This is a genomic window from Pseudomonas sp. IzPS59 (genome assembly GCF_014863505.1).
Lineage (GTDB): Bacteria > Pseudomonadota > Gammaproteobacteria > Pseudomonadales > Pseudomonadaceae > Aquipseudomonas > Aquipseudomonas kribbensis.
In genome coordinates, this window is the sequence record NZ_CP062251.1 from 3,269,523 (window position 1) to 3,327,193 (window position 57,671).

At 61.2% G+C, this 57,671-nt stretch carries 50 protein-coding genes (2 of these 50 cut by a window edge); 38 read left to right on the top strand and 12 right to left on the bottom strand.

What is annotated here, in order from left to right:
• The 9 genes from IF189_RS14600 to IF189_RS14640 form a co-directional block, all read left to right on the top strand.
• Nucleotides 1-265: the end of a TatD family hydrolase gene (locus IF189_RS14600; RefSeq protein ID WP_134826994.1), read on the top strand. It extends 620 nt beyond the left edge of the window; 265 of the gene's 885 nt are visible here — the last part of the coding sequence; its start codon lies off the left edge, out of view; its stop codon occupies nt 263-265.
• Nucleotides 262-1,494 (top strand): metabolite traffic protein EboE, encoded by a 1,233-nt coding sequence (gene eboE, locus IF189_RS14605; RefSeq protein ID WP_192551779.1) that lies wholly within the window; start codon nt 262-264, stop codon nt 1,492-1,494. Before IF189_RS14600 ends, eboE begins: the two co-directional genes overlap by 4 nt.
• Nucleotides 1,484-2,929, top strand: a complete 1,446-nt coding sequence (locus IF189_RS14610; RefSeq protein WP_192551780.1) for an alkaline phosphatase family protein — start codon at nt 1,484-1,486, stop codon at nt 2,927-2,929. The genes eboE and IF189_RS14610 overlap by 11 nt, the downstream gene beginning before the upstream one ends.
• The gene (locus tag IF189_RS14615) at nt 2,908-4,050 is read left to right on the top strand and encodes a hypothetical protein (protein WP_192551781.1); all 1,143 of its coding nucleotides are present in this window, start codon (nt 2,908-2,910) and stop codon (nt 4,048-4,050) included. Before IF189_RS14610 ends, IF189_RS14615 begins: the two co-directional genes overlap by 22 nt.
• 10 nt (nt 4,051-4,060) lie before the next feature.
• Nucleotides 4,061-6,442 carry a hypothetical protein gene (locus IF189_RS14620; RefSeq protein ID WP_192551782.1) on the top strand — a complete coding sequence of 794 codons (2,382 nt, stop codon included), beginning with the start codon at nt 4,061-4,063 and terminating at the stop codon, nt 6,440-6,442.
• A gap of 65 nt (nt 6,443-6,507) precedes the next feature.
• Nucleotides 6,508-7,428: a hypothetical protein gene (locus IF189_RS14625; protein ID WP_134826999.1), complete on the top strand. Its 921-nt coding sequence runs from the start codon at nt 6,508-6,510 to the stop codon at nt 7,426-7,428.
• 19 nt (nt 7,429-7,447) lie between these two features.
• Nucleotides 7,448-8,740: a hypothetical protein gene (locus tag IF189_RS14630; protein ID WP_134827000.1), complete on the top strand. Its 1,293-nt coding sequence runs from the start codon at nt 7,448-7,450 to the stop codon at nt 8,738-8,740.
• Between the two features lie 3 nt (nt 8,741-8,743).
• Complete coding sequence (locus IF189_RS14635; RefSeq protein ID WP_192551783.1) at nt 8,744-10,561, top strand: hypothetical protein; 1,818 nt, start codon at nt 8,744-8,746, stop codon at nt 10,559-10,561.
• 30 nt (nt 10,562-10,591) lie between these two features.
• Nucleotides 10,592-11,641, top strand: a complete 1,050-nt coding sequence (locus tag IF189_RS14640; protein WP_134827002.1) for a hypothetical protein — start codon at nt 10,592-10,594, stop codon at nt 11,639-11,641.
• A gap of 44 nt (nt 11,642-11,685) precedes the next feature.
• Here the strand turns inward: IF189_RS14640 and IF189_RS14645 are convergent, their stop codons facing one another.
• On the bottom strand, nt 11,686-11,994 hold the full coding sequence (locus IF189_RS14645) for a cupredoxin family copper-binding protein (protein WP_119428166.1): 309 nt from the start codon (nt 11,992-11,994) through the stop codon (nt 11,686-11,688).
• A 14-nt stretch (nt 11,995-12,008) separates the two neighbouring features.
• The gene (locus tag IF189_RS14650; RefSeq protein ID WP_134827003.1) at nt 12,009-12,980 is read right to left on the bottom strand and encodes a metallophosphoesterase family protein; all 972 of its coding nucleotides are present in this window, start codon (nt 12,978-12,980) and stop codon (nt 12,009-12,011) included.
• Nucleotides 12,981-13,134: 154 nt separating this feature from the next.
• On the opposite strand from IF189_RS14650, the gene IF189_RS14655 reads away from it, so the two are divergent.
• Together IF189_RS14655 and IF189_RS14660 are read left to right on the top strand one after the other, a co-directional pair.
• On the top strand, nt 13,135-13,647 hold the full coding sequence (locus tag IF189_RS14655) for a sigma-70 family RNA polymerase sigma factor (RefSeq protein ID WP_134827004.1): 513 nt from the start codon (nt 13,135-13,137) through the stop codon (nt 13,645-13,647).
• Nucleotides 13,640-14,386, top strand: a complete 747-nt coding sequence (locus IF189_RS14660; protein WP_134827005.1) for an anti-sigma factor family protein — start codon at nt 13,640-13,642, stop codon at nt 14,384-14,386. Before IF189_RS14655 ends, IF189_RS14660 begins: the two co-directional genes overlap by 8 nt.
• A 7-nt stretch (nt 14,387-14,393) precedes the next feature.
• Here IF189_RS14660 and IF189_RS14665 read toward each other — a convergent pair whose 3' ends face one another.
• A complete protein-coding gene (locus IF189_RS14665; RefSeq protein WP_134827006.1) occupies nt 14,394-15,578 on the bottom strand; it encodes a DUF2252 family protein in 1,185 nt (394 codons plus the stop codon).
• 82 nt (nt 15,579-15,660) lie between these two features.
• On the bottom strand, nt 15,661-16,566 hold the full coding sequence (locus IF189_RS14670) for a helix-turn-helix domain-containing protein (protein WP_192551784.1): 906 nt from the start codon (nt 16,564-16,566) through the stop codon (nt 15,661-15,663).
• A gap of 162 nt (nt 16,567-16,728) precedes the next feature.
• Here IF189_RS14670 and IF189_RS14675 point away from each other — a divergent pair, with 162 nt between their 5' ends.
• The 5 genes from IF189_RS14675 to IF189_RS14695 all read left to right on the top strand — a co-directional run bounded on the left by IF189_RS14675 (nt 16,729) and on the right by IF189_RS14695 (nt 22,945).
• A complete protein-coding gene (locus IF189_RS14675; protein WP_065257395.1) occupies nt 16,729-18,087 on the top strand; it encodes a glutamine synthetase family protein in 1,359 nt (452 codons plus the stop codon).
• Nucleotides 18,088-18,241: 154 nt separating this feature from the next.
• On the top strand, nt 18,242-19,330 hold the full coding sequence (locus IF189_RS14680) for a polyamine ABC transporter substrate-binding protein (protein WP_192551785.1): 1,089 nt from the start codon (nt 18,242-18,244) through the stop codon (nt 19,328-19,330).
• Nucleotides 19,327-20,628 carry an NAD(P)/FAD-dependent oxidoreductase gene (locus tag IF189_RS14685; RefSeq protein WP_134827010.1) on the top strand — a complete coding sequence of 434 codons (1,302 nt, stop codon included), beginning with the start codon at nt 19,327-19,329 and terminating at the stop codon, nt 20,626-20,628. Before IF189_RS14680 ends, IF189_RS14685 begins: the two co-directional genes overlap by 4 nt.
• A gap of 96 nt (nt 20,629-20,724) precedes the next feature.
• On the top strand, nt 20,725-22,380 hold the full coding sequence (locus IF189_RS14690) for an intermembrane transport protein PqiB (protein WP_134827011.1): 1,656 nt from the start codon (nt 20,725-20,727) through the stop codon (nt 22,378-22,380).
• A 16-nt stretch (nt 22,381-22,396) separates the two neighbouring features.
• Nucleotides 22,397-22,945: a membrane integrity-associated transporter subunit PqiC gene (locus IF189_RS14695; RefSeq protein WP_134827012.1), complete on the top strand. Its 549-nt coding sequence runs from the start codon at nt 22,397-22,399 to the stop codon at nt 22,943-22,945.
• Here the strand turns inward: IF189_RS14695 and IF189_RS14700 are convergent.
• Complete coding sequence (locus tag IF189_RS14700) at nt 22,906-24,216, bottom strand: sensor histidine kinase (RefSeq protein ID WP_134827013.1); 1,311 nt, start codon at nt 24,214-24,216, stop codon at nt 22,906-22,908. The two genes, IF189_RS14695 and IF189_RS14700, sit on opposite strands and share 40 nt — an antisense overlap.
• Nucleotides 24,217-24,532: 316 nt before the next feature.
• On the opposite strand from IF189_RS14700, the gene IF189_RS14705 reads away from it, so the two are divergent.
• The 6 genes from IF189_RS14705 (at nt 24,533) to IF189_RS14730 (ending at nt 32,588) form a co-directional block, all read left to right on the top strand.
• Nucleotides 24,533-25,186 carry a histidine phosphatase family protein gene (locus IF189_RS14705; protein WP_114883219.1) on the top strand — a complete coding sequence of 218 codons (654 nt, stop codon included), beginning with the start codon at nt 24,533-24,535 and terminating at the stop codon, nt 25,184-25,186.
• 293 nt (nt 25,187-25,479) lie between these two features.
• On the top strand, nt 25,480-27,192 hold the full coding sequence (gene arnT, locus IF189_RS14710; RefSeq protein WP_134827014.1) for a lipid IV(A) 4-amino-4-deoxy-L-arabinosyltransferase: 1,713 nt from the start codon (nt 25,480-25,482) through the stop codon (nt 27,190-27,192).
• Nucleotides 27,189-28,718, top strand: a complete 1,530-nt coding sequence (locus IF189_RS14715; RefSeq protein WP_134827015.1) for an ArnT family glycosyltransferase — start codon at nt 27,189-27,191, stop codon at nt 28,716-28,718. Before arnT (IF189_RS14710) ends, IF189_RS14715 begins: the two co-directional genes overlap by 4 nt.
• Nucleotides 28,719-28,920: 202 nt before the next feature.
• Nucleotides 28,921-29,934, top strand: a complete 1,014-nt coding sequence (locus IF189_RS14720) for an iron ABC transporter substrate-binding protein (protein ID WP_085709962.1) — start codon at nt 28,921-28,923, stop codon at nt 29,932-29,934.
• A gap of 3 nt (nt 29,935-29,937) precedes the next feature.
• Nucleotides 29,938-31,533 carry an ABC transporter permease gene (locus IF189_RS14725; RefSeq protein WP_192551786.1) on the top strand — a complete coding sequence of 532 codons (1,596 nt, stop codon included), beginning with the start codon at nt 29,938-29,940 and terminating at the stop codon, nt 31,531-31,533.
• Nucleotides 31,530-32,588 (top strand): ABC transporter ATP-binding protein, encoded by a 1,059-nt coding sequence (locus IF189_RS14730; protein ID WP_192551787.1) that lies wholly within the window; start codon nt 31,530-31,532, stop codon nt 32,586-32,588. Before IF189_RS14725 ends, IF189_RS14730 begins: the two co-directional genes overlap by 4 nt.
• A 7-nt stretch (nt 32,589-32,595) precedes the next feature.
• Here IF189_RS14730 and xerC read toward each other — a convergent pair whose 3' ends face one another.
• Nucleotides 32,596-33,441, bottom strand: a complete 846-nt coding sequence (gene xerC, locus IF189_RS14735) for a tyrosine-type recombinase/integrase (protein ID WP_225739899.1) — start codon at nt 33,439-33,441, stop codon at nt 32,596-32,598.
• Nucleotides 33,442-33,907: 466 nt separating this feature from the next.
• On the opposite strand from xerC, the gene arnB reads away from it, so the two are divergent.
• The 14 genes from arnB to IF189_RS14805 all read left to right on the top strand — a co-directional run bounded on the left by arnB (nt 33,908) and on the right by IF189_RS14805 (nt 49,476).
• Nucleotides 33,908-35,059 carry a UDP-4-amino-4-deoxy-L-arabinose aminotransferase gene (gene arnB, locus IF189_RS14740; protein ID WP_192551789.1) on the top strand — a complete coding sequence of 384 codons (1,152 nt, stop codon included), beginning with the start codon at nt 33,908-33,910 and terminating at the stop codon, nt 35,057-35,059.
• On the top strand, nt 35,056-36,078 hold the full coding sequence (gene arnC, locus IF189_RS14745) for an undecaprenyl-phosphate 4-deoxy-4-formamido-L-arabinose transferase (protein ID WP_114883231.1): 1,023 nt from the start codon (nt 35,056-35,058) through the stop codon (nt 36,076-36,078). Before arnB ends, arnC begins: the two co-directional genes overlap by 4 nt.
• Nucleotides 36,075-38,066 (top strand): bifunctional UDP-4-amino-4-deoxy-L-arabinose formyltransferase/UDP-glucuronic acid oxidase ArnA, encoded by a 1,992-nt coding sequence (gene arnA, locus IF189_RS14750; protein WP_134827019.1) that lies wholly within the window; start codon nt 36,075-36,077, stop codon nt 38,064-38,066. Before arnC ends, arnA begins: the two co-directional genes overlap by 4 nt.
• Nucleotides 38,066-38,950, top strand: coding sequence for a 4-deoxy-4-formamido-L-arabinose-phosphoundecaprenol deformylase (gene arnD / locus IF189_RS14755; RefSeq protein ID WP_085709968.1), 885 nt, complete (start codon nt 38,066-38,068; stop codon nt 38,948-38,950). Before arnA ends, arnD begins: the two co-directional genes overlap by 1 nt.
• Nucleotides 38,947-40,596, top strand: a complete 1,650-nt coding sequence (gene arnT, locus IF189_RS14760) for a lipid IV(A) 4-amino-4-deoxy-L-arabinosyltransferase (protein WP_192551790.1) — start codon at nt 38,947-38,949, stop codon at nt 40,594-40,596. The genes arnD and arnT (IF189_RS14760) overlap by 4 nt, the downstream gene beginning before the upstream one ends.
• Nucleotides 40,593-40,937 (top strand): 4-amino-4-deoxy-L-arabinose-phosphoundecaprenol flippase subunit ArnE, encoded by a 345-nt coding sequence (gene arnE / locus IF189_RS14765; RefSeq protein ID WP_065257283.1) that lies wholly within the window; start codon nt 40,593-40,595, stop codon nt 40,935-40,937. The genes arnT (IF189_RS14760) and arnE overlap by 4 nt, the downstream gene beginning before the upstream one ends.
• Nucleotides 40,934-41,347 (top strand): 4-amino-4-deoxy-L-arabinose-phosphoundecaprenol flippase subunit ArnF, encoded by a 414-nt coding sequence (arnF, locus tag IF189_RS14770; protein ID WP_134827021.1) that lies wholly within the window; start codon nt 40,934-40,936, stop codon nt 41,345-41,347. Before arnE ends, arnF begins: the two co-directional genes overlap by 4 nt.
• On the top strand, nt 41,344-42,723 hold the full coding sequence (locus IF189_RS14775; protein ID WP_192551791.1) for a UDP-glucose dehydrogenase family protein: 1,380 nt from the start codon (nt 41,344-41,346) through the stop codon (nt 42,721-42,723). The genes arnF and IF189_RS14775 overlap by 4 nt, the downstream gene beginning before the upstream one ends.
• Nucleotides 42,720-44,318, top strand: coding sequence for an ArnT family glycosyltransferase (locus IF189_RS14780; RefSeq protein ID WP_192551792.1), 1,599 nt, complete (start codon nt 42,720-42,722; stop codon nt 44,316-44,318). Before IF189_RS14775 ends, IF189_RS14780 begins: the two co-directional genes overlap by 4 nt.
• 62 nt (nt 44,319-44,380) lie before the next feature.
• A complete protein-coding gene (locus IF189_RS14785; protein ID WP_134827023.1) occupies nt 44,381-44,899 on the top strand; it encodes a GNAT family N-acetyltransferase in 519 nt (172 codons plus the stop codon).
• Nucleotides 44,900-44,999: 100 nt separating this feature from the next.
• The gene (locus IF189_RS14790; protein ID WP_134827024.1) at nt 45,000-46,178 is read left to right on the top strand and encodes an MFS transporter; all 1,179 of its coding nucleotides are present in this window, start codon (nt 45,000-45,002) and stop codon (nt 46,176-46,178) included.
• Between the two features lie 159 nt (nt 46,179-46,337).
• Nucleotides 46,338-47,024, top strand: a complete 687-nt coding sequence (locus IF189_RS14795) for an HPP family protein (protein ID WP_192551793.1) — start codon at nt 46,338-46,340, stop codon at nt 47,022-47,024.
• Nucleotides 47,025-47,214: 190 nt separating this feature from the next.
• Nucleotides 47,215-48,321: an enoyl-CoA hydratase/isomerase family protein gene (locus IF189_RS14800; RefSeq protein WP_134827026.1), complete on the top strand. Its 1,107-nt coding sequence runs from the start codon at nt 47,215-47,217 to the stop codon at nt 48,319-48,321.
• A gap of 3 nt (nt 48,322-48,324) precedes the next feature.
• Nucleotides 48,325-49,476 carry an acyl-CoA dehydrogenase family protein gene (locus IF189_RS14805; protein WP_085709979.1) on the top strand — a complete coding sequence of 384 codons (1,152 nt, stop codon included), beginning with the start codon at nt 48,325-48,327 and terminating at the stop codon, nt 49,474-49,476.
• 37 nt (nt 49,477-49,513) lie between these two features.
• On the opposite strand, the gene IF189_RS14810 is transcribed toward IF189_RS14805, so the two are convergent.
• The 6 genes from IF189_RS14810 to IF189_RS14835 form a co-directional block, all read right to left on the bottom strand.
• On the bottom strand, nt 49,514-50,287 hold the full coding sequence (locus IF189_RS14810; RefSeq protein WP_134827028.1) for an enoyl-CoA hydratase: 774 nt from the start codon (nt 50,285-50,287) through the stop codon (nt 49,514-49,516).
• A gap of 14 nt (nt 50,288-50,301) precedes the next feature.
• The gene (locus IF189_RS14815) at nt 50,302-51,429 is read right to left on the bottom strand and encodes an acyl-CoA dehydrogenase (protein WP_134827029.1); all 1,128 of its coding nucleotides are present in this window, start codon (nt 51,427-51,429) and stop codon (nt 50,302-50,304) included.
• Nucleotides 51,430-51,449: 20 nt separating this feature from the next.
• Entirely contained in the window at nt 51,450-52,640 is a 1,191-nt protein-coding gene (locus tag IF189_RS14820) for an acetyl-CoA C-acyltransferase (protein ID WP_134827030.1), read from the bottom strand.
• A gap of 12 nt (nt 52,641-52,652) precedes the next feature.
• The gene (locus IF189_RS14825; protein WP_169430501.1) at nt 52,653-53,414 is read right to left on the bottom strand and encodes an SDR family NAD(P)-dependent oxidoreductase; all 762 of its coding nucleotides are present in this window, start codon (nt 53,412-53,414) and stop codon (nt 52,653-52,655) included.
• Nucleotides 53,415-53,429: 15 nt separating this feature from the next.
• A complete protein-coding gene (locus IF189_RS14830; RefSeq protein ID WP_192551794.1) occupies nt 53,430-55,094 on the bottom strand; it encodes an AMP-binding protein in 1,665 nt (554 codons plus the stop codon).
• Nucleotides 55,095-55,235: 141 nt separating this feature from the next.
• Nucleotides 55,236-56,252 carry an AraC family transcriptional regulator gene (locus tag IF189_RS14835; protein WP_134827033.1) on the bottom strand — a complete coding sequence of 339 codons (1,017 nt, stop codon included), beginning with the start codon at nt 56,250-56,252 and terminating at the stop codon, nt 55,236-55,238.
• 219 nt (nt 56,253-56,471) lie between these two features.
• On the opposite strand from IF189_RS14835, the gene efeU reads away from it, so the two are divergent.
• Both efeU and efeO read left to right on the top strand, forming a co-directional pair.
• Nucleotides 56,472-57,320, top strand: a complete 849-nt coding sequence (gene efeU / locus IF189_RS14840) for an iron uptake transporter permease EfeU (protein ID WP_096821484.1) — start codon at nt 56,472-56,474, stop codon at nt 57,318-57,320.
• An 8-nt stretch (nt 57,321-57,328) separates the two neighbouring features.
• Nucleotides 57,329-57,671, top strand: partial view of an iron uptake system protein EfeO gene (gene efeO, locus IF189_RS14845; RefSeq protein ID WP_134827034.1) — the beginning only. Its footprint extends 857 nt past the window's final position; only the first 343 of its 1,200 coding nucleotides appear in the window; the start codon lies at nt 57,329-57,331; its stop codon lies off the right edge, out of view.

Below are 57,671 nucleotides of genomic sequence, written 5' to 3' on the forward strand. Positions count from 1 at the left end.
CGGCACCGAGAAAATGGTGGTCAACAGCGCCGCCGACTGGGGCATCAGCGATCCGCTCAAGGTGCCGAAAACCGGTCAGGCGATGTTGGCGGCGGGCTTCAGCGAGGCTCAGGTCGAACAAGTGCTGTTCCATAACCCGGTGGATTTTTTCGCCCAGAGCGGTCAACTGGACAAAACCCTGATCAGCACCCCGCTGCCCATCGATCAGCGCCGGCAATGGCAGGACAACTCTGCCCTGCGCGGGCAGGAGCCGGTGATCAAATGAGTGCCGGCATGGGTTGGGCTGCCGCGCAGGTCGGGTATTGCAGCAATGTGCACCCGACCCATGACCTGGCCAGGCTGAAGGCCTCCATTGAACAGCACTTTCAGGGTGTGCGCGCGCAACGCGGGCTGAAAATGCAGGACAGTGGGCTGTGGATCAGCGCCCTCGCCGCCACAGGGTTACAGCAGAAATCCGCGCGGGCGGAGTTCCTCGGCCTGCTGCAACGCAGTGGATTGCGACTGACCTCGCTCAACGGTTTTCCCTACGGACAGTTTCATGAGGGGGCGGTGAAAGCCGCCGTGTACCTGCCCAGTTGGGCCGAGCCGAAGCGCCTGGCGTACAGCCTCGAACTGGCGCAGATCCTCGCGCAGGCGTTGCCGGCGGATTGTCATCAAGGGGTGATTTCCACCGTGCCGCTGGGATACGCCGCCACCTGGAGCCCGACGCTGCAACAACGTGCCGAGTTTCAATTGCGCGAGCTCACGACGTCACTGGCCAGGCTGCACCGGGAGACCGGCAAGAAAATCGTGTTCTGTCTGGAGATGGAACCGGACTGCGTGCTGGAAAACACCGATCAGGCCATCGCCTTCTTCCGCCGCTGGCAAACCACCGATCCGCACCATGAGTATCTGGCGCTGTGCTTTGACGTCTGCCACCAGGCCGTGATGTTCGAAGACTGTTATCGCTCGCTGGTCAGGCTGCGTCAGGCGCGGGTGCCGATCGGCAAGATCCAGCTTTCCAATGCTTTGGTCTGTCGTCTGCCTTCCGCGGACGACAGCCGTCGTGAACGGGTCCTCAAGACCTTGCGCGACTTTTGCGAAAACACCTACCTGCATCAGGTGAAGGCGCTGGACGCGCAGGAGCGCTTGGTAGCCTGGGCCGATCTGCCCGCCGCCCTCGACGATTGCGCGAAGCATCCGGATCGCTATGCCGAGTTGCGTATTCATTTCCATATCCCGCTGTTCAGCGAACAACTGGTGTTGCCCGAGCTGAACGGCAGTCAGATCGCTCTGGCGCAGACCTTCGACTATCTCGCCGACCATCGGGAGTTTCGCCCTGTGCTGGAGGTGGAAACCTACAGCTGGGGCGTCCTCCCCGCCCAGTTGCGCCCGACCACCGAACACGCCCAGCTGCAGGGCATCGCGGCGGAACTGAAATGGGTCGAGGAGCAGTTGGGCCAACGGCAACTGTTGCAGCCACAAGCGCAGGAGACCTACGCCGATGCCCTCTGAACAACCACGCCAACCGCTGCTGCTGATCAACGTGGTCGGGCTGACGCCGGCGTTGCTGGGTGACGCGACCCCGAACATCAATGCCCTGCTCAAAACCGCAAAAATGGCCAGCCTGCAACCGGTGTTCCCGGCGGTCACGTCGTCGGTGCAGGCCTCGATTCTCACCGGTCGCCCGCCGTCGGAACACGGCATCGTCGGTAACGGCTGGTATTTTCGCGATCAGGCCGAAGTGAAGTTCTGGCTGCAGCCCAATGCATTGATTCAGGGGGAAAAGGTCTGGGAAACGCTCAAGCGTGAGATCCCGGGGTTTCGCTGCAGCCAGTTGTTCTGGTGGTACAACATGTACGCCGACGTGGACGCCGCCATCACCCCGCGTCCGCACTACCCCGCCGATGGCCGCAAATTGTTCGGCCTGTATTCGTCACCGGCTTCGTTGCACGAAACCATCGAACGGCAGATCGGCGAGTTCCCCTTTCCCGGGTTCTGGGGGCCGGCGGCGGGCATTGCGTCGAGCCGCTGGATCGTCGATTGCGCCATCGCCGAATTCCAGCTCGACCGGCCCGACCTGCAATTGATCTACCTGCCGCATCTCGACTACAGCCTGCAGCGGGTGGGGCCCGATCACCCGTCGATTGCCGATGAGGTGCGGGCCATCGACCAGGAAGTCGGGCGGCTGCTGGCCTTTGCCGAGGCGCAAGGTGCAGCGGTGATGTTGCTGTCGGAATACGGCATTGAAGCGGTCAGCCAATCAGTGTCCATCAACCGCGTGCTGCGCTCGGAAGGTTTGCTGGAAGTACGTCAGTCGCTGACCTGGGAATTGCTCGACCCCGGCGCCAGTGCAGCGTTTGCCGTGGCCGATCACCAGATCGCCCATGTCTACGTGAAAAACGCCCGGGACATTGCCCGCGTCAAAGCGTTGCTGCAGCGCCAGCCCGGTATCGAGCAGGTGCTGGACAAGGCCGAGCAACGGGCCTTTGCGCTGGACCACCCGCGCAGCGGCGAACTGGTGGCCGTGGCCGCAGCGGGGTACTGGTTCGATTACTACTACTGGTTCGACGATCGCAAGGCCCCCGACTTTGCCCGCACCGTGGACATCCACCGCAAGCCGGGCTACGACCCGCTGGAGCTGTTCATCGACCCGGCCATTCGCTTCCCGAAACTGCGAGTCGCGCGCCGCCTGCTGCAGAAAAAACTCGGTTTCCGCTACTACATGGACCTGATTCCACTGGACACCGGACTGGTCCGTGGCAGTCACGGCCGCCTGCCCGAGCGCGAGGACACCGGCCCTCTGCTCATCACCAATTGCGATCTGCCGTTGCCGCAAACCCTGGCGGCGACGGCGGTGAAACAACTGCTCCTTCAGCATTTCCTGGGGCACCTCTACCACCACTCGGCCAATGCCAAGGAGCTTCCATGCGGCGAGCCATTTCTTTAACCGTTCTCAGTGCACTGGCCGGTTTGGCTCAGGCACAGGACACCAACAGTTTCGATTGCAATCAATTCCTCAAGTTTGGAACCGACATTGCCAAGACCCGGGCGGCGTTCCAACAGAGTCCCGAAACCATGGCCTGGAACTGGTTTGTCTGTCTGAACCAGTTCAGCCCCACTCAGGCCAGTAACCGGGTGTGGGAAACCATGAAGCCTTCGGACCAGGTTTACCTGCCCGATGGCGCTGCGCCCGGCGCCTACGCCAGTCCCGTGCCGCCTCCGACCGAGGTGCTGACACAGGCCCGAACGCTGGGGATGGACCTGAACCGGACCTTCCACAACATCAATGCCACGCAACAGGTCGATGGCCTGGCGCTGCACATGGGCGGCGCCGTGCCTGCCTCTCAGCGAGGCAACCCGGTGCGCTTTCAACTGCTGATGGGTCAGGACACCTTCGACTACATCGTGCAGCGTCAGGTCTACAACATGAACGGTCAGGCCGCGCTGCCGGACAACCTGGACTTCCCGGCCACCGCGTGGGAGTTGAAGGCCGCGTGGCTGTGGATCGGCTCGGACACCACCTACCGGCAAACCCTGGCCAACGACGGTTACTACATTGGCCAGGCGTATTACGCGCAGGATGACGGCACCTATCAGGTCGGCTATGCGGCGTTGAGCGGGCTGCACGTGGTCAACAAGCTGGACGCCAACTGGGTCTGGACCACCTTCGAAAACGTCAACAACAGCAAATACACGGTGACCAACGCCCCCACGCCGACGCCGATGACCAACACCACCGGGCCGACCCCGGCCGCCAAACCGGTGAACGTCAGCTTCCAGGCCAGCAACCCGACGCTGTCGAAGTACGAACTGATCGGGGTCGAGTTCCAGCCCGTCACCCAGGTGCTGGCCAACTCGCAACTGGAGTCGGCGTTCCAGAACACCTCGTCCTGTCTGGCCTGCCACGGCACTGCGGCCTACTCGAACGACAAGGGCTACTACAACTTCGCCATGAAACAGGATGGCGGCATCGTCTACCCGACCACGCCGCTGCCGGCCTCCGACTTCGAAGGCTACAAAAAACTGGACTTTGTCTGGTCGCTGAAGCGCGCCCAGTGGCAACGCTAAGGAGCACGACATGAGCGTATTGAACTTCCCCCGGATCTACCTCAACGGCCATATGTTCTGGAACCCGCCGACGGCCAACAACAACGATGTGCTGCCGCTGTATGACGCGGTGAAGATGGATATCAACTGGCCGTTTACCAACTACTTCGACATCACACAGGCGAACGCTCCCACCACCCTGATGCCCTGGATGATCAAGCCTGTGGAGGAGCAGGATCTTCCGACCTACGTGACGCAAGTTCCGGGCAACGACAATCCGGGCACTTTTCCATTCATACCCGCCGAATGGGACCTGTTTGGCGACAACGCCTGCGGAACAGTGAGCTACCAAAGCACACGCTCGACCATCATTGGCGGCGAGTTGCAGGCCAATAACTACATTACCCAGGACGCGCTGGTTGGCAGGGACTACCAACTATTCGGCAATCCCTTTGGTAGTCAGAGCCCGACGGCCGCCCGCTTCGTCGATATCAGTCCCTGGCAGAACACTTTTACGGCGCTGTACTTCGACAAGCTGCAACTGGGGGATGCCACCTGCGGCCTGACGCTCAATCGCCAGTACCGGATGCTGGACCGCTTCCTCAGTTTCAAATGGGCCGCGCTCTTCCATGGGCTGGCGTATGTCACGACCACATGGCAGACCTGCTTCTCCCGGGACAATCTGGAATGGGTCATCGGTGACTCGGCCCTGCTGAAAAATCTCAAAGAGCAGATGGAGCTTCAAGGTGCTCAGGGCCTGATGTTCCGGTTCTCCAATTACCTCACCTGTTATGACAGAAACGGTGTATTCAACGACTTCCCCTACGTTAACAGCCACTCCTCTGACAAGTCGGCCATGGATCGGCTGACAGCGATGTATCAGAAAGGGCTGGACAATGTTTCCGACATTTTCTTCAACCCCGCCTATAACCGGACCGCGGCGACCCTGGGGCTGTGGTTCGCCGACGAATACCCTACGGCTCCCGCTGGCCGGCGACTGATTGCCGCCGAGGAGATTTCGGTCACTCAGCCCGCCATGCCCGAGCCGAAAAAAACCACGCTGGGTATTATCTCGGCGCAGATCACCGACAACACGCTGTCGCTGGATCTGGCCAACACGTTCCCGTTCTACCCCCTGGACAAGACCGCCGATATCCTGACGGCCGAGCGGTTTCAAGCTGGCGACTACAAGCTGGGCGTATCGAATAACGGGAGCTTCACCCCGGTTGTCGATATCGGCTTCGCCCAGTATCAACAATCGGCGTTCGACAAACGCTCTGGCCTTCTCGACTTCACCCTCAGTGCTGCGCAAACGGCTACTCTGCAATCCGGTCCGCTGGCGTTGCAGCTGCAAGCTCCGGCTCCGGCGGATTGCGTGATCGCCGCCAGCCAGCAGGTCTGGACCGCCGAGGTGGTCGAAAGCGGCACCTTTGTCGATGTGAACGACCACAAGACACTGACCATCATGGTGCAGAAAAACGGGCAGCCGGCCGCCAACACCACCCTGTTTGTCGCGGAGTACGGAAACCCGTACAACGTGACCACCAGCGACTACTACCTGACGTTCAGTAATGATGCCGACTTCACGTTGTTCTACGACAACGCCCCGGACCGGAGTCAAAACAGCGCCAACCTGCCGCAGTTCCAGGGCACCCCACCGATATCGAACTACGTAACCACCGGCAGTGGTCGCCGACTGGTCAATCTGGAGACCAGGGACAAACCGGTCGGCGATCCGGTCAGTTACCAGGCATTCATGAATGGCTCGAGCAAACCGATTACGGTACCGCTGAAACCTTGCCTGCAGTTCGATGCCGGCGTCTACGTCACCGGAACACTGGAAGACAACCAGGCACAGGTGAATTACTCCTATGTGTCGACCACTACCGATGACAAGGGCATCGCCCAAGTGAGTTTCAGAGCATTGGCAGCGGGCTTCCCGACCTTGCGTTTTATCGTCAAGGACGGTGCCAGCGACCCGGCCATCCCTTTCAGCTTCGCGCTCAACCAGGCCCAGATCGACTTCCTCGCGCCGATTCGCGTCCTGCCTCTGGACATGCCGTTGCAGCAGGACTTCGTCAACTTCTGGAACGAGATCTACAAGAACAAGAATGCGCCCGAAGCGATCTGGGATGACTTCATCTACCCAAGGGTCCTCAAGACGTTCTATTACCTGTACCCGATCATGAACAAGTTCATGCCGCTCAACTCCCGCACGCGCGTCGAAGGTGCCGTCGACCAGTTGATCCGGCTGATCAGCAAGGAGTACCAGGAAGAAAGCACCCTCGCGATGCCCATCACCCGCGACCTTTCGCAAAGCCGTCGCGCGGTACTGGAGTTGTGGGCGCAGAAACTGGTCAAGCGCAACTTCCCGCCCATGCAACTCAAGATGAGCGATTACGACGACCTCTGATCCATCAGGAACGATGAGCCACTGCGGGCCTCACGCCCGCAGTGCGCCTTGCCAGGGAGTGACCCATGAACGTCAGCCTCTTGAACCGCCTGTTGCTGTTGATCCTGCTGTTTTGCCCGTCTGCATTCGCCCAGGACAGCGGCGCCGTCTACTTCACCAATGGCGTACACAACACGCTGGGGTGTAATGAACAGAACGGCAACTGCATCGCCAAACGCAATCCGGGTGAGCCTTCCGACCCGTTCTTTCCGGCGTTCTGGATCAGTAACTGGACCATGTACCGGGTGATGCACAACTACGAAAACAACCCGCCGCCCTACAGCAACCCGCCAACGACCCTGAAGCCTGCGGACTACACCGTCTCCCGGGGCACCAGCTACTACGACACGACGTACATCCCGCCAGACGGCGACGGTTTCGGCGCGATGATGGAGCACTACGAGAAATACTGCCTGCCGATCTTCCCGATCAAGAACAACAACTACACCTGCTCGTTCGTGTCCCTGGGCAACAAGGCGTACTTCCTGACCTACCCGCAGGATCGTCCGAAAGACATGCCGGCCTGCTGCATGTTCTCACCGATGAATCATCCGCCACGGCAAGACTTCATCGAGCACCTGCCCTACAGCGCCGAGCGCAGCAAAAATCTCGATGGCAGCGTGCAGGCCTACGCCCTGGATCTCGACTCGCCGCAAGGTCCGATCCTGTTCGGCTACGCCTTCTACAAAAAGATGTCGGGGCAACCACCCTACCGGCCGCCGCAGTCGTTCTTCTTTTCCGGCGATACCAGCGTCGCCAACGCACCGATCGTGAGCCAGAACTACACCAATTTCCGCATCGCCAAACCGGACCCGAAACAGACCTGGGCGCAGGTCGCCGCCATGTGCCCGTCGAATCCGCCGCCCTGCCAGTTGTTCGAACCGCCGGCTTCGCAGAGCAATGGCCAGAAGGCGCAGTGGAACAAGCTCATGCAGCGTAAACCGTGATCAACGACGAAGGATCGCCATGAAAACCACACTCTGTTTTTCCGTGATGTTGCTGGGTCTGGCCAGCCTGCCGGTGCTGGCCAGGGAACAAGCCATGCCATCGGTGCAGGCCAGCCAGTTGAACTGCCAGCCGCCGAGCACCGCACCGGCCGCCACGGCCGGTCAGGATCAGTTCGATCAATACAGCTGGCAGATGTTCATTGCCTTGAGCTGGCCGGCAAAGAGCGGGCAGCGCGGCAATCCCGACTGCACCAAACAGCCCGGTGCGGCCGGCTACACCGTCTGGCAGACCTACAAGACCGTCGGGGAAATCTTTCTGCCGAACGCCGCCAATCCGGGGCCGTGGAACTCCCCGCAACTCGCAAAAAGCTTCAACATCATCAACATCGCCTCTTTGAAAAACAGCGCTCAGGTCAACGCAGTCGATCAGGCGGTCGGTGGCTGGCTGATCGATCAGGCGAAAAACCCGACCTACTACGATATCTCGGCCAACGAGACTTCATACAACTACATCGTCAACAACAACTTCTATAACGCCGACGTCGTCTCCAAGGCCAACAACATCACGTTCCCGTGGGGTGTCATCGAGATCAAGTCGAGCTGGCGCATCCTCACTCCCCATGACAACGCCAGCCGTTACCTGACCCTGCTCGCCCGGGTGGCGACCTTCGATGAGCAGGGCCAGAAGAACGGTGTCACCGAGGCGTTTCTGGGGCTGGTCGGCCTGCACATCATCACCAAGGCCAACGGTTATCCGCAGTGGATCTGGTCGACATTCGAACAGGTCGACAACGTTCCGCCCAAGGCTCTGGTGAACGGCCAATGGGTCGATCAGCCTGTGGCTGGCACGGCCTATTCCTACTTCAACGCCGCTGCGCCTGCCGCGTCCCTCAACCAGTCACCGTGCGACTGGCAGACCCAGGGCCCGCATCAGGTCTGCGTGCCCAAACCCGGCACCACGTTCCAGACCCCGAACCCGCTGAACCGGGTCACGCCGATCGCCGACATCACCAACCAGATCAACGCCAGTTACCAGGCCGATCCGGGGCTGCAAAACAGCGTGTTGAAGTACTACCAGCTCATCACCACCCAGCGCCCGCTGATGCCTGACAACCCAGGCAACCCGCTGGGCCAGCCTACGCCGGCACTCTCGGCCAACGTGACCATGGAAAGCTACATCCAGCCCAACAGCAGCTGCATGAACTGCCATTCCATGGCGACGCCGGTCAAGAGCCCCTACAAGTCGGATTACTCCTACCTGTTCAAATTCGCCAATTCGCCGCTCGGCAAAACCATCAAGGACGGGAAATAAATCATGAGTATCCTCAACGGCCCGCGACTGAATTTCTGGGGAGGCATCCGCACGGATGTCAGCCTGCCGAACAATTCACCGACCATTCCTTATGACGGCGATGACAACTGGCCGATCTTTGACCTGACCACTTCGACCCTGGCATCGGGGGCCCGGTCTTATACCGACGATCAGTTGAACAGCATGATCAATGCGCCCACGGGCGACTACTACACCGCCGGTGGCTGGAATCATTACGGGCAACATGTCGTCGACATGCAGAATGCGCTGATCAGTTCTCAGGGCAGCCCGGGCAGCGTCAGTACCACTGGGGATATGGTGGGCCAGCCGGTCTATCTGCTGGGTTCTGTGGACCCGGTGACCGGACAAGGGCCGGTATCGGGCCCGATGATGGTGGACCTCGACCCCACCTCGACCACCACCACCCAGATATTTGTCGGTGGCCTGCAAATCGGTGGCAGCAGCAACATCCAGTTGCTGATTCACGACAATGCAGTCTGCAGCAGCCTGGATCTCGGCAAGCGGGTGCTGCAGCCAACGCCGAAGGAGCTGGATGCACCCGGTTCCTGCCGTATCAGTGGCACCTTTCAGCTGACCTTCCCGCTGAGCAGTATTGTCAGCTGGAACCAGAACAGCGCTGGCTTGCGATCAATCATCCAGGCTCCGGGTGCCACCGGTATCGTCCTGCGCTTCGTGATGTTCGAAATGTGCCCGACGATGACCACGCCCCAGTTGCAAGCCGATTATGCCGCCGGCAGAGACACCCCGAACCCGAGCATCGGCCGGGTCATCGGTACATTGGCGCCGGCGTTCGCCAATGAGCCGCCGGACTGTCAGGCGGGCCGTCAGATCGTCAATCAGGGCACGGGCGGCACCGGCTATGCAGACCTGAGCAGCCCGGCCATGCTGAGCGTCGACATGGTCAATATCATTCCGAAACAGACGTTCAGGGCCGTCAGGGATGACATCACCAGCCCTATCGGACCTAACGGCAATTACGGCACTGTCACCGTGGCAGCCGGTGAAACCACCCTGGGCACACTCGATCCGGCCAGCAGTCCCCTGTTCGACTATTACGTGTATGGCGGCATTGTCGATCTGCCGCTCAATACAGCCCAACAGTCAGCGGTCAGATCCTCGGCGCTGGCCATCAGCGCCCCCGGCAAGGTCGCAGAGACTACGTTGCAGGCCTCGGAGTCCGTCTACCGGATCTACGCCGATCAACGCAGTGTCTATACCGAGGACTACCCGCAGGGCCTGTCGATTACGCTGCAGGTCCGGTATCTGGGGGCTGCGGTGCCCAGCACAACCGAAATCGATCTCACCGCCGCGCCTTCGGGACCGTATTACACGCAACAACGCTACTGCGACTTCCTTTATTTTCCCCCTGCGCTGACGGTGAGCCCCGGTCAGTTGTCCGTCACCTTCTCCGTCAACGTAAAACCTGCAGCGGCGCCCCTCGCCGGTTTCGTCGCCCTGACCTACACCGTCAACGGTCAGGACAGCGGCACCTATTTCACCAACTTCCGCAAATACGCCGAGACCGACTTCGGCATCCCCAGAGGCACCACCATCACCTGGGAACAGATGTACCCGAACGTCCTGCGTTTTCACTATCTGGCCTTCCCGGCCATGTCTCGCTACATCCCGCTGAATCAGCCGGACGCGATCATGGGCGCAAAGAACCCGATCCTCGCCCGGACCTCGGATGCCTACAAAGGCACCACGCTGTTCATGCCTGTGGTGCGCTCGATGTCGCCCTGTCAGCGGGCGCTGTTGCGGGCCTATCTCACCGGCGAACCGTGGCAACCGCCGCAGTAATCGCGCCCATCAGCCCATGGAGAAAAACCTATGACTGTTCAGATTCCTGCGCGCCCCCGCGAGACGCTGCACCCGAGCACCATCGTCGTCGAAGGCCTGCTGAACCCGCGTGGTGCCTGCCTGCAGAGCGATGGCAGCCTGCTGCTGGTCGAGGCTGGCACAGGCCTGCCGGACCAGACATTCAGCGGCCGCATCAGCCGCCTGCAACCCGACCCACTCCACCCCGGCGCCTGGCTTGCCCGGGAAACCCTGGCTCAGGGCTTTCGTTCGATGAACATGCAGGCCCGCATGCTGCGCGACGAAATCATGGGGCTGTCGGACATCGCCTGCGGTGACGGGCGCTGTCTGGTGAGCCAGACCGATTATGTCGCGGGCTCGAAACTGCTGGACCTGCAATACACCCCGCCGGAGGCGGTGTTTCACAGCCGGGGCAATCTGAATGCGCTGTGTTATCACCCAACCCGCCGCAGTTGGCTGGCGGTCAAACCCGATACCAATCAACTGGTGGAGTTCAGCACTGGCGAGGATGAACAAGTACTGGTGCAGTTACCCGATCTGGACATGGGACAGGAAGCCGTGCCCGTCACGCTGGTGTATGAACCGACGACAGACGCGGTGCTGATCAGCCTGTTCTCCGGGGAGCTGCAAAGCGACCCGGCCCGCAAAGGCATCGACTTTGATGATCAGGCTGGCCAGGTGATCCGGGTCTGGCCCGACACCGGACGGATCGAAGTACTGATTCGCGGCCTGCAACTGCCCACCGGACTCGCGCTGTGTCCGCAAGGAAATGTGTTGGTGCTGGAGCTTTGCAGCCGTCTGCAACAACCGTTGCCGCCTGACTGGAACGGCGAAACCCTGCATGGCGGCTTCACCCGGTTCAGCGGGCGACTGTTGAGCTGCAATCTGCAAACCAGCGAAGTGACCGTGCTCGCCCGTGACCTGGATACCCCGTCCAACCTGTGCCTGGTGCAGGACGCGGTGCTGGTGAGCGAAGGCATGGGATTGACTGGGCGACCGTTGCCCACGCCGGATAACAAGGTGGTTGCATTGAGCGGCAGGCTGCGTCGGGTACAGCTCTGAAAACAGAAAAAAGGGCGCGGCCTCATAGAAGCCGCGCCCTCTGTTTACTGAGTCACCACAATCTTGCCGATCATCTGCGGATGCAGCACGCAGAAATACTCGAACTCGCCGGGCGTGTTGAACACCCAGGAAAAACTGTCATTGGTGTCCAGCGCCCCCGAGCGGAACACCTTGTGGGTTTCAGCCACGGTGTGCGGGATCTGGTCGTCATTGACCCACGTCACCTTGGTGCCGACGGCCACGGTCAGATCCTTGGGGCCGAACATGAATTCCTTGATGTCGACCTTAACTTCCTGTGCCCAGACCGGCATCGACAAAAACAGGCACAGCACTGCCAACAGTCGCGCTTTCATTGAGCCGCCCTCCCCTAGACCAGTGTCGAATCGATCAGCGCCAACGGATGATCGCCCTGTGTCGCCCGCACTTCGGTGATCCCCAGGTAGTTACGCAACTGATCGGCCGCCACGGTCATCGGCCCCGGTGACGGAGCCGCGCCCGGTGCCGGTTGCGGATAGGCCGTGCCACGGGCGGTATGGAAAGTGATGTTGCCTTCGACTTTCTGGATGACCTGATGGATATGCCCGTTCAACACCGTCACCGAACCATACTTGCGCAACATCGCAATCGCCTGATCGCCATCCTCGGTGCCCCAGCCCCAAGGCTGATAGATCGTCCACAACGGAATGTGGGTGAACACCACGATCGGTGTACTGGTCGAAACCGCGCGCAGATCATCGGCCAGCCACGCCAGTTGATCGGCGCCGAGGTTGGCTTCATGACCAGCCTGGAAGTTGAAGACATTCACCAGCGCGATGAAATGCACGCCATGGTCATCGAAGCTGTACCAGCCGTTGCCTTTGGTGCCCTTGCCGTAACGTTCGAGATAAAGCTTGCCGCCTCCCTCGTCGAGGGTGTCGTGTTCACCGGGGATGTAATGCACGGTGGACGGCAAGCCTTTGAGCACTTGCGCCGCCGTGTCGAATTCCTCGGCTTTGGACAGGTGGGTGATGTCGCCGGTGTGCAGGATCAGCGACGGCCGTTTCGGCAGCGCGATGACCTTGTCGATCGCCACTTGCAGGGTTTTCACCGGCTCCGGGTTGGCTTCCTTGTTGAAGCCGATGTGCGAATCGCTGATCTGTACGAAATGAAAAGTGCTGGCCAACGCTTTCGGATCTGTGACGTTACCCGCCTCATCCATCGCAAAGGCTCTCGGAATGCCGCCGCTCAGGGCCCAGAGGACCCCGGCTCCGGCCCACGCCGAGCATTTGAGCAGCGTTCGCCGGTCCGGGTTGTTCAGAAAGCCGTCGGTGCGCAGTGGATGTTTTGCTTGATTGTCCATCGGTAGGTCCTCGCTGGCGGACTACAGTGATGTAGCTGACACCAGAGAGAACTTTGCGGTCCGGGCGTTTATTCCACGCCGCAAAACAAATTCTTTTCAGGGAATAAAACACGACGCATCACGGTTATAGGGGTGTGACGGTGCGGAAGCCACTATGAATCGATTCGAGGAACTGATTGCGCCGCACCTGGACGCGGCTTACAACCTCGCGCGCTGGATCACGGGCAACGACAGCGCGGCACGGGATGTCGTGCAGGAAAGCGCCTTGCGCGCCTTCCGGTTTTTGCAGCGATTTGCCGATGGCAACGCCAAGGCCTGGTTCCTGACCATCGTGCGTAACGAAAGCTACACCTGGCTCAAGGCCTCGGCCGGGCGCCACTGGGTCGCCATCGATGACGAAACCGGTGATATCGACGGCGCACTGAGTCACGGCCAGAGCCCGGAACTGTTGGCCATTCACACGGAAAACGCGGCGTTGCTCCAGCAGGCACTGAGCGCATTGCCGCCGGCGTTTCGCGAGGTCATTGTGCTCAAGGAACTCGAAGACTTGCCCTACAAGGACATCGCCCTGGTGGTCGATATTCCCATCGGCACCGTCATGTCGAGACTGGCCCGGGCCCGCGCCATGCTCAAGCTCGAACTACTGAAGTTGCACGATCATGAATGAACTCCACTGCACGGTTTGCCAGACACAACTGCAGGGCTATCTGGATCAGGAGCTTGATCCGGCGATGGCGGCGGATGTCGCTGCGCATCTGTCCACATGCGCTGACTGCGCGCGGCTGCATGATGAGGCGAAACTGTTGAAGGTCAGTGTGAAGCGCCATGCACCGTATTACTCCGCGCCGGCATCACTGACGGCCAGCGTGTTTGCCGCCGTTGCGCCGGCTTCGCCGAGCCCGTTCGAACGCTGGCGAAAATGGTTCGCCCCGGCATTCTCCGCAGCGGCCCTGGCCCTGGCGATGGTGCTTTACGTGGCAACACCGGGCAGCGAACAGCCGTTGATGGATGAAGCCGTCTCCAGCCATGTGCGCTCGTTGATGGGCGCTCACCTGAACGATGTGGTGTCTTCCGACCGCCACACGGTAAAACCCTGGTTCACCGGAAAACTCGACTTCTCGCCTCCCGTCGTCGACTACTCGGCACAGGGTTTTCCACTGCTCGGCGGGCGGCTGGATTACCTGCAACACCAGACCACCGCCGCCCTGAGTTACGGCCGGGCCAAACACATCATCAATGTGTTCATCCTGCCGACGACCGAGGCCGACAAACCGTCGCAGAGCCAGACGATTCGCGGTTTCAACGTGGTTTCATGGCAGGCTGGCCACATGCGTTTCGTGCTGGTGTCCGATGTTGAAAAAGGCGAACTGGAAACGTTCGGCAAGTTACTCAGGGATGGTGTTTGAGAGTCCCTCAATGGTGCAGCGCGTACAAACGACAATGTTCCAGATAACCGCGCTCATGCTGCCCCACCAATTGCACGACACTGGACCAAAGCCACGACGGTGCATCCAGCGTCTTGGTGTGGCAACTGTTCAGGTCGCGGATCCAGGCCGCTCGCGTCGCAAGGTCCATTTGCCGCGCATGAGCAAGGCCGACGACGTTGGCCAGATAAGCGGCGGCGAGCAACGCTTCAGACTGGCTCAACTGATTCAATTCCAGCTTCATGTCTTGCGGCAGCAGTTCGCGCAGGAAGAACCCCTCGTCCAGGACGCGTGTTGCAATCATTCGATTGCCCAGACCGGGTGAGAGATGTCGGGCCCCTTCCACCACTCGCCGGCCATTGTCACGCGGCATGGAGGCTTTCGGCACACGTGGCGCCGCAGCCGCGACGGCTTGCTTGAGATCGAGCAGGCAAAACTCCTGATCGTCTCCGGCACCCACACCCAGCAACAGCGCATAGCGTTTCAGTCCCAGTGAACTGCAACCTTTGACCCAATAGGCTGAGTCGAGCAATTGGACCTTGTCGTCCTTCGACCTGCCCTTGAGCGACGTCACCAGCGTATGGACATCATCGGTCGCACACAGCGTTTTCAACGCGGCGCGTTCCGCCCGCGAAAGTGCCCAGAAGTGCTTGCCCAGTGGAATGGAAGGCTTGGTGTTTTCGATACGCTCATAGGCCAGGTGTTTCCAGGTGCGCTGCACGGCGCTGCGCATGCTGGCCTTGACCTGAGGCGGGCGCGTCGGGTCTTCATCGACGTTGCCTTCAAAGGCGCTTTCGTAACCACGCATCATGCCTTCGAGCATTCTGGCGGTGGTTACACCTGGCAGATCCGAGCCTCTGGCAGCCGTCGCCAGGGATAACGCGAGCCGCACGAGGTCATGCGCCGGGTTGCCGATGACCGTCTGATCGAGGTCACGAATGTGAATATCGATCCGGCCCTTCGAATCCCCCGTCGGGCCCAGATTCCCTGCATGGCAATCGCCACAGATCCACACCGCCGGCCCCCGTGGCAAACGCCTGCCGGGCTGGCTGTGCAGCCATTCGTAGAACTGAACGGTACTGCCCCGGACATACGCATGGGCGGACCTGGCCATCTTGAGATTTCTGAGTTCGCTGAGTGTTTCCAGACGCTGGGAGGGTCGAGGGGTCTTCATGGAAAATACTTGAGTGGGTGTATTCCATCGACCCTTCGTGCGCACGAATGTTTCAATTTGTTTCAGAGCAATAACTGTCTCTTCAGCGACATGTTCGCTTCAAGGTTTCACTCGGCAACTCATTGAACAGCGCCCGATAGCTGTTGGAAAACCGCCCCAGATGCCAGAACGACCAGTTCATCGCCACTTCGGCCACCGTGGTGCATGAAGCGGCTCCCTTGAGCAGTTCCCGGCGGGCACTGTTGAGCCGGCGCAGACGCAACCATTGGGTCGGCGACATCCCCGTGTAAGCCTTGAACGTCTGCTGCAATTGTCGCAACGACACCCCGGCCACTTGGGCCAGCTCCAGCAGATTGAGGGTTTCTTCCGGCGAATCCGCTGCCCATTCCCCCACGCGTTTCATGGTTTGCCGCTCTTCGGCGCGGCGCTGCAAACCACTACTGTCCAGACACACCCGGGCGTTGTCGAGAATGAACAGACAGTCCTCCAGCAACTGCTGGGTCAACGCTTCTTTGCTTGGCTGATCAAGAGTTTGCGACAACTTCGTGAGGGTCGAGCTTAACCAGCGGCTGAACAGCGCGTTCTGCGCGCCGTTGAGTGGCGCCATGAACAGGCCTTCCAGCCGGGCCACGTCCAGACCGTTGCGGCGGACGAATTCCGGACCGAACACCACGGCGATTTCCTGGTAGTTCTCCGGGGTGATCCAGATGTTCCGGCTCTCTTCGTTCAGCAGATAGAGCGCGTTGTCACTGCGATCGAAACAGAACGCCAGAGACCCCGAGGGCGCACTGAAATTCTGCTCCACGCGGGTGTTCATCTGTTCTTCGTAGACCTCCACACCTTCCAGATCCAGATAGCGGATTCGCCCGGCGAAATGCCCCGGCGACATCTGTTGGTAATGCTGGACCCAGCCCGGTGTCGCACGGATCTGCTCGGCGACATCGGCGGTGTTGAAAGCTTGAACCTGTAGCGGATTACACGTTGTCATGGGAGACCTTGCGCACTCTTTTGGTGCGCTTTGGTGCTGCTGAAAGTGGATAGATGGAACGGCAAGGCCCGCCCAAGATAGTCGTCAACGCGCCACAGGGGAAGCCTGCGAAAGATGAAATCGCACTTCCCCCGCGTCAATAAAACCAACGACGAGGTCTTTATGAATGCCCCTTTCGATCAGCTGTTCACATGGCTGAAAGATCACAAGATTACCGAAGTGGAATGCGTGGTCAGCGACCTGACCGGCATCGCCCGCGGCAAAATTGCACCGACCAACAAGTTCCTGCATGAGCGAGGCATGCGCCTGCCGGAAAGTGTGCTGCTGCAAACGGTAACCGGGGATTTTGTCGACGACGACATCTACTACGACCTGCTCGACCCGGCCGACATCGACATGGTCTGCAAACCGGTGAGCGATGCGGTGTACGTGGTGCCATGGGCCATCGAGCCGACGGCCATCGTGATCCACGACACCTTCGACAAGTTCGGCAACCCGATCGAACTGTCGCCGCGCAACGTGCTGAAGAAAGTCCTGCAGCTGTACACCGACAAGGGCTGGAAGCCGATTGTCGCGCCGGAAATGGAGTTCTACCTGACCCAGCGCTGCGAAGACCCGGACTTGCCGTTGAAGGCGCCGCTGGGCCGTTCCGGTCGTGCCGAAAGCGGTCGTCAGTCGTTTTCCATCGATGCGGCCAACGAATTCGATCCGCTGTTCGAAGACGTCTACGACTGGTGCGAACTGCAAGGCCTGGACCTCGACACGCTGATCCACGAAGACGGCCCGGCGCAGATGGAAATCAACTTCCGCCACGGCGACGCGCTGGATCTGGCCGACCAGATCACCGTGTTCAAGCGCACCCTGCGCGAAGCCGCGCTCAAGCACAACGTCACTGCGACCTTCATGGCCAAGCCGATTGGCGACGAGCCCGGCAGCGCCATGCACCTGCACCAGAGCGTGGTGGAAATCGCCACCGGCAAACCGATTTTTGCCAATGCCGACGGCAGCATGAGCGACCTGTTCCGTCATCACATCGGTGGTCTGCAGAAACTCATTCCAAAAGTGCTGCCGATGTTTGCGCCGAACGTGAACTCGTTCCGCCGCTTCCTGCCGGACACTTCGGCGCCGGTCAACGTCGAATGGGGCGAAGAAAACCGCACCGTCGGCCTGCGGGTTCCGACCTCCGGGCCTGAGGCGATGCGCGTGGAAAACCGCCTGCCCGGCGCTGACGCCAACCCGTACCTGGCCATTGCCGCGAGCCTGCTGTGCGGCTACATCGGCATGGTCGAGGGCATCGAGCCAAGCGCTGCCGTCGAAGGCCGCGCCTATGAACGTCGCAACCTGCGCCTGCCGATCACCATCGAAGAGGCCCTGACCCAGATGGAAGAGTGCGACACCGTCGCCGAGTACCTGGGCAGCAAGTTCGTGCGCGGCTACGTGGCGGTGAAACGTGCCGAGCATGAAAACTTCAAGCGCGTGATCAGTTCCTGGGAGCGTGAGTTCCTGCTGTTGAGCGTTTAACCAACACACACGAACCCTGTGGGAGCTGGCTTGCCAGCGATGGCGTCGGCACGGTCAGCCTCTCTGTCTACTGACCCACCGCTATCGCTGGCAAGCCAGCTCCCACAAGGGCCGTGCCCACCTGAAAAATCCAATAATTCGAAGAGGTGTCGATATGCGTCTGTTTAAATCCCTGATCCCCGCCGCCCTGGCCCTGGCCTGCAGTGCAGGTGTCCAGGCCCAACCCCAGGTCAGCGTCTACAACTGGACCGATTACATCGGGCCGACCACCCTCGCCGACTTTCAGGCCGGCAGTGGCATCAAGGTGATCTACGACGTTTTCGATTCCAATGAAACCCTGGAAGGCAAACTGCTCGCCGGTCGCACCGGTTACGACGTGGTGGTGCCGTCCAACCACTTTCTCGCCCGTCAGGTGAAGGCCGGTGCGTTCCTCAAACTGGATCGCTCGCAACTGCCGAACTGGAAGAACCTCGACCCGAAACTGCTGGCCCTTCTTGAAAAGAATGATCCGGGCAACGAACACTCGGTACCGTACCTGTGGGGCACCAACGGCATCGGCTACAACGTCGACAAGGTCAAGCAGGTGCTGGGTGTCGACCACATCGATTCCTGGGCCGTGCTGTTCGAGCCGGAGAACCTGAAAAAACTCACCCAGTGCGGCGTGTCGATGATGGACTCGGCGGACGAAGTGTTCCCGGCCGTCCTCAATTACATGGGCATGGACCCGCGCAGCGAAAACCCTGAAGACTTCAAGAAAGCCGAAGCCAAACTGCTGAGCATCCGTCCGTACATCACCTACTTCCACTCGTCGAAATACGTGTCGGACCTGGCCAACGGCGATATCTGCGTGGCCTTCGGTTACTCCGGCGACGTGTTCCAGGCCGCCAACCGCGCCAAGGAAGCAAACAACGGCGTGAACATCGCCTATGCGATTCCCAAGGAAGGCGCGAACCTGTGGTTCGACCTGCTGGCGATTCCCGCCGATGCCGGCAACACCAAGGAAGCCCACGCCTTCATCAATTACCTGCTCGATCCGCAAGTGATCGCCAAGGTCAGCGCCTCGGTCGGCTACGCCAACCCGAACCCGGCGGCCAAGCAATACATGGACGTGGCACTGGTCAGCAATCCTGAGGTTTATCCGCCTCAGGAAGTGCTCGACAAACTCTATATTTCCACCACCCCGCCCCAGTCGATCATGCGTCTGATGACCCGCTCCTGGAGCAAAGTGAAGTCGAACAAATGAATCAGTACACCCAGGAACACGCCCGCTCCTACTACGCCGCTTCGGCCCGGGCGAGTACGCAATACCCTGCGCTTGAAGCTGACCTGATCGCCGATGTCTGCGTGATCGGCGGCGGCTTCACCGGCGTCAACACCGCCATCGAGCTGGCCCAGCGCGGCCTCTCGGTGGTGCTGCTAGAAGGCCGGCGCATCGGCTGGGGCGCCAGCGGGCGCAACGGCGGCCAGTTGATCCGTGGCATCGGTCATGAAGTCGAGGGCTTCGCCCGCCATGTCGGCGCGCAAGGCGTGCGCTACCTGCAACAGGCCGGTGTCGATTCGGTGGAGCTGGTGCGCCGGCGCATCGAAGACAACGCCATCGAGTGCGACCTGCGCTGGGGCTTCTGTGAACTGGCCAATACCCCGGCGCAGTTCGAAGCGTTCAAGGCTGAACAGGACAGTCTCGCGGCCTCGGGTTATGCCCATGCAACGCGACTGGTCAGCCCTGAGGACATGCGTCGGCAAGTCGTCAATTCGGATGCCTATAAAGGAGGCCTGATCGACATGGGGTCGGGCCACCTGCATCCGCTCGATCTGGTGCAGGGCGAAGCGCGACTGGCGGCGTCGCTCGGGGTGCGGATCTTCGAGCAGAGCCCGGTGCTGGAAATCGTCCACGGAGCCACGGTGCAAGTACGCTGCGCTTCGGGCACGGTGCGCGCCGGCAGTCTGGTGCTTGGTTGCAACGCGCATCTGGATGAACTCGAGCAACAGCTCAGCGGTAAAGTCCTGCCGGCGGGCAGCTACATCATCGCCACCGAGCCTCTGTCCAGGGAACGTGCCGCCGAACTGATCCCGCAGAACCTGGCGCTCTGCGACCAGAAAGTCGGCCTCGACTATTACCGGCTCTCGGCGGACCGGCGCCTGCTGTTCGGCGGTGCCTGCCATTATTCCGGGCGGGATCCGGCGGACATCGCAGCCTACATGCGACCGAAGATGCTCAAGGTGTTCCCGCAACTGGCGGACGTGGGCATCGAGTTTCAGTGGGGTGGCAAGATCGGCATCACCGCCAATCGCTTCCCGCAGGTCGGGCGACTCAAGCAGCACCCGAACGTGTTCTACGCTCAGGGCTATTCCGGCCATGGCCTGAACGTCACCCACTGGTGCGCCAAACTGTTGGGCGAAGCCATTCATGCCGGCCACAGTCAGGGCATGGACGTGTTCAGCGGCGTGCCGCACATGACCTTCCCCGGCGGCCCGGCATTGCGTTCGCCGCTGCTGGCGCTGGGCATGTTCTGGTATCGCCTGCGGGAAATGCTGGGCTGAGGCTCGCCGATTTGCTCTATCGCAAAGCACTTCTATATTGATGAAGTGCTTTTGCGTTCCTGACGCTCAGTGCCCAACACACTCTGGAGGTCATGGATGGAGTCGTCAGCCGCCGATCAACCGCGAGCACCCGGCCAGGCACCGGTCAAGACCCGGCGCTTCAGCATTTCGCTGGTGTGGATCGTGCCGATCGTCGCGGTGCTGGTGGGCATTTCGCTGGTGGTGCACAACCTGATGCAGGAAGGCCCGACCATCGTCGTCACCTTCAAGACCGGCAGCGGTCTGACCGCCAACAAGACCGAAGTCAAATACCGTAACGTGGTGGTCGGCCAGGTCTCGGACGTCGAACTGGCCGACGACCAGAAGAGCGTCAACGCCACGATCAAACTGGCCAAACAGGCCGAAACCTTTACCCGCGAAGACTCCAAATTCTGGGTGGTACGCCCCCGTATCGGTGCTGGCGGCGTGTCGGGTATCGATACGCTGCTGTCCGGCGACTACATCGGTGCCGACATCGGCCAGTCCGATTCCCGCGGCAAATACTTCAAGGGCCTGGAAAACCCGCCCCCGATCACCTATGGCGAACCGGGCAGACGCTTCAACCTGCATTCCTCGGATCTGGGCTCGCTGGACATCGGCTCCCCGGTCTATTACCGCAAGATTCCGGTTGGCCAGGTTGTGGCTTACGCGCTCGATCCCGATGGCAAAGGGGTGAATATCGAAGTGTTCATCCACGCGCCGAACGATGCCTTCGTCACCGAGAACACCCGGTTCTGGAACGCCAGCGGTATAGACGTGAACGTCGGCGCCAATGGTTTTGCGGTGAAGACCGAATCACTGTCCACCTTGCTGGTCGGTGGCATTGCCTTTCGCGCGCCGGATTACAGCCCCAACGATGTGGCGGCGGCGGATGAAAAATCCTTCGACCTGTTCGACGACCAGCAGACTGCCCTCGCCCCGCCCGCCGGCAAACCGCAGTACCTGAGCCTGCGTTTCGATCAGGCCATGCGAGGTCTCAAGGTCGATGCGCCGGTCGAATTCCTCGGCATGGAAATCGGCCGTGTGGTGAGCATCAACCTGGACTACGACGAGAAGAAACGCAGCTTCCCGGTCAACGTCGGCATCGTGATCTACCCGCAACGCCTCGGACGGGCCCACGAAAAAATGCTCAAGGTGCTCAACCACAACCCGGAAGACGAAGCCGCCGCCGTGCGCCTGATCGGCACCTTCGTCGACAATGGACTGCGCGCCCAGGCCCGCAGCGGCAACCTGCTGACCGGTCAGCTGTATATCGCTTTGGACTTTTTCCCGAAAGCCGAAAAAGTCGCGTTTGACCCGACGGCGCGTCCGATCGTCATTCCGACCATTCCCGGCAGCCTCGAACAGTTGCAGGAAAAACTCGAGGCCATGGTCGACAAGCTCAACAAACTGCCGGTGGAACGCATTGCCGGCAATCTCGACGGCAACCTCGTCGAACTGCGCAAAAGTCTGACCCAGTTCAACGCCAAGACGCTGCCCGGAGTGCAAAACACCCTGGCCGACGTCAGCAAGACCCTGCAATCGGCCAATTCGACGCTGGCGGAAGATTCGCCGCAGCGAGAAAAACTCACCCAGACCCTCGACGAACTCGGGCGCATGTCGCGTTCGCTGCGTGAGCTGTCGGATTACCTCGGTCGCCATCCGGAATCACTGATTCGCGGTCGCCCCGACAACGCCGCGCCGCTGGATCTCAAAGGACCGCCGCGCAATTGAGCACAGGAGCCTTGCCATGGCTTTACCGCTGAAGTTCACCGTGCTCGCCGCGTGCCTGCTGCTGGGTGCCTGTCGCAGCGACCCGATCAGCTTCCACACCCTGACCCCGGCGCAACCGATGCCGGGCCGATCAGGACAGGACATCGCAATCGAAAGCATCAGCGTGCCGCCCCAGGTCGACCGCCCGCAAATCGTCATCCGCCAGGGCAACAGCGGCCTGGCGATTCTGGAAACCCAATGGTGGGGCGCCAGCCTCGGCGATGAGCTGCGCAGCGCGCTGGTGGATCAGTTGAGCAACGCTGGAGTTGCGCGCAAAACGTCGGTGCGCATCGATGTGCAGCGTTTCGATTCGGTTCCCGGACAATACGGGCTGATGGACGTGAAGTGGCGCCTGCGTCCGGCCGACGCGGGCGATAGCGGCCTGCTCACCTGCCGCTCGATTCTGCAGACCCCTTCCGGATCGAGCATCGACGATCTGGTGAACGCTCAGCAGAACAACGTCAAACGCCTCGCCGAACTGATCCGTCAGGCTGCCGGCAATGCGCGCAGCTGCCCGCCGTCCTGAGCCGCCGGCTTCAATTCCACGCTGAAGCGGCTGCCGCTGGACTGGCCACTGCTCAATTGCACCCGCCAGTGCTGGCGCTTGCAGATCCGCTGCACCAGCGACAAACCCAGGCCAAGGCCCTCGCCGCGGCCCTCATCGCCACGCACGAACGGCTGGAACACCGCCTGACGCTGCTCCTCCGGGATGCCGATGCCGCTGTCTTCCACCACAAAACCGTTGCCGGTCAGGGTCAGCCGGACGAACCCGTGATCGGTGTAGTGCCAAGCATTGCGCAACAGGTTGCCCATGACCGACTGCAGGAACGTCAGGTTGAAGCGTTCCATGCACGGCTGCTCCACCTCGTAGAAAAACTCCAGGCCCTTTTCACGAATCAGTCGGCCCCAGATCTCGCTCTGGGCATCCGCGACGTCCTTGAGCGTGACGCAAATATCGCTGCCGGTATCGTCCTCGGCGCGAGCCAGCATCAAGAAGGTATCGACCAGTTGGCGCATCTCGTGGCTGGCCCGGGCGATGCGATTGACCTGCGCGGTTGAACGGGCATCGAGCGACGGATTGGCAAGCAACAACTCGCACGAGCCGCAAAGCACCATCAATGGCGTGCGCAGTTCATGGCTGACATCGCTGGTGAACAGCTTTTCGCGGCTCAGGGTTTCACGCAGGCGCCCGAGGGTTTGATCGAACGACAGCGCCAGCTCCCCCACTTCGTCTGCCGCATAGTCCGGGTGCAGCGGAGGCGCCAGCACCAGCAACTGATCGCGATGGCGCACCTGACGCGCCAGACGAATCACCGGCGCCATCACCCGCCGTGCCAGCAGTCGTCCCAGCACAAGCGCCAACAGAACACTCAGGACAAAACCGACCGTGACCACGATGAACAACAATCGCTCGCGCTGTTCGAGGCTTTCCTGATCGCGCAACAACACATATTTGCGTCCACCGACCACCTCGACCATCGCGAAGAAGTCATCGCCATCGAAGCTGATTTCCTGAAAACCGGGTGCCAGTGCTGCCAGCGAGGGAATGAGAGCCATCGCACCAGGGCCGCCTTCGAAAAAGAACAACTCGCTCTTTTCCGGCTGATGGCTCCAGCGATTGATGTCCTCCATGGCCAGCAGACGATGCAGGCCGCCGCTCAAGGTGCTGGTGGCCAACCTGTGCTCGACGACGTGCACGGCAGCCACGATGCCCAGCGCAAACACCCCGGCGACGAGAGCGCTCATCAAAGCGAACACGATGACGATCCGTTTCGTCAGGCTTTGCTTGAGATCCATTCGGGTCGATGACTCCACTGCTGAATTCAGACTTCACGGTCAAAAACAGCGACATTGACCGAACCTGCGCAGCTTCACCGCAAACATAAACATTTGTTAAGACTGGCCGGTAAAAAAAGGGTATTTGAGTCTGGTTATCAAACACCGGATTAGTTGGGTTTTATCGACTCTCGCGAAATTTTCACATGTTCTTCACCGCCCCCCGACGTGCACGAACGTAATGTTCAGCCATTATTCAAGTACACAACTATAAAAGTTGGTTAAATCGCCGGCCAATCTCGCCTGCGACGTCAAGGGGCATGCCGTGGAGCGACAGATGCAATTAACAGCGACATATAAACAACGCCGCACGCTTCGTCTTGGAAAACTGTTGACCGGCATCGGTGTAGTGGTCGCCATCGGACTGGTGAGCGGCTTCGTCTGGGTGACCCGCTCGCCCGTCGATCTGGGCAACGCCGGCAAGGCCGCCCGGGCTGACTGGACCCAGGCCTGGCAGGCTGGCGAAGTGGTCGCACTGGTACGTCATGCCGAACGCTGCGACCGTTCCGACAACCTCTGCCTGGGCCCGGCCGACGGCATCACCCAGGCCGGCAACGACTCTGCAGCGCTTGTAGGCAAAGGCTTCGTGGGTCTGGGCATGCAGCAGGCGCAGGTGTTCACCAGCCCGCTGACCCGTACCGTGCAGACCGCACGCGCTATGTTCGGTCAGGACGCCACGACCCAGATCTGGCTCGAGTCCTGCGGTTCTTCTCTGCGCAACGACGTGGTGGCGCACAAGGTTGCCAAGCGCAATCTGGTGCTGGTCACCCACAGCGGATGCATCAGTGACTTCGAAAAACAGACCGGTTTTCCTCACGCCGTCGCCGCCGAATACGGTAGTACCCTGTTTGCTCGCATCGATGACAAAGGCCAACTTAAAGTGTTGGGCATCATGAATGCCGATGCCTGGTCTCAACTCAATAGTCATTAATGCTTTAGTTGGGGCGAACCGACAAGGTTGCACTTTTTTCAACTAGTCAGGAACGGACTTCATTAATTTGTAATGAAAGATGTATCTGCCCCCGATTTACTGGACAACGGTTTTTTTTAAGCTTGGCTATAGTGCGAGAACTCCGGCCTGGAGGTTCGGCAGCTCTCTGGATACAGGAAACGCCCGTCCCCCGATCGCACACCTGCATTCATTCAACACGATGACCCGCCCGCTCAGGAACACGCCGGGCAGGCCATCGACACAAGAACTTCGTTTGGCACCAAGGCTTTGTCATGACGTCTGAAAACAACCCGCTGCGACACGCTGCCCGTCATTTCTCCCCCACCACGACTTTCGAGCGTTGGGCCATTCCCGGCCTTATTCTGGCTTTCGTGGCGTTTTATCTGTTGCCGCTGATGACCCACGGCCTGTGGATCCCCGATGAAACCCGCTACGGCCAGATCAGCCAGGAAATGCTGCTCAGCGGCAACTGGGTCGCGCCGCATTTCATGGGCATCCGCTATTTCGAAAAACCGATTGCCGGTTACTGGATGATTGCGATCGGCCAGGCGATCTTCGGTGAAAACCTGTTCGGCGTGCGTATCGCTTCGGCCCTGAGTACCGGTGTCAGCGTCTGGCTGACGTACCTGATAGCCCGCCGGCTGTGGAACAACCCGCGCATCAGCGTCGCCAGCGCCCTCCTTTATATGAGCTTCGGGCTGATTGCCGGCCAGGCCGGCTACGCCAACCTCGATCCGCAGTTCACCTTGTGGGTCAACCTGAGCATGGTCGCCGTGTGGTTTGCCATCGACAGCCAGACCCCTCGCGCCCGTCTGGGTGGCTGGGCGCTGCTCGGTGTCGCGTGCGGCATGGGCCTGATGACCAAAGGATTCCTGGCTTTATTGTTGCCGGTGCTGATCGCCCTGCCCTACATGATCTGGCAACGCCGCTTCGGCGAACTGGTGCGTTACGGCTTGGTCGCCGTTGTGGTTTGCGTGCTGATCAGCCTGCCGTGGGTCTTGGCTGTTCATTACCGGGAACCCGATTTCTGGCGCTTCTTCTTCTGGCACGAACACATCCGTCGTTTTGCCGCCGGCGATGCCGCACAGCACGCCCGTCCATGGTGGTTCTACCTCCCGCTGCTGTTTGCCTCCACCCTGCCATGGGCCGTTCTGCTGCCTTCGGCGCTCCTGCGCACCTGGCGCGAAAAGCGTGACCCGAAAACCGCCTACCTTGCGTTGTGGTTCCTGCTGCCACTGGCCTTTTTCAGCCTGAGCAGCGGCAAGCTGCCGACCTACATCATGCCGTGCCTGCTGCCGATCGCCCTGTTGATGGGACAGACCGTGGTCAACTGGCTGGATCAGAACAGTGGCCGCGTCCTGCGCCTGAACGGTGTGATCAATACCGTCATCGCCAGTGCGGCGCTGGTGGCGCTGCTTTATTTGCAGGCAACCAAGGAAATCTACGAAAACACCGAGATGTTCAGCCTGTCGCTGGCCTATATCGTGCTGGTGGGCTGGATCATCGCCAATGCCTTGCAAGTGCTGCGTCCGCTGACGCTGTGGGCCATGCCGGCGCTGGGTATCGGCCTGCTGGTGGCGTTGTTGCCGGCGGCCATGCCGGGGCAGATCGTCAACAGCAAGATGCCCGACCAGTTCATTGCCGAGCATCAACAGGAACTGAGTGAAACCGCATCGCTGCTGAGCAACGATCTGGGTGCGGCCTCCGCGCTGGCATGGCGTCTGAAGCGTCCGCAGGTGGATCTGTTCAACACCATCGGTGAATTGAAGTACGGCCTCGAAGACCCGGCCATGGAAGCACGTAAAGTCACCATGGACGGCGTCGGCCAGTGGATGACCGAAGCGCGGAAGAAAGGCGCGGTCGGTGTGGTCTTGCGCGTCAACAGTACGCAGGAAGAGCAGGAAGTCGGATTGTTGCCGGTAGACGGCAAACATTACCGTCGCGGCAATCTGCAGATCTTCATCTTCCCGCAGATCAAACCATGACCTTGCGCAACAACGAACGGGGCGCCCTGCTGCTCCTGCTGGCCGCCAGCGCCCTGATGTTGCTGCTCGGGCTGGGCAGCCGCGAACTCTGGGGCGCGGAAACCCGCTGGGCCAACATCGCGCTGCAGATGATGCAAAGCGGCGATTACTTCGACCCGTACCTCAAGGGTGATCCCTACTACGACAAGCCGCTTTTGTCGTACTGGCTGATCACCGCGACCGCCTGGTTGACCGGCAGTCTCGATCACTGGTCGCTGCGCCTGTCTTCGGTGGTGTCCGCGTGGCTCAGCGTCTGGCTGGTGTATCTGCTGGGCGAGCAGTTGTTTCGCAAAGGCACGGGGCTGATCGCCGGCTGGATGCTGGCGACCACCTTCTATTTCGTGTTCTGGGCGCGGGTCGCCACTGCCGACATCCTGACGGTCTGCGGTGTGCTGGCGGCGGTCTGGTGGTACTGGCGCGGACCGGACGACACGCGGTTTTCGCGCTATCTGGTGTTCTGCGTCCTGCTGTCCCTGACATCGCTGTTCAAAGGTCTGATCGGTTTCATCCTGCCGGGGTTGGTATTGCTGCCGCACCTGCTGAGTGAGGGCCGCTGGAAACGTCATCTGAACCTGCGCCTGCTCGCGGCGCTGGTGATTGCAGGCGCGTTCTACATGACACCATTCCTGCTGTCCCACCTCTACGGCGCGCCGAACTACGGGGAAAGCGGCCTGGGGCTGGTGTTGCGGGAAAACGTTGTGCGGTTTTTCCAGCCGTTCGACAACATCGGCCCGATCTACACCTATTTGCTGTACCTGCCGATCTACACCCTGCCCTGGGCACCGTGCTGGATCATTGCCCTGTGGGTCGCGGCGCGGAACTGGAAACACATCGAACCGGACACCCGCTGGCTGATTCAGGGCCTCGGGTTGTTGATGCTGTTCTTCACCGCCAGCGGCAGTCGACGCAGTTACTACGTGCTGCCACTGGTGCCGTTCGCGCAACTGCTCGGGGCCTGGTGGATTACCCGGCGCATGGCCGCGCGAAACGCCGAGAGCCCGTTTGGCGGGCGCGGCCTGAAAATCGGTTTCGCGGTGACCACGGTATTGCTGCTGGGGATTCTCGGCGTGCTCTACCCCTGGACCAACAGCGGTGGCGGCGCGATCCAGTTCGGCGAGACCGTGCGCCTGCAAGCCAGCCAGCGTGCGCCGTTGAGCCAATGGCACTTCGTCATGGTCGAGGTGGACAACAAGGTTCCGATGTACCTGCAGACCGGCGGCGAGCCGTTCTACTACGTGCCGGAAACCCGCGACTTCCCTCGCGATGGCGATGCTGCCGCGATGTTCGAATGGCTGGAACGCACCAGCGGCAAGCACTGGGATCCGAAGCGTACGATCTTCGTCGCCCAGTACCGCACCGGCGAACCCGTGCCGCTCTCCAGGCTCGGTCAAGACCATCAAGTCATCACCACCACCCCAACCCGCGGCGAACAAGTGTTCCATGGCCGCGAGGATCAAAGCGTCGCCTACCTGCCCCAAGGCTCCTGAAAGACAACGCCGGGTTCGCCCGGCGTCCCCGCCCAGTGACTGCTAACCTGAATGGCAATGACATGTATTAACGGTTTGTTTGACGTTTTTTTCTCATTTGCCTCTCTACATTGCCAGCCAGCCAACATATGCAAATCATTCGCATTGAAGTTTTCCGGCGAATGCTTGCCCATAACGTCTAAAAAACAGGAGCTGCTACGTCATGAGTCCATCCCTTCCGTCCTTTCTCAAGCACGCTACTCTGGCAACCGCGCTGCTCGCAGCCGGTCAGGTGTTTGCGGCCGATTCCGTCGGCATTGTGGTCTACAACGCCCAGCACGAAACCCTGACCAAGGCCTGGGTCGCCGGCTTCACCGAGGAAACCGGGATCCCGGTCACGATCCGCAACGGCGACGACACGGAAATGGGCAACCAGCTCGTGCAGGAAGGCGCAGCCTCCCCGGCGGACGTGTTCCTGACGGAAAACTCCCCGGCCATGGTGCTGGTGGACAATGCCAAGCTGTTCGCCCCGGTGGCACCGGCCACCCTTGAACAAGTGGGCTCGGCCTATCGTCCGGCCCATGGCCAGTGGGTCGGCATCGCCGCTCGCTCGACAGTCTTTGTCTACAACCCGGCCAAACTGCCGGAGAAGGACCTGCCAAAATCCCTGATGGATCTGGCGACCCCGGCGTGGAAAGGTCGCTGGGCTGCATCCCCAGCCGGTGCCGACTTCCAGGCCATCGTCGCCGCCGTGCTGGAACAGAAAGGCGAAGCCGCCACTCTGGAATGGCTCAAGGGCATGAAAGCCAACTTCACCGCTTACCGTGGCAACAGCTCGGTGCTCAAAGCGGTGAACGCCGGCCAGGTGGACAGCGGCGTGATCTATCACTATTACGCTTTCGTCGATCAGTCCAAGACCGGTGAAAACAGCAAGAACACCGCCCTGCACTACTTCAAGCATCAGGATCCGGGCGCGTTCGTGAGCATCTCCGGTGGTGGCGTACTGAAGTCCAGCAAACACCAGGAAGAAGCACAGAAATTCCTCCAGTACATCACCGGCAAGCAAGGCCAGGAAGTGCTGCGCACCGGCAACTCCTTCGAGTACGCCGTGGGCAAGGACTCGGCTTCCAACCCGAAACTGGTGCCGTTGAAGGATCTGGACGCACCGAAAGTCGACGCATCGAAGCTCGACAGCAAGAAAGCCGTCGAACTGATGACTCAGGCGGGACTGCTTTAATTGATGCCTGAAACTCTGCCGGCGGGGATCGCTGCGGCGCCCTCCGCCAACCTTTCACGCAGGACCCGCGCCCTCAACGGGCGCGGGAGCCCCTGGGTGGTCGTACTGGCGGTCGGTGTTTCATTGCTGTCGTTACTGCCGATCGGGTTTGTGGTCGGCGTGTCGTGGTACACCGGCTGGGCGACCATCGAAGCCTTGATCTTCCGCCCTCGGGTGGCCGAATTGCTGATCAACACCGTGCTGCTGGTGTTGATCACCCTGCCGATCTGCATTGTGCTGGGCATCACTCTGGCCTGGCTGACCGAACGCACCAATCTGCCCGGTCGGAGATTGTGGTCAGTGCTGGCGGTTGCGCCGCTGGCGGTGCCGGCGTTCGTGCACAGCTATGCCTGGGTCAGCCTGGTTCCGTCGATCAATGGGCTGCCGGCCGGTGTGCTGGTGTCTGTGATCGCTTACTTTCCGTTCCTTTATTTACCGATTGCGGCGACGTTGCGTCGTCTCGACCCGGCGATCGAAGACGTGGCCGAATCCCTCGGCCTGAAACCGTGGGCCGTGTTCTTCCGGGTGGTGTTGCCGCAATTGCGGCTGGCGATCTGTGGCGGTGCGCTGTTGGTGGGCCTGCACTTGCTGGCCGAATATGGCCTGTACGCGATGATCCGCTTCGACACCTTCACCACGGCCATTTTCGATCAGTTCAAATCCACCTTTAACGGCCCGGCCGCCAACATGCTCGCCAGTGTTCTGGCGTTGTGCTGTCTGGCGATGCTGACCGTGGAATCCGCCGCTCGGGGACACGCGCGTTATGCCCGGGTCGGTTCCGGCAGCGCCCGGGAACAGCGGACCGTGGGCCTGAAACGTGGCACTGCCGCCTTGGGCTTGTGCCTGCAAACTCTGACCTGCCTGCTGGCCCTTGGTGTTCCGATGCTGACGCTGGGCAGGTGGCTGATCGCGGGCGGCGCTGAAGTCTGGCAAGGCGAAGAATTGTTGCCGGCCTTGCTTCAAACCCTGTCGTTCGGCGTCGCCGGTGCGGTGTTGACCAGCCTTGCAGCGATCCCGATTGCCTGGCTGTCGATCCGCGCGCCCGGCAAACTGCAACGTGTGCTGGAAGGCTGCAACTACATCACCAGTTCCCTGCCGGGAATTGTCGTGGCGCTGGCGCTGGTCACCGTGACGATCCATTTCGCCCGGCCGATCTATCAGACCACCATCACCGTGCTGCTGGCGTACCTGCTGATGTTCCTGCCGCGGGCGCTGGTCAGCCTGCGTGCCGGTTTCGCCCAGGCGCCGGTGGAGCTGGAAAACATCGCGCAAAGCCTCGGCCGTTCGCCCCTGCGTGCCTTGTGGCTGATCACCCTGCGCCTGGCCGCGCCCGGTGCGGCGGCGGGTGCAGCGCTGGTGTTCCTGGCGATCACCAATGAATTGACCGCAACCCTGTTGCTCGCGCCCAACGGCACGCGCACCCTGGCCACCGGTTTCTGGGCCATGACCAGCGAAATCGACTACGCCGCCGCAGCACCTTACGCGCTGCTGATGGTGGTGCTTTCGCTGCCGCTCACGGCCATCCTCTATCACCAATCCAGGCGCAGTGCCGGCCGATGAACGCTCTCGACATCATCAATCTCAGTAAATCCTTCGGCGCGCAAACGGCGCTGGACACCATCAACCTGTCCGTTCCGACCGGCAGTCGCACCGTGATCGTCGGCCCGTCAGGCTCCGGCAAGACCACGCTGCTGCGGATGATCGCCGGCTTCGAGTTTCCCGATGCGGGAAGCCTGACGCTCAACGGTCAGACGCTGGTCGACAGCACCCACGCCGTGCCCGCCTACCAGCGCCAGATTGGCTATGTTCCGCAGGATGGCGCGCTGTTTCCGCACATGACCGTGGCCGACAACATCGGTTTTGGACTGAGCGAAACCGGCAGTGCCAGAACCGAACGTATCCAGGCATTGATGGATAGCGTGGCCCTCAACACCAACATGGCTGCGCGCTGGCCCCATGAGTTGTCCGGCGGCCAGCAGCAACGGGTGTCGCTCGCCCGGGCACTGGCCCAGCAACCGCGACTGATGCTGCTGGATGAACCCTTTTCCGCCCTCGACACCGGCCTGCGCGGCGCCATGCGCAAAATGGTCGCCCGTCTGCTCGAAGACAGCGGCGTGACGACGATTCTGGTCACCCACGACCAGGGCGAAGCCTTGTCGTTTGCCGATCAGTTGGCGGTCATGCGTGACGGGCGACTAGTGCAGTCAGGGCATCCGATGGACCTCTACCGCTATCCGGACGACGAGCAGACCGCACGTTTTCTGGGCGAAGCGGTGGTCATGCCGGCGCAAATCGAGGCCGGTTGGGCCCATTGCGATCTTGGGCGAATCGCGGTGAACAGCAACGGTTTCTCCGGTCCGGCGCAGATCATGCTGCGCCCGGAACAGCTTCAGCTGTCCGACCTTCCCGCCGATTCTGAGGGCTGCAATGCCGTGGTCACCGAACGCGATTTCGGCGGCAACACGTGCACCCTGACGGTCGAGCTGCGTGCCGCTGCCAATGAAGAATCCGGTCGTTCGCTGCTGGTGCGCAGCACCGGAATGCACGCGCCGCCGGCCGGCAGCGCGGTACAACTGTCGATTCTAGGGGCGGCCCACGTCTTCGGCGCGTCGTAACACTCGACTACAGATCGAAACGATCCACGGCGCGACGCCGTTCATTGTCGTCGCGCACGTCGTAGTTGGCGGTCGTCTGGATATTGCTGTGGTGCGCGAGTTTCTGGGCGATCGACAGGTCATGCTCTTCGATCACCCGGGTGATAAACGAACGCCGGAAATCATGGGGCATGATCTTCACCCCGACCTGGGTCCCGCGCTGGCGGGCGATGTAATAGATTGCGTGTTTGGTGATGCGCTCACGGGTGATGTGGCTGCCACGGCGGATGCGGTTGAACAGAAACGTATCGTCGCTCTCGCCTTCCTTCAGCTCCGAGCGGCGAAACTCCAGCCAGGCATTGAGCTTGGCGAAGGCCCAGGCCGGTGCGTATTTGATCAGTTGTTTGTTGCCCTTGGCGGTGACGCACAGGCTGCGCTCAGTGAAGTCCACCTGATTCAGGTCCAGATCCACCGACTCGGATTTGCGCATACCCGTGCCGTACAACAGCGCAATCACCGCCGCATCACGCAGCCCCTGCGGACGGGGATCGGCCGCGCAGACTTCCATCAACTCATGAATCAGCGTGCGTTTCAGATTGCACCCCTGAGACAGTCGCGTACCGGCAATTCCCTTGACCGAGCGCATCTTCAACAGGTGATCCTGGCTGATCAGGCTCATGCGCCAGGCTTCGTTCATGACGCCACGAATGGCGTTTACATAGAGTGAAGAGGTGTTGGGAGCATAGTTATCGGCGCGCAAAGCGGCGACTAACGCGACAACATCCTCGGGTTGCAGGGCGTGCCAGGGAATGTCCTCGACATTCATGTCTTCAAAGCCGAGGCGATCGGCGGCATCTTGTAAAACGTACCGCATGGTGAGTTGGCTGGAAGGTGCCAAACGCGCCAAATACAAGGACAAAGGGTTACTTGCGATAGATTCTGAAGAGGTAATGGATAAGCTGCTCAAACGAAAGGCCTTGAGTAAAAAACAGTCCAGCACAACAACTAACAACTGCAATGAACTTGATGTAAGGAAGAGTCTTGTAGTAGGACTTTTCCGATAAAGCCGCGGAAATCTGAACAGCGGCTGTATGAATTTGAGATAAACGATTCACCGACCGGTTTTTCATATTCCTTTCACAAAATCGGGAATAACCTTAGCTAGATAGGTCCTCAGTCGGTACCGCCCAACCTGCCGGGCAACGCCTGAAAAGTCAACCAACCCCCGACGTCATGCTTACCAAGCAACTCGTTGATGCAAAACCTGTTTTTTGCGTCTACGCTGGGATTGGATCCGATGAACAGATGGATCTGTCCATTTTTTTCGCAATGAGGTGTCCATGAGTCAGGCGTTTCTCCCCTTCTCTCGCCCGAGTATCGGCGACGAAGAAATTGCGGCCGTCGAGCAGGTTCTGCGCTCAGGCTGGATCACCACCGGGCCGAAAAACCAGGCACTTGAAGAACAGTTCGCGCAGTACGTGGGTTGCAAGCACGCCGTTGCTCTCTCCTCCGCCACCGGCGGCATGCACATCACCCTGCTGGCCCTGGGCATCGGTCCCGGCGATGAAGTCATCACGCCGTCGCAGACCTGGGTCTCCACCGCCAACATGATTTCCCTGCTGGGCGCCACACCGGTGTTCGTCGATGTCGACCGCGACACCCTGATGACTGACGCTGCCCGCATCGAAGCCGCCATCACGCCACGCACCAAAGCCATCATTCCGGTGCACTACGCCGGTGCCGCGTTCGATCTGGATCCGCTGTACGCACTGGCGGACAAGCACGGCATCGCCGTCATCGAAGACGCTGCCCACGCTGCCGGCACCCGCTACAAGGGCCGCCACGTCGGCTCCCGGGGCACGGCGATCTTCTCGTTCCACGCGATCAAGAACATGACCTGCGCCGAGGGCGCGATGTTCGTCACCGACGACGAAGCCCTGGCCAGCCGCGTGCGCATGCTCAAGTTCCACGGTCTGGGCGTCGATGCCTACGACCGTTTGACCGGTGGCCGCAAGCCACAGGCCCAGGTAATTGAGCCGGGCTTCAAGTACAACCTGTCCGACATCAACGCCGCCATTGCCCTGGTGCAACTGGAGCGTCTGGACGCCATCAACGCCCGCCGTACCGAGCTGGCCGGTCAGTACCTGCAAAAGCTCGAAGGCTTGCCGGTGCAGCCGCTGGCCGTGCCGCAGCAATACGCCCAGCAACACGCCTGGCACCTGTTCATCCTGCGCATCGACAGCGAGCGCTGCGGGATGGATCGCGAAGCCTTCATGAAGGGCCTGCAGGAGCAAGGCATCGGCACCGGCATTCATTTCATCGCCACCCACCTGCACACCTGGTACCGCCAGCGTGACCCTGACCTGTACCTGCCCAACACCGAATGGAACTCGGCGCGGCTGTGCTCGATTCCGCTGTTCCCCGACATGACCGACCAGGATCTGGATCGTGTTGTCGGCGCCATCGCCACTCTTATGGACAAACGCTCGTGAGACCTTACCCGATTAAATGCGTGTCGATCGTCATCCCGGTCTACAACGAACAGGACAGTCTGCCTGAGCTGCTTCGGCGCACAGAGGCGGCCTGCGCCCAACTCAAACATGACTACGAAATCGTGCTGGTCGACGACGGCAGCCGCGACGAGTCGGCCAACATGCTCGAAGAAGCCGCCGGACGCGAAAACAGCCCGTTCGTAGCGGTCATCCTCAACCGCAACTATGGTCAGCACGCCGCGATCATGGCCGGTTTCGAGCAGTGCAAGGGCGACGTGGTGATCACCATCGACGCTGACCTGCAGAACCCGCCGGAAGAAATTCCGCGCCTGGTGGCCGAAGCCGAAAAGGGTTACGACGTCGTCGGCACCGTGCGCGGCAACCGTCAGGACTCGGCCCTGCGCCGCTACCCGTCGAAGCTGATCAACCTCGCGGTGCAACGCTCCACCGGCGTGGCCATGAGCGACTACGGCTGTATGCTGCGCGCCTACCGCCGCACCATCATCGACGCCATGCTCGCCTGCCGCGAACGCAGCACGTTCATTCCGATCCTGGCCAACAGCTTTGCCCGCCACACCACCGAAATCGTCGTGGCCCACGCCGAGCGTGAACACGGCGACTCGAAATACAGCCCGATGCGCCTGATCAACCTGATGTTCGATCTGGTTACCTGCATGACTACCACGCCGCTGCGTCTGCTGAGCATCGTCGGCTTCGCGATGGCAGGTCTGGGCGCACTGTTCGCCGTTGCGCTGATCGTGCTGCGCCTGGCGTTCGGTGCAGGCTGGGCCGGTGACGGCACGTTCGTACTGTTTGCGGTGCTGTTCGTGTTCACCGGTGGCCAGTTCATCGGCATGGGTCTGCTGGGTGAATACCTGGGACGCATGTACAGCGACGTGCGCGCCCGCCCGCGCTTCTTCATTGAAAAGGTGTTGCGCAGCCAGCCGGCCTCCCCGGCACCTGCGGTCACCGTTGACGGCCTTACTTCCAATTCCACTTCCGATCAGGTTCTCTCATGAGTGCAAAAACTGTTGTCTTCGCTTACCACGATATTGGCTGCGCCGGCATTGAAGCCCTGCTTAACAGCGGCTACGACATTGCAGCAGTGTTCACTCACGCCGACGATCCGAAAGAAAACGCCTTCTACGCCTCGGTTGCACAGCTGTGCGCCAGCAAAGGCATCCCGGTCCATGCCCCGGAAGACGCCAACCACCCGCTGTGGATCGAGCGCATCGCCAAGCTCGACCCTGAGTACATTTTCTCGTTCTACTACCGCAACCTGCTGAGCGAGCCACTGCTGGCACTGGCCAAAAAAGGCGCGTTCAACCTGCACGGCTCGCTGCTGCCACGCTACCGTGGTCGCGCACCGGCCAACTGGGTGCTGGTCAACGGCGAAACCGAAACCGGCGTCACCCTGCACCGCATGGTCAAGCGCGCCGATGCCGGCGCCATCGTTGCCCAGCAACGCGTTGCCATCGAGCGCAGCGACACCGGTCTGACCCTGCACGCCAAACTGCGCACTGCCGCCAGCGACCTGCTGCGCGACACCCTGCCGAACATGCTGCAAGGCAAGATCAACGAAACCCCGCAAGACGAATCCAAGGCCACCGTTTTCGGTCGTCGTACTCCGGCGGATGGCAAACTGGTCTGGGCCAAACCGGCCGAGCAACTGTTCAACCTGGTTCGCGCCGTGACCCGTCCGTACCCGGGCGCCTTCTGCGCCGTGGGCGAGCACAAGCTGATCGTCTGGAGCGCCGAAGTCGTCAAGGGCAACGAAGGTCAGGCTCCTGGCCGTGTGATCAGCGTCGATCCGCTGCGCATTGCCTGCGGTGAAGACTCGCTGGTGATCAACGCCGGTCAGCGCAACGACAACGGTCTGTACCTGAGCGGCCCGCAACTGGCCAATGAACTGGGTCTGGTCGACGGCTCGCTGCTGCGTGGTGCCGAATCCGGCCGTGCGCCACGTCGCACCCGCGTGCTGATCCTGGGCGTCAACGGTTTCATCGGTAACCACCTGTCCGAGCGTCTGCTGCGTGACGACCGCTACGAGATCTATGGCCTGGACATCGGTTCCGACGCCATCGACCGTCTGCGCGACCACCCGCGTTTCCACTTCGTCGAAGGCGACATCAGCATTCACTCCGAGTGGATCGAGTACCACATCAAGAAGTGCGACGTGGTCCTGCCGCTGGTGGCCATCGCCACGCCGATCGAATACACCCGCAACCCGCTGCGCGTGTTCGAACTGGACTTCGAAGAGAACCTGAAACTGGTTCGCTACTGCGTCAAGTACAACAAGCGCGTGATCTTCCCTTCGACCTCCGAAGTCTATGGCATGTGCCAGGACAAGAACTTCGACGAAGACAGCTCCAACCTGATCGTCGGCCCGATCAACAAGCAGCGCTGGATCTACTCGGTTTCCAAGCAACTGCTGGACCGCGTGATCTGGGCTTACGGCGCCAAGGGCCTGAACTTCACCCTGTTCCGTCCGTTCAACTGGATGGGCCCGCGTCTGGACCGTCTGGACTCGGCCCGTATCGGCAGCTCCCGCGCCATCACCCAGTTGATCCTGAACCTGGTGGAAGGCACCCCGATCCGTCTGTTCGACGGCGGTGAGCAGAAGCGCTGCTTCACCGACATCGCCGACGGCGTCGAGGCGCTGGCCCGCATCATCGACAACGACAACGATGTCTGCAACGGCCAGATCATCAACATCGGCAACCCGGAAAACGAAGCCAGCATCCGTCAGCTGGGCGAAGAACTGCTGCGTCAGTTCGAAGCTCACCCGCTGCGCAGCAACTTCCCTCCGTTCGCCGGTTTCCGCGACGTGGAAAGCAAGGCGTTCTACGGTGCCGGTTACCAGGACGTGGAACACCGCAAGCCAAGCATCGCCAACGCCAAGCGCCTGTTGAACTGGGAGCCGACCGTGGAAATGCGCGAGACCATCGGCAACACCCTGGACTTCTTCCTGCGTGAAGCCATGCTCGAAATCGCGGACAAGCGTTAATGCAGGCAGGTCTTCGTATCGATGTCGACACCTACCGAGGCACCCGTGAAGGGGTGCCCCGGTTGCTGGAAATCCTCGACGAAGCGCAGGTCAAGGCAACGTTTTTCTTCAGTGTCGGCCCGGACAACATGGGCCGACATCTGTGGCGCCTGATCCGCCCGCAATTCCTCTGGAAAATGCTGCGTTCCAACGCCGCCGGCCTGTATGGCTGGGACATTCTGCTGGCCGGGACTGCCTGGCCGGGCAAGCCGATCGGTCGCGACCTCGGGCACCTGATGCGTCAGGCCCGGGACGCCGGCCATGAAGTCGGCCTGCACGCCTGGGATCACCACGGCTGGCAGGCCAATGCCGGCACCTGGAGCGACGCGCAACTGATCGAACAGATCCGTCGCGGCGTCGACACCCTGAGCGACATCATCGGCGAGAAAATCCAGTGCTCGGCCGCCGCCGGATGGCGCGCGGACGAGCGCGTGGTCGAAGCCAAAGAAACCTTCGGTTTTCGCTATAACAGCGATTGCCGCGGGAATCGGCTGTTTCGACCGCTGCTGGCCGATGGTTCAGTGGGTGCGCCGCAGATTCCGGTGGACATGCCGACCTTCGACGAGGTGGTCGGCCCGACCGTGGCGGCGAAGGACTTCAACGCCTTCATCCTTGACCGGTTCCGCCCGGACAACCTCAACAACTACACCATTCATGCCGAAGTAGAAGGGATTCTGATGGCCGACGATTTTCGCCGTTTGCTGGCCGATGCACGCCAGCGAGAAATCGAGTTCAAGCCTTTGGGCGATCTGTTGCCCGAGTTTCTCAACACATTGCCTGTCGGCCGTGTGCAGCGTGGCGTCCTCGAGGGCCGTGAAGGCTGGCTGGGAGTGCAAGGGGCATGAGCAAGCGCTGGGCATTGCCGCTGCTGATCGGACTGTTTCTGCTCGCCTACCTGCTGCCACTCGGCACCCATGGTCTGTGGATTCCCGATGAAACCCGTTACGCCCAGATCAGCCAGGACATGCTGCTGAGCGGCAATTGGGTGTCCCCGCATTTCATGGGCCTGCGTTATTTCGAGAAACCGATTGCCGGTTACTGGATGATCGCGCTGGGCCAGGAACTGTTCGGGCAAAACCTGTTCGGCGTGCGTTTCGCCTCGGCCCTCAGCACAGGTTTGAGCGTGCTGTTGTGCTTCCTGGTTGCCCGTCGCCTGTGGAACGAGCCGAGCAAAAGCTTCATCTGCGCCCTGCTCTACATGAGCTTCACGGTGGTTGCCGGTCAGGCGGGTTATGCCAACCTCGATCCGCAATTCACCTTCTGGGTCAACCTGAGCCTTGTGGCCCTGTGGTTTGCCGTCGACAGCCACAGCACCCGGCAACGCGTGATCAGTTGGGCCGTGTTGGGGCTGGCTTGCGGCATGGGCTTCATGACCAAGGGTTTTCTCGCCTGGCTGCTGCCGGTGCTGATCGCCCTGCCCTGGATGCTCTGGCAGAAACGCTGGCGTGAACTGCTGATCTACGGTCCGGTGGCAGTTGCCGTGGCGATCGTCGTCAGCCTGCCGTGGGTGCTGGCCGTGCACAGTCAGGAACCGGATTACTGGCGGTTCTTCTTCTGGCACGAACACATCCGCCGCTTTGCCGGTGACGATGCCCAGCACGACGCACCATGGTGGTTCTACCTGCCATTGCTGGTTGCCTTCAGTCTGCCGTGGGTCGGCATGCTGGTGCCGGCGTTCAAGCAAGCCTGGCAGACCCGTACCCAACCGGGCATTGCCTTCCTGCTGCTGTGGCTGGTGATGCCGCTGGCATTTTTCAGCACCGCCAACGGCAAGCTGCCGACCTACATCCTGCCGTGCCTGCTGCCGCTGGCGCTGTTGCTGGGTCATGCCCTGGCCGACCGTTTGCGTCTGGAACAGGGCCGGGCCTTGAGCATCAACGGCCTGCTGAACCTGGTGCTGGGTGTCGTCACGCTGATCGCACTGGTTTACCTGCAACTGAAAAAACCGGTGTACGACCATGAGTTGCACAGCATGGTGCTGGTGTTCATTGCCCTGATCGGCTGGATCATCGCCAACCTTGCGCAGGCATTTCTGCCGCTGCAGTGCTGGGCCGCTCCGGCGCTCGGCAGTCTGCTGCTGATTGGCGTGCTGCCGGCCGCGCTGCCGAAGTCGGTGGTGGCCAACAAGACTCCGGACCAGTTCATCCTGCATCACCTCGACGAACTGTCCGGCACCACGCACCTGCTGAGCAACGATCTCGGTGCTGCTTCGGCACTGGCCTGGCGCCTTAAGCAACCCAAGGTGGCGTTGTACAACACCGTGGGCGAGCTTAAGTACGGCCTGAGCTATCCAGAGGGTACGGAACAGCGGATCACCACCGATGAAGTCCAGCAGTGGGTACGCGATGCCCGCCGCACCGGCTCGGTCGGCGTGGTCATGCGGGTCAAGGGCGACGACGAGCTGCATGAAGTCGACCTGCTGCCCAAGGACGGCACCCGTTATGAGCAAGGCAACCTGGTGATCATCGTCCTGCCCAAGGATCCGTCATGAGTTGGTTGCTGTTGCTGACGGCGTGTCTGCTGACGTGCCTGGGCCAGGTGGCGCAAAAGTACGCGGTGGAGAGCTGGCGTGGTGTCGACTCGTCCTGGGCCGACAAACTGCGCTCGCCGTGGCTATGGCTGGCGCTCTTCGCACTCGGCTCGGGCCTGCTGGTCTGGCTGCTGGTATTGCAACGCCTTGAAGTGGGCATCGCTTACCCGATGCTCAGCCTCAACTTTGTGCTGATCACGCTGATCGCGCGTTTCGTGTTTCGCGAACCGATCGATCGCCAGCACTGGATCGGCGTGGCGTTGGTGATCGGCGGCGTGGCACTGCTGGGGCAACAGTCATGAGTCAGGGACGCGGAATCGGTTTCGCCCTGGGCAGCGTGTTGCTGGTCAGCGGCGCCCAACTGGGCATGCGCTGGAGCATGACGCGCCTGCCGCAGCCGGAACAATGGTTGTCAGCCTTGAGCAGCGGCAGCGTCGATCTGTCGGCGCTGGCGGTGGTCGTCACTGCCATTTTTGCCTACGCACTGTCGATGCTCTGCTGGCTCGCCGCCCTGCGCGACCTGCCGCTGGGCCGGGCCTATTCGCTGCTGAGCATCAGCTATGCGCTGGTGTATCTGTTGGCGGCCAGTCTGCCGCTGTTCAACGAATCCTTCAGTTTCACCAAATCACTGGGCGTGGCACTGGTCATGCTCGGTGTCATCACTATCAACACTCGTCCGGCACAAGCGCCCGATTTGAGGAGTGCTCCATGAAAATCACAGTATTTGGAAGCGGTTACGTCGGCCTGGTGCAAGCCGCGGTTCTGGCCGAGGTCGGCCATGATGTCGTGTGCATGGATATCGATCAGAAGAAGGTCGAGCTGCTCAGCCAGGGTCACGTCAGCATCTTCGAACCGGGCCTGTCGAGCCTGGTCCGTGAAGGCCTGGATTCCGGTCGTCTGCACTTCACTTCCGATGAGAAAACCGCCGTACTTCACGGTCGCGTCGCCTTCATTGCCGTGGGCACACCCTCCAGCGAGGATGGCTCGGCCGACCTGAAATACGTGCTGTCGGTAGGCGATGCCGTTGCCCGCCATCGCGAGCAACCGCTGATCCTGGTGGAAAAATCCACCGTACCGGTCGGCACCGGCGACACCCTGCGCGCCCATATCCAGGCCGCGCTGGACAAGGCCGGTCGCGCGCTGCAGTTCGATATCGTCTCCAACCCGGAATTCCTCAAGGAAGGTTCGGCGGTCTCCGACTGCCGTCGTCCGGACCGCATCGTCATCGGCTGCGAAGGTGACGAAGTGCGCGACGTGATGCGCGACCTGTACTCGCCGTTCAACCGCAACCATGACCGCATCATGTTCATGGACCTGCGCAGCGCCGAGCTGACCAAGTACGCCGCCAACTGCATGCTGGCGACCAAGATCAGTTTCATCAATCAGATCGCCGAACTGGCCGAACACCTGGGCGCCGACATCGAGTCGGTACGCCAGGGCATCGGCGCGGACACGCGCATCGGTTACCACTTCATCTATCCGGGCTGCGGCTACGGCGGTTCGTGCTTCCCCAAAGACATGCGCGCGCTGATCCACAGTGCCGAACAGGCCCATTGCTCCAGCGACCTGCTGCAAGCGGTCGAGGCGATCAACGAGCGTCAGAAGCACAAGCTGTTCGACCGCATCAATGCGTTCTACAAGGGTGATCTGCGCGGCAAGACCTTCGCCCTGTGGGGTCTGGCGTTCAAGCCGAACACCGACGACATGCGCGATGCGCCAAGCCGCGTCCTGCTCGACTCGCTGTTCGCCGCCGGCGCCAGCGTTCGCGCGTTCGACCCGGAAGCGATGCAGGAAACCCAGCATCTGTACCCGAACGAAGAAAAACTGATGCTGATGGGCACCCCTGAATCGGTGCTTGCCGGTTCCGACGCGCTGATCATCTGCACCGAATGGCAACAGTTCAAAGCACCGGATTTCGACCTGATCCAGCAACGCCTCAAGGATCCGGTGATCTTCGACGGCCGTAACCTGTACGACGCCGATCGTCTGGCGCGCAATGGCTTCAAGTACTTCCCGATCGGCCGTGGGGATTCGCGCAAGTTGCCGATCCCGCTGCAACAATGGCCTAACACTGCGGACGTCGCTTGATCACGTTGTCGCCTGCCATCCGCCGGCAGTCCCTGATCGCAGGGCTGCTGGCACTGTTGTTGTTTATCGCCGGGGTTTATGGACAGGCACCCATTGGCTTTGATTCACGCTTTGTGCTGTTTGCCCAGGAAATGCTGCGACACGGGCCGACGGTATTCCCGACCACCTACAGCCAGCCGTACGCCGATTATTCGGCGTTATCGACGCTGTTCATCTGGCTGTTGTCGCTGCCCTTCGGCGCGATCAATACCCTGACCGCGTGGTTGCCCAGCGCCATCGCCGGCGGGGTGATCGTGACATTGATGTACCGCTTGCTGGCGGTGCATTCGCAGCGTTGGGCATTGATCAGCATTGCGCTGCTGATGCTCACCAGCACCTTCATCACGGAAGTCCGCGCCGTGTCGCAAGACCTGATGCTGGCTGCCGTGGCGCTGTCGGTGTTCTACCTGGGCTACGCACACGACCATTTCGGCTCCGGCCGGCGCTGGCCGCTGATTTTCGTCCTGCTGTTGCTGGGTTTCGGCATTCGCGGGCCGATCGGGCTAGTGGTGCCGACCGGCATGCTCTGCAGCTATTACCTGCTCAACCGTCAGTGGACACGGCTGTTCGTGTTCGGTGTGCTGGCGTCGATCCTGCTCGCGGTGTGTGTCGGCCTGTTGTTGTGGCTGGCCAAGCTCAGCGGCGGCGAGGCTTTCCTGCAAGACGTGATCCGCATGCAGTTCATGGGGCGCATGGATGGCAGTGAAGGCGTCAGCGGTTCGCTGTACTACTTCACCAGTTCGCTGGGCAACTACGCGCTGGCTTATCCGCTGGCCATTGTGGTGCTGGCGGCGGCACGGCTGAGCAAACCGCATCAGCGCGGACCGGCCTTGCGCCTGGTGCAATATTGCGCGGCGGCTGGGTTGATCGTCATGGTTGGTCTGTCGATTCCACAGGCGAAGAAGGCGCGTTACCTGCTGCCGATGTTGCCGATGGCCGCGATCATCGCCGCGTATCCGTTCCAGGTAGCTCACGGTCGGGTATTCGCCTGGTTGCGCGGGATCATTCAGGCCCTGTGGCTGCTGACGCCGCTGTTGCTGATCGTTGCCCTGCTGGTTGCGCGACGCAAGTTCCCGGAGCTGTTGACCGGCGTCATGCCGGTGCTGATCGTGCTGGGCGTGCTGCAACTGCTGGCGCTGTCCCGACTGTGGAAGCCGCGCTGGCGTGCCGAAGTGCTGGCCCTGAGCGCGGTGCTGGCGCTGTGGACGGTCTATGCAGCCGTGTTCGAGCCGGTGGAACGCGCGCTCTATGACACCCGTTCTTTCAGTCGGGCGGCGTTCGCCCAGGTTCAACAGAACCCGGCCCCGCTGGTGCTGCACGGCATGGGCAAGGACGCCAAGGCGATCAAGTTCATGGTCAACGTCGAACAGGACCTGCAACCGCAGTTCACCGAAACCGTTCAGCAACTGGAAGCACTCCAGGGTCCCGCCTGGCTGATCATGGACAGCAAGGACCTGCAGTCACTGCAAGGCACGCCGCTGGCAAGCCTGCAGCCGGTATTGAGCGGTCGCTTCGACAAGAACGATTACGTGCTGTTGTACCTGAAACCCTTGTAGACCTCGCTGAAGGCTGCGATCTTGCGGAGCTTCCCAGGATCGCAGCCATCGGCAGTTCCCGCATGACATTTCTCATTCGCCCCGCCCGGCCCGCAGACGCGGCCACCCTCCCCGCCATCGAACGTTCGGCCGCTGAACTGTTTCGTCTGGATCCCGCACTGGCCTGGCTGGCCGACAGCGATGTACCCGACGCCGCGCAGCATTTGCAGGCCATCGAGCAGGGACATGTATGGATTGCAGAAAATACTGTCGGACAACTTGCCGGTTTTTTAAGGGCCGTTGAAATCGACAACCAGTTGCACGTTGAAGAGCTGTCCGTCAGCCAACACTTTCAGGGCCAGGGCATCGGTCGCAAGTTACTGTTGGGCGTGATTGAGCACGCGCGACGACAGCAACTTGAGGCGATCACGCTGACCACTTTTCGCGACCTGCCGTGGAATGCGCCGTTCTATCAACGAATGGGGTTTGTCGTACTGGACGACGAAAATATCGGAACTCATCTTGCCGAGGCCTTGCGCGACGAAATTGCCCACGGCCTTCCCGGTAAACGTCGCTGCGCCATGCGCCTGACGCTTCCCTGATATCACGACCGTCTTGCGCACGCTTGACCGGTAACCGGCACGCGGTGAGGATGGCAACGCCGCTCGTATCCGAATTTGAAATAAGGACATTGACCTTTTCGTGGCCACTTACTCGCGCCTTATTCGCCGGCTGATGATCACCTCGTTGACCATCGTCATCAGCCGCGCCCTGATCAGCCCTCTGTTGACCCTGTTCCTGAGCAACAAGCTGGGCCTCGACCCTCAGGATGTCGGGCTGTTGCTGGGCATCGCGGTGTTCAGTGCCACGCTGCTGTCACTCTATGGCGGCTACATCATCGACCGCCTCGACAAGCGTCGGTTGCTGATCCTGACCATGCTGTCGAGCGGCGTTGGCCTGATTCTGCTGACTTTTGCGCAAAACCTGTATCTGGTCACCCTGGTGCTGATCATCAGCGAAACCGCTTCGGCATTGTTCCTGATTGGCTCCAAGGCGATCCTCAGTGAAAACCTGCCCGTCGGACAACGGGTGAAAGCGTTCTCGCTGAATTACACCCTGACCAATATCGGCTACGCCATCGGCCCGATGATCGGCGTGGTGATTGCCGGCGTCCAGCCCACCGCGCCGTTTATCGTTGCTGGCGCGATTGCCTGCGGCAGCGTGTTTCTGCTGCTCGGCGTCTCGCGGGAAGCCGATCCGCAATCGTCGGGCAAACAGCCACAGAGTTTCCTGGACACGCTGAGAATCCTCAAGAACGACCGCACGATGGTCCTGTTCACTTTGGGCTGCCTGCTCAGCACACTGGTTCACGGGCGGTTCACCCTGTACCTGTCGCAGTACCTGTTGGTGACTCACACCCAGCAGCAGACGCTCGACACCATGGCCGCTTTGCTCGCCTGCAATGCGATTACCGTCATCCTGCTGCAATACCAGATCGGTCGCCTGCTCAAGCGTGAACATCTGCGGCGCTGGATCGCCGGCGGCACAGCGTTGTTCATCGGCGGGCTGATCGGTTTCAGCATGGCCGACAGCCTCATCGGCTGGTGCGTAGCCATGTTCATCTTCACCCTGGGCGAGATGATCATCTATCCGGCGGACTTCCTGTTCGTCGACACCCTGGCCCCGGAAGCCCTGCGCGGCAGCTACTACGGCGCGCAGAACCTGGCGGCACTGGGCGGGGCTTTGAGCCCGGTGATGTGTGGATTCCTGCTGATGCACACCCCGGCGCCGAGCATGTTCTATGCCTTGAGTGCACTGGCCGCGCTGGGTGGATACTTGTGCGTGGTCAGTGGCCGTCGAATGAAAATAGTTCAAAAATAATGCACTGAAGATGCATTTATATGAATTTGTCAGCATCGAGATTGCTTGGCACACTGTGCGCGTTCCTCCCCCAATAGTTGGAACGCTTCGAAGGACTTTCCGGGTTGACGGACAAGTCCTTTTTTTTGCCTTCGGTTTTCTTCAAAGGATCGCTTCTTCATGCTCGCTCGCTGGTTGCCCGCTGCCATCAACACCCGCCCCACCGAATGGAGCCGTGCCGCCATCGGCATGGCACTCGGCACGCTGTTCAGCGTGTGGGCCTGCAGTCAGGTGTTCGGCATCGAAGTGGCCTACCACCTGATCGGCCCGCTGGGTGCGTCGGCGGTGTTGCTGTTCGCCGTATCTTCCGGCGCCCTCGCCCAGCCATGGTCGATCATTGGCGGCTACCTGTGTGCGGGCGTCGTCGCGTTGCTGGTGGCCCACGTCCTCGGCCGAACCTTGGGCAGCGCGTGCCTGGCGGCGGGCATGGCACTGATCCTGATGTGCTGGCTGCGCTGCCTGCACCCACCGGCCGGCGCCGTCGCGTTGACCATGGTGCTGGCCGATCCGACGACCATCGCCATGGACTGGAAAGCCCTGGAACCGGTGATGCTCAGTGCCGCGTGCATGCTGCTCGCCGCTTTGGCCTACAACAACCTGACCCGTATCCGCTACCCGAAACGCCCCGCCGAACCTGCGCCGGCCGTGACGCCGGTGGATATTCAGTCCATCACGGCCGAGGATCTGAAACTGGCGCTGGCGGACATGGAGGCGTTCATCGATGTCACCCCGGAGGATCTGGAACAGTTGATTCACGCCAGTGAATTGCATGCCAGGCGGCGGAGCATCGGCCAGGTGTTCCGCTGAGTCCGGAGCCTGCCCCTGTCAGCGTTGTCGATTGAAGAGAAGCCGCGATCCCGTGCATTCAGCCCAAGGCAAAAATGCAGACACCCCATGCACATATCCCCGTTGTACACGGCAAATTTGCACTGTTACGATCCGCTAACGCCCGCGCGCGGGCTTCTCGAATAAAGACAATAAAAGCAGGGAGTTAGTGATGACTGCTCAGGCTTCATCCCCGCGGACTTCGTCCATGGATGCCACGCAAAACGAAGTGCTGGCCGAGGTTCGCAATCACATCGGTCACCTGACCCTCAACCGCCCCGCCGGCCTCAATGCCCTGACCCTCGACATGGTGCGCCAGCTCCAGCAACACCTGGACGCCTGGGCCGCCGATGCCAATATTCACGCCGTGGTACTGCGCGGTGCCGGCGAAAAAGCCTTCTGTGCCGGTGGCGACATTCGTTCCCTGTACGACAGCCATAAAAGCGGCGACACGCTGCACGAAGACTTTTTCGTCGAGGAATACGCCCTCGACCTGACGATCCATCACTACCGCAAACCGGTGCTGGCACTGATGGACGGTTTCGTTCTCGGCGGTGGCATGGGTCTGGTGCAAGGCGCCGATCTGCGGGTGGTCACCGAGAAGAGCCGACTGGCAATGCCGGAAGTGGCCATCGGTTATTTCCCGGATGTCGGCGGCAGTTATTTCCTGCCGCGCATTCCCGGCGAACTGGGGATTTACCTGGGTGTCAGCGGCGTGCAGATTCGGGCGGCGGATGCGCTGTATTGCGGCCTTGCCGACTGGTATCTGGACAGCAGCAAACTCGGCACCCTCGACGAACAGCTCGACCAGTTGCAATGGCACGACACGCCATTGAAAGACCTGCAAAACCTGCTGGCCCGCTACGCCGTGCAAACCCTGCCGGATGCGCCGCTCGAAGCCTTGCGCCCGGTCATCGACCACTTCTTCGCCTTGCCTGACGTGCCGAGCATCGTCGAGCAACTGCGTGCCGTCACCGTCGCCGACAGCCATGAATGGGCAACCACCACCGCCGACCTGCTGGAAACCCGCTCGCCACTGGCCATGGGCGTGACCCTGGAAATGCTGCGTCGCGGCCGGCACCTGAGCCTGGAGCACTGCTTCGCCCTCGAGCTGCATCTGGATCGCCAGTGGTTCGAACGCGGCGACCTGATCGAAGGCGTGCGCGCTTTGCTGATCGATAAGGACAAATCACCACGTTGGAACCCGCCGACCCTTGCCGCGTTGCATGCCGAGCACGTCGCGAGTTTCTTTCACGGTTTCGAAGAGAGCGGGAGCTGAGCCATGCACGATCTCGAATTGACTGAAGACCAGGTAATGATCCGCGACATGGCCCGGGACTTTGCCCGTGGCGAAATCGCCCCCCACGCCCAGGCCTGGGAAAAGGCCGGCTGGATCGATGACGGTCTGGTGGCGAAGATGGGCGAACTCGGCCTGCTGGGCATGGTGGTGCCAGAAGAATGGGGCGGCACTTACGTCGACTACGTGGCCTATGCGCTGGCGGTGGAAGAGATTTCCGCCGGCGACGGCGCTACCGGCGCGTTCATGAGCATTCATAACTCGGTGGGCTGCGGCCCCGTGCTCAACTACGGCAGCGAAGAACAGAAACAGACCTGGCTGGCGGACCTGGCCAGCGGCGCGGTGATCGGCTGCTTCTGCCTGACCGAACCCCAGGCCGGCTCCGAAGCGCACAACCTGCGCACCCGCGCCGAACTGCGCGACGGGCAATGGGTGATCAACGGCGCCAAGCAATTCGTCAGCAACGGCAAGCGGGCGAAACTGGCGATTGTGTTTGCCGTGACCGATCCGGATCTGGGCAAGCGCGGCATTTCGGCATTTCTGGTGCCGACCGATACGCCGGGTTTCATCGTCGACCGCACCGAACACAAGATGGGCATTCGCGCTTCAGACACCTGCGCGGTGACGTTGAACGATTGCCGTATTCCCGAAGCCAATCTGCTGGGTGAACGCGGCAAAGGCCTGGCCATTGCTCTGTCCAACCTTGAAGGCGGACGCATCGGCATTGCCGCGCAAGCGCTGGGCATCGCCCGCGCGGCGTTTGAAGCAGCGCTGGGATACGCCCGTGATCGGGTGCAGTTCGGCAAGGCCATCGTCGAGCACCAGAGCATCGCCAACCTGCTGGCGGACATGCAGATGCAGATCAACGCGGCACGGCTGATGATCCTGCACGCGGCGCGGTTGCGCACGGCGGGCAAACCCTGTCTGTCGGAGGCTTCGCAGGCCAAGCTGTTTGCGTCGGAAATGGCTGAAAAGGTGTGCTCGTCAGCGATTCAGATTCATGGCGGGTATGGGTATCTGGAGGATTACCCGGTGGAGAAATATTACCGGGATGCGCGGATTACCCAGATTTATGAGGGATCCAGCGAGATACAGCGGATGGTGATTGCTCGGGAGTTGAAGAACTACCAACTCTGATTGGGCGCCCCCACGCAATGCGTGGGGGCGAACTCCATTACTTGCCTTGGAACTCCGGCGACCGCTTCGCCACAAACGCCGCCATCCCTTCCTTCTGATCCTGCGTCGCAAACGCCGCATGGAACACCCGGCGCTCGAAGCGCACGCCTTCGGTCAGGTTCACTTCAAAGGCGCGGTTGACGCTTTCCTTGACCATCATTGCAATCGGCAGCGATTTGCTGGCGATCACCGCCGCGACTTTCAGCGCTTCATCCAGCAACTCGTCGCTCGGCACGATACGCGCAACGATGCCGCAACGCTCGGCTTCCACCGCGTCGATCAAACGCCCGCTCAGGCACATTTCCATGGCCTTGGCCTTGCCCACGGCGCGGGTCAGGCGCTGGGTGCCGCCCATGCCCGGCAGTACGCCGAGGTTGATTTCCGGCTGGCCGAATTTGGCGTTGTCACCGGCCAGGATGAAGTCGCACATCAGCGCCAGTTCACAGCCGCCACCGAGGGCAAAACCGTTGACCGCCGCGATGATCGGCTTGCGGCGGTTGGCCACGCGGTCGCTGTCGCTGAAAAGGTCGTCCATGTAGATCTGCGGGTAGGTCAGCTCGGCCATTTCCTTGATGTCGGCGCCGGCAGCGAAGGCTTTCTTCGAGCCGGTGATGACGATGCAACCAATGTTCGCATCGGCTTCCAGGCCATCAAGGGCGCGGTTCACTTCGCTGACCAGTTGCGCGTTCAGGGCATTCAGCGCCTGCGGGCGGTTCAGGGTGATGACGCCGACGCGGCCATGGGTTTCCAGCAAAATCGTTTCGTAACTCATGTGCAGATTCCTTCTCAAAGATTGCGCGAAATGACCATGCGCTGAATGTCGCTGGTGCCTTCGTAGATCTGGCAGACCCGCACGTCGCGGTAGATGCGCTCCAGCGGGAAGTCGTTGAGGTAACCGTAACCGCCCAGGGTTTGCAAGGCCATGGAGCAGACCTTCTCGGCCATTTCCGAGGCGAACAGCTTGGCCATCGACGCTTCCACCAGCGCCGGCTGACCGCTGTCGCGCAGAGCGGCGGCGTAATGCACCATCTGCCGCGCCACGGCGATCTGGGTGGCCATGTCCGCCAGACGGAACGCCACGGCCTGATGCTCGATGATCGGTTTGCCGAAGGTGTCACGCTCGCGGGCGTAATCACGGGCCGCTTCGAACGCAGCGCGGGCCATGCCCACCGATTGCGAAGCGATGCCGACGCGGCCGCCTTCCAGGTTGGCCAAGGCGATCTTGTAGCCCTCGCCCTCCTCGCCCAAGCGGTTGGCCACCGGCACTTTCACGTCTTCGAACAGGATCTGGCAGGTGTCCGAGGCGTGCTGGCCGAGCTTGTCTTCGACGCGAGCGACTTTGTAGCCCGGCGAGTCGGTCGGCACGATGAACGCTGTGATCCCGCGTTTGCCGGCGCTCGGGTCGGTGACCGCAAACACGATCACGATCCCGGCGTTCTGCCCGGAGGTGATGAACTGTTTGCAACCGTTGAGCACGTAGTGATCGCCTTCCCGCCGTGCGCGGGTTTTCAGGCTGCTGGCGTCGGAGCCGGCCTGGGGTTCGGTCAACGCGAAGGCACCGAGCATCTCGCCGCTGGCCAGCGGTTTGAGGAAACGTTCGCGCTGGTCGTCGTTGCCGAACTTGAGGATCGGCACGCAACCCACCGAGTTGTGCACGCTCATGATCGTCGAGCAGGCGCCGTCCCCGGCGGCGATTTCTTCCAGGGCCATGGCGTAGGCCAGGTAACCGGTGTCGCAACCGCCCCACTGCTCCGGCACCAGCATGCCGAAGAAGCCCAGCCCGGCCATTTCGCCGATGGCTTCTTTCGGGAAGCGGTGTTCGCGATCCCACTCGGCGGCGAACGGTTTCAGCCGTTCCTCGGCAAACTGCCGGGCCATGTCGCGGATTTGTTGTTGGTCGTCATTGGGAATCATGGAAAATCCTTAACTCGGGTTCAGACGCACTCAACCGCCATCGCCGTGGCTTCGCCGCCGCCGATGCAGATCGCCGCGACGCCGCGTTTCAGGCCTTTCTGGCGCAGGGCCGAGAGCAAGGTCACCAGAATCCGCGCGCCGGAGGCACCGATCGGATGGCCCAGAGCGCAGGCGCCGCCATGGATGTTCAGTTTGCTGTGGGGGATTTCCAGGTGGGTCATCGCCGCCATGCCGACCACGGCAAAGGCTTCATTGACCTCGAACAGATCGACCTGATCCAGCGACCAGCCGGTTTTCTTCATCAGCTTCTTGATCGCGCCAATCGGTGCCACCGGGAACAGGCCCGGGGTGTCAGCGAAGGCAGCGTGGCCGTGAATCACCGCCAGCGGTTTCAGCCCCTGTTTCTGCGCTTGCGACTGACGCATCAGCACCAGTGCGGCGGCGCCGTCGGAGATCGAGCTGGAGTTGGCTGCGGTCACGGTGCCGCCCTCGCGGAACGCCGGTTTCAGCGAAGCGATCTTGTCCAGTTTGGCTTTTGGCGGCTGCTCGTCGTTGCTGATCACCACTTGCTCTTTGCCGACGGTCACGGTCAGCGGAACGATTTCGTCTATGAAGCTGCCGTCCTTGATCGCCTGCTGGGCGCGGGTGGTCGAGGCGATGGCAAAGGCGTCCTGGGCTTCGCGGCTGAAGTCGTTGGTTTCAGCGCAGTCTTCGGCGAAGGTGCCCATCAGACGGCCCTTGTCGTAGGCGTCTTCGAGGCCGTCGAGGAACATCGAGTCCAGCACCCGGCCGTGGCCCATACGGTAACCGGCACGGGCGCGATCCAGCAGGTACGGCGAATTGGACATACTTTCCATGCCGCCGGCGATCACCACATCGGCGCTGCCGGCCAGCAGCATGTCGTGGGCCAGAATCGTAGTTTCCATGCCCGAGCCGCACATCTTGTTGACGGTGGTGCAGCGGGTGGATTTATCCAGCCCGGCGCCCAGTGCAGCCTGACGCGCAGGTGCCTGGCCGAGACCGGCTGGCAGTACGCAGCCGAACAACACTTCATCGACCGCATAGGCGGCGACACCGGCACGCTCAACCGCAGCTTTGATAGCAGCCGCGCCGAGTTGCGGCGCAGTCAGGCTTTTCAGTTCGCCCTGAAAACCACCCATCGGGGTACGAACGGCACTGACAATGACAATCGGATCGTTGGAGATGGTCATGAGAAATCCTCCTTATTTGGCGGCCATGCGCAAGGCACCGTCGAGACGGATCACCTCGCCGTTGAGCATGCTGTTTTCAATGATATGCCGCACCAGCGCGGCGTACTCGGCCGGTTTGCCCAAGCGTGGCGGGAACGGCACGCCGGCGGCCAGCGAGTCGCGCACTTCCGGGGTCATGCCGGCCATCATCGGGGTTTCGAAAATGCCCGGAGCGATGGTCATCACGCGGATGCCGAAGCGCGCCAGTTCGCGGGCGGCAGGCAGGGTCAGGCTGGCGATGGCGCCTTTGGAGGCGGAATACGCGGCCTGACCGATCTGGCCGTCAAACGCAGCGACCGACGCGGTATTGATGATCACGCCACGTTCGCCGTCGGCGTTGGCTTCGCTTTCGGCAATCGCTGCCGCTGCGAGGCGCAGCATGTTGAAGCTGCCGATCAGATTGACGTTGATTACCTGGGCGAAGCTCGCCAGCGCGTGCGGGCCGTTCTTGCCGAGGATCTTCTCGCCGCGAACGATGCCGGCGCAGTTCACCAGACCATTCAGGCTGCCGAAGGCTTTGACGGTCGCCTGTACGGCGGCTTCGGCGGCGGCTTCGTTGCTGATATCGGCCACTACGCTCTGCGCACCGAGGCGCTGGGCCTGAGCGGCAACAGCTTCGGCGTTCATGTCCACCAGCATCACTTTGGCGCCGGCGCTCACCAGCAATTCAGCGGTGGCGGCACCCAGGCCGGACGCGCCGCCGGTGACGATAAAAACCTTGTTCTCGATCTGCATGACTGACTTCCTGATTCAAGCTGAAACGTTGTGCGCCGCGGCCTCTTGAACCTTGGCGATTTCCTGGTTGCGCAAGATAAAGCGCTGCAATTTGCCGCTCGGGGTTTTCGGCAACTCGCTGACAAATTCGATTTCACGGGGGTATGAATGCGCGGCCAGGCGCTTGCGCACGTGTTGCCGCAGTTCTTCGGCCAGCGCCGGTTCGGCGCGGTATTGCGGGTTGAGCACGACAAAGGCTTTCACCAGTTCAGTGCGCTCCGGATCAGGCTTGCCGACCACCGCTGCTTCGACCACCGCCGGGTGCTCGATCAGCGCGCTTTCCACGTCGAACGGGCCGACCCGGTAGCCGGAAGTGGTGATCACGTCATCGCTGCGGCCGACAAAGCTGATGCTGCCGTCCGGGTTCCACTCCACGGTGTCACCGCTCAGGTAGTAATCGCCGACGAAGGCCTTGGTCGGTGCGCCTTCGTAACCGGCGAACCAGCACATCGGCGACTGTGTGCGGTCGATGGCGAGAATCCCGGGCTGGCCGATGCCGAGTTCGTTGTATTGGTCGTCGAGCACCACGATGCGATGGCCCGGCGAAGCAAAACCGGCGGCGCCGAGGTGGATCGGGTGTTCCAGGCCGTGGTGGTTGCACAGGACCATGCCCAGTTCGGTCTGGCCGTAGTGGTCATGAATGACTACGCCGAGGTTGTCGGCAAACCAGCGGATCACCTCCGGGTTCAACGGCTCGCCGGCGCTGCTGACGATGCGCAGTTTGCCCTTGATCGATTTGGCGAACTCGTCACCGCCGGCAATCAGCAGGCGGTAGGCCGTGGGCGAACCGGTGAGGTTGGTGATCCCGTATTTGTTGATCACCCGACAGGTGCTTTCAAGGGTGAACGGGCCATCGTAGAAGGTGATCGGATGGCCCATCGACAACGGGCCGGTGACGCCGAAATAAATGCCGTAGGCCCAGCCCGGATCGGCGACGTTCCAGAATGCATCTTCGGGACGCAGATCCACGGCATCGCGGGTGTAGCTCTGGAATGCGACGACAGCCTTGAGCGGCACCGACAGCGCTTTCGACGGGCCGGTGGTGCCCGAGGTGAACATCAGCAGGAACGGGTCTTCGCCGGTCAGCATCACCGGTTCACAGACACGGGAATGATTGGGCAGCTCAGCCCAGAAACTGAAATCACCCCGGACGATGCCTTGGCCTTTCGCGCCGCCGACGGTGACCAGCGTCGGGCAATCGGCGACTTCGCTGAGCTTCGGCCGGTTGACGGCATCGGTCACCACGACTTTGGCGCCGGAGCTGTTGAGGCGATGTTCGAGGGCTTTGGGGCCGAACGCGGTAAACAGCGGTTGATACACCGCGCCGATGCGCCAGGTGGCGAACACGGTGATCAGCAATTCGATATTGCGCGGCAGCAGACCGGCGACCTTGTCGCCCTTCTGCACACCCTGGGCGAGCAGGAAATTGGCGAATCGCGCGGCTTTGTCCTGCAGATCGCTGAAGGTGTAAGACGCACTGGCGCCATCCCGACCTTCCCAGAATAGCGCGATGCGCCCCGGCAAGGCGTGGCGGTCACAACATTCGACGCAGGCGTTGAGCGCCTCGAGCGAGCCGCTGAGTGCGGCGTCCACGGTGTGCTGATAATTGAACTGTTCGGTGGCAGACAAGTAATCGCGCATTGCCAGAATCCCTCTGTGTTTTTATTAGGTCGGGGAACCGTAAACATCAGAGGAATACTCGCGCCGCACGCCGGCTGCGGCAATGGCCAAAGCCTTCAAAGTGGATGACTGGTTTGGCCAAGGTTTGCGTCGATTCGAGGATCAGACCGCTTCGTTGAGGATCAGGCTGCGATAGTGCCCCGGATTCGTCCCGGACCACTTGCGAAACGCCTTGTAGAACGAGCTCGCATCGGCAAACCCCAGGCGCGTGGCGATGTCGGCAAAGCTGATCGAAGGCTCCGCCAGCCAGGTGATCGCCAGTTCCTTGCGCACGCTGTCCTTGAGGCCCTGATAAGTCTGCCCTTCTTCCGCCAGACGCCGACGCAGGGTCGAGGCCGACATGCACAACTGCTGGGCCTGGGCCTCGGTCTCCGGCCACAGTTCGGCAGGCAGCTGCCGCAGATCCTGCTTGATCCGGCTGGCGAGGCTTTCCGGGTCGCGGTACTTCACCAGAATGTTGGCCGGGGCATGGGCCAGAAAGCGTTTCAATTCCTCGGCGCTGCGCTTGATCGGCAGATCCAGCACGTCGGCCGCGAAGATCATCCGCGTGCGTGGCCGGTCGAAGCGCAGGTTTTCCGAGAACATCACCCGGTAGTCATCACAGAACTCCGGCGCCGGGCAGCGCAGCTCGATGGCGAGGATTGGAATTCGCCGCCCCGCCAGCCAGCACGCCACGCCGTGGACGATCATCCAGTAAGTGAAATAGGTGAAGGCGCGGCTCGGCTCGGGGTCGTCCTCCAGCAGCACGATCTCCGCCAGACTTTGCTGATGCACCAGTTGCGCCGGCATGCGCTCAAGCATCAGCGACAGGAAATTCAGACCGGTACTCAATCCCGCAGCCAGATTCGGCTGGGCCATCGCGCTGCGGCAGAGGAACTCCAGGCTGCCGGATTTCAGCTTGCGCGGGTCCATGCCAAAGAACTCGTCATCGCCGCGCCGCGCCAGCAGTCGCCACAACCGCGCGTACTGACTGGCCGGGACGCGGGCGTCATCGGTGAGCAGCAGCGCCGGATCGACGCCGACCTTGTTCAAGACTTCTTCCGTGGCCACGCCCGGGGCACAACTTTGCTGCAGTGCTTCGCGCACCAGTTGAATGGCGATGGTGTCTTTTTCCGACATGGATCGAGGCAAATCCTGTTGTTGTTCGAGTGGCTGGCATCTTAACGCAGCAGCCCGGACACGGCTCGCTTCATCCGGAACGCCCGTGACACATTTGAGAATGGTTGATCTTCAAGCCTGTTCAGCTACCGTTCAGGTAAATGTCAATTGCTGACATGTGAGAATGACTTTCATTATGTTACAACTTGTAACCTCATTTCGTGACACAGTGGATGCCGAATGCTCGTTCCTTTTCTGATCATGCTGCGTGAAGGCATTGAAGCCGCACTGATCGTTGGCATTATCGCCAGCTACCTGCAACAAACCGGTCGTGGCCAATGGATGCCGGCAGTGTGGATCGGCGTGTTTCTCGCCGCTGCGCTGGCCTTGTTGGTGGGCGGTGGCCTGGAACTGGTCAGCGCCGAATTTCCGCAGAAGCAGCAAGAACTGTTCGAAGGCGTGGTCGGCCTCGTCGCCGTGGGCATTCTCAGTTCCATGGTGTTCTGGATGCGCAAGGTGGCGCGTTCGATCAAGCATTCGCTGCAAGCGTCCCTCGACCATGCGCTGACCGCATCGAAGCATCAGGTCATCGCGCTGATCGCCATGGTGTTTTTCGCCGTCGCCCGAGAAGGCCTGGAAACGGTGTTCTTCCTGCTCGCCGTGTTCCAGCAGAGCGAAGGCCCCGGCGCGCCGATTGGCGCCCTGCTCGGCCTGATCCTGGCCATCGTCGTCGGCTTCCTGATCTACAGCGGCAGCATGCGCCTGAATCTCTCGGCATTCTTCCGCTGGACCGGGTTGTTCATCCTCGTGGTCGCCGCCGGGATTCTCTCCAACTCGGTGCAGGCGCTGCATGAAGCCGGCGTCTGGAATCACCTGCAAACCGTGCTCTTCGACTTCAGCGCGACGTTGCCGATGGACGGCCCGTTGGGCTCGGTGCTGGCCGGCATGTTCGGTTATCAGGATGCGCCGACCGTCAGCACCCTCGGCGCGTACCTGATCTATCTGGTGGTGGCGCTGGTGATGTTCTTCTATCCGGCCTCCGCGCCTGCGCCCAAAGCCGCCGCTTCGAATTCCGCTTCCAGCCAATAAGGGCCTCCATGTCAAAGCCTAATACTCCCCAGGCATCCCCTCCCCGCGCCTTGCGCTGGGCGGTGGCCGGTTCGGTGGTCGTGATGATCGCCGCCGGTGGCCTGTTCTACTACGCCTCGAAAATGGCTGCGGCCAAGCGTCAGCACAACCATGACGAAGTGGTGGTCAACATCCACCCCGGCAGTTGCGAACCCAACGAGCTGAGCGTACCCGCCGGGCGCGCAAGCTTCCGCATCGTCAACCGCTCCGACCGGGCGGTGGAATGGGAAATCCTCGATGGCGTTCTGGTGATCGAAGAACGCGAAAACATCGCACCGGGCCTGAGCCAGGTGATCAACGCCAACCTGCAAC

Bases quoted from the DNA above. Each gene is read 5' to 3' on its own strand.
- eboE (WP_192551779.1), top strand. From the start codon at position 262: ATGAGTGCCGGCATGGGTTGGGCTGCCGCGCAGGTCGGGTATTGCAGC.
- IF189_RS14610 (WP_192551780.1), top strand. From the start codon at position 1,484: ATGCCCTCTGAACAACCACGCCAACCGCTGCTGCTGATCAACGTGGTC.
- IF189_RS14615 (WP_192551781.1), top strand. From the start codon at position 2,908: ATGCGGCGAGCCATTTCTTTAACCGTTCTCAGTGCACTGGCCGGTTTG.
- IF189_RS14620 (WP_192551782.1), top strand. From the start codon at position 4,061: ATGAGCGTATTGAACTTCCCCCGGATCTACCTCAACGGCCATATGTTC.
- IF189_RS14625 (WP_134826999.1), top strand. From the start codon at position 6,508: ATGAACGTCAGCCTCTTGAACCGCCTGTTGCTGTTGATCCTGCTGTTT.
- IF189_RS14630 (WP_134827000.1), top strand. From the start codon at position 7,448: ATGAAAACCACACTCTGTTTTTCCGTGATGTTGCTGGGTCTGGCCAGC.
- IF189_RS14635 (WP_192551783.1), top strand. From the start codon at position 8,744: ATGAGTATCCTCAACGGCCCGCGACTGAATTTCTGGGGAGGCATCCGC.
- IF189_RS14640 (WP_134827002.1), top strand. From the start codon at position 10,592: ATGACTGTTCAGATTCCTGCGCGCCCCCGCGAGACGCTGCACCCGAGC.
- IF189_RS14645 (WP_119428166.1), bottom strand. From the start codon at position 11,994: ATGAAAGCGCGACTGTTGGCAGTGCTGTGCCTGTTTTTGTCGATGCCG.
- IF189_RS14650 (WP_134827003.1), bottom strand. From the start codon at position 12,980: ATGGACAATCAAGCAAAACATCCACTGCGCACCGACGGCTTTCTGAAC.
- IF189_RS14655 (WP_134827004.1), top strand. From the start codon at position 13,135: ATGAATCGATTCGAGGAACTGATTGCGCCGCACCTGGACGCGGCTTAC.
- IF189_RS14660 (WP_134827005.1), top strand. From the start codon at position 13,640: ATGAATGAACTCCACTGCACGGTTTGCCAGACACAACTGCAGGGCTAT.
- IF189_RS14665 (WP_134827006.1), bottom strand. From the start codon at position 15,578: ATGAAGACCCCTCGACCCTCCCAGCGTCTGGAAACACTCAGCGAACTC.
- IF189_RS14670 (WP_192551784.1), bottom strand. From the start codon at position 16,566: ATGACAACGTGTAATCCGCTACAGGTTCAAGCTTTCAACACCGCCGAT.
- IF189_RS14675 (WP_065257395.1), top strand. From the start codon at position 16,729: ATGAATGCCCCTTTCGATCAGCTGTTCACATGGCTGAAAGATCACAAG.
- IF189_RS14680 (WP_192551785.1), top strand. From the start codon at position 18,242: ATGCGTCTGTTTAAATCCCTGATCCCCGCCGCCCTGGCCCTGGCCTGC.
- IF189_RS14685 (WP_134827010.1), top strand. From the start codon at position 19,327: ATGAATCAGTACACCCAGGAACACGCCCGCTCCTACTACGCCGCTTCG.
- IF189_RS14690 (WP_134827011.1), top strand. From the start codon at position 20,725: ATGGAGTCGTCAGCCGCCGATCAACCGCGAGCACCCGGCCAGGCACCG.
- IF189_RS14695 (WP_134827012.1), top strand. From the start codon at position 22,397: ATGGCTTTACCGCTGAAGTTCACCGTGCTCGCCGCGTGCCTGCTGCTG.
- IF189_RS14700 (WP_134827013.1), bottom strand. From the start codon at position 24,216: ATGGATCTCAAGCAAAGCCTGACGAAACGGATCGTCATCGTGTTCGCT.
- IF189_RS14705 (WP_114883219.1), top strand. From the start codon at position 24,533: ATGCAATTAACAGCGACATATAAACAACGCCGCACGCTTCGTCTTGGA.
- arnT (WP_134827014.1), top strand. From the start codon at position 25,480: ATGACGTCTGAAAACAACCCGCTGCGACACGCTGCCCGTCATTTCTCC.
- IF189_RS14715 (WP_134827015.1), top strand. From the start codon at position 27,189: ATGACCTTGCGCAACAACGAACGGGGCGCCCTGCTGCTCCTGCTGGCC.
- IF189_RS14720 (WP_085709962.1), top strand. From the start codon at position 28,921: ATGAGTCCATCCCTTCCGTCCTTTCTCAAGCACGCTACTCTGGCAACC.
- IF189_RS14725 (WP_192551786.1), top strand. From the start codon at position 29,938: ATGCCTGAAACTCTGCCGGCGGGGATCGCTGCGGCGCCCTCCGCCAAC.
- IF189_RS14730 (WP_192551787.1), top strand. From the start codon at position 31,530: ATGAACGCTCTCGACATCATCAATCTCAGTAAATCCTTCGGCGCGCAA.
- xerC (WP_225739899.1), bottom strand. From the start codon at position 33,441: ATGCGGTACGTTTTACAAGATGCCGCCGATCGCCTCGGCTTTGAAGAC.
- arnB (WP_192551789.1), top strand. From the start codon at position 33,908: ATGAGTCAGGCGTTTCTCCCCTTCTCTCGCCCGAGTATCGGCGACGAA.
- arnA (WP_134827019.1), top strand. From the start codon at position 36,075: ATGAGTGCAAAAACTGTTGTCTTCGCTTACCACGATATTGGCTGCGCC.
- arnD (WP_085709968.1), top strand. From the start codon at position 38,066: ATGCAGGCAGGTCTTCGTATCGATGTCGACACCTACCGAGGCACCCGT.
- arnT (WP_192551790.1), top strand. From the start codon at position 38,947: ATGAGCAAGCGCTGGGCATTGCCGCTGCTGATCGGACTGTTTCTGCTC.
- arnE (WP_065257283.1), top strand. From the start codon at position 40,593: ATGAGTTGGTTGCTGTTGCTGACGGCGTGTCTGCTGACGTGCCTGGGC.
- arnF (WP_134827021.1), top strand. From the start codon at position 40,934: ATGAGTCAGGGACGCGGAATCGGTTTCGCCCTGGGCAGCGTGTTGCTG.
- IF189_RS14775 (WP_192551791.1), top strand. From the start codon at position 41,344: ATGAAAATCACAGTATTTGGAAGCGGTTACGTCGGCCTGGTGCAAGCC.
- IF189_RS14785 (WP_134827023.1), top strand. From the start codon at position 44,381: ATGACATTTCTCATTCGCCCCGCCCGGCCCGCAGACGCGGCCACCCTC.
- IF189_RS14795 (WP_192551793.1), top strand. From the start codon at position 46,338: ATGCTCGCTCGCTGGTTGCCCGCTGCCATCAACACCCGCCCCACCGAA.
- IF189_RS14800 (WP_134827026.1), top strand. From the start codon at position 47,215: ATGACTGCTCAGGCTTCATCCCCGCGGACTTCGTCCATGGATGCCACG.
- IF189_RS14805 (WP_085709979.1), top strand. From the start codon at position 48,325: ATGCACGATCTCGAATTGACTGAAGACCAGGTAATGATCCGCGACATG.
- IF189_RS14810 (WP_134827028.1), bottom strand. From the start codon at position 50,287: ATGAGTTACGAAACGATTTTGCTGGAAACCCATGGCCGCGTCGGCGTC.
- IF189_RS14815 (WP_134827029.1), bottom strand. From the start codon at position 51,429: ATGATTCCCAATGACGACCAACAACAAATCCGCGACATGGCCCGGCAG.
- IF189_RS14820 (WP_134827030.1), bottom strand. From the start codon at position 52,640: ATGACCATCTCCAACGATCCGATTGTCATTGTCAGTGCCGTTCGTACC.
- IF189_RS14825 (WP_169430501.1), bottom strand. From the start codon at position 53,414: ATGCAGATCGAGAACAAGGTTTTTATCGTCACCGGCGGCGCGTCCGGC.
- IF189_RS14830 (WP_192551794.1), bottom strand. From the start codon at position 55,094: ATGCGCGATTACTTGTCTGCCACCGAACAGTTCAATTATCAGCACACC.
- IF189_RS14835 (WP_134827033.1), bottom strand. From the start codon at position 56,252: ATGTCGGAAAAAGACACCATCGCCATTCAACTGGTGCGCGAAGCACTG.
- efeU (WP_096821484.1), top strand. From the start codon at position 56,472: ATGCTCGTTCCTTTTCTGATCATGCTGCGTGAAGGCATTGAAGCCGCA.